Source organism: Lactobacillus sp., from assembly GCF_051893255.1.
Lineage (GTDB): Bacteria > Bacillota > Bacilli > Lactobacillales > Lactobacillaceae > Lactobacillus.
The window spans coordinates 1-57671 of record NZ_JBJFHB010000064.1; the positions used below are offsets into that span (position 1 = coordinate 1).

The following is a 57671-nucleotide window of genomic DNA, read 5'->3' on the forward strand; positions in this document are numbered from 1 at the left end:
ACAACAAATATTAGTATACTCGTTTAAATCAATTCGTCAAATCAGCCTTTTTGTCTGTAATTGGCGATAAACACCCGGCAAGGTTGTTTTCAGCTCCCTACTCGCCTGATCCAAATTGTTCAGACATATTCCGATTATCACCCACAAAGGTAAACAAATTGTTCCGAATTTGCCTTTTTTCACTGGAAAAATATCCCGAAATTTTTTCAAAATAAAATCCAGGAAACCAAGTTCCTGGATATCTGCTTCTAAAACCAATAATTTGCGTACCATCCATAAGGAACGGTGGACAAATAAATGTATGCGCAGTTGAGCAGCACAATCAGGATCGGCCCGATATACGGCTTCTCAAACTTCAAATAGTGCATAATCGCCACAATTGCTGCTGGCCCCAGCGTAGTAAAGGCCATATCCCCATTCATCGTCCGCAAAAGCAGCAAGGCGATAAAGCCCCCCACTAGCAAGACTTCGGCAGCCCAAAAGATAATTTGATTCTTGCGGACCCAGACCGCGGCAATCGCCACAATTAAGCCAGCTGCAATCACCAGGATCGCCCATCCAGGCTTAACAACGTCCGCCTGATCCGAATAACCGGTTGAATGTGCCCCCATCATCCACATCACAAAGGCACAAATCGCAAATAAGACACTATTCACTGCCTTTAAGATAAGCGCACAGATTCTCTCACTCTTTGTCATGTCTATCACCTATTTCTTGTTAATTCCTTCACCTAGCTTTTCCTGCTCTATGATATCGTTTTCTTTTTTACTTGGCTAGCTTTTTTAAAAAATTCCTCGCAGCAGCTAAAAAAGGCGTGCCTCTAAGGCACGCCTTTTCTACTTAATAAACTTGCTGATTACCGCTTGCACGGCTTGGGAGTTGTCATGTTTGGCAATGATAGCCAAGAAGCCCTTAGTGGTTGCTTCTTTCAGGTAGTAAGTCTGGTAGTATTCCTTCATCGCGGCAAAGAACTTGGCATCCCCCATCACGCTTCTCAGTTCTGCCAAAAACAGCGATCCCTGGTCATAGTTGCCAGTGCCAGACCCCGTCTTGTCCCAGTAAGCCATTGACCGGTTGACGTAAGACTTTTTGGTCGACTTCAAAGACTTAGCCAGGTCTTCTGCGTATTCTTGCTTGTAAGTGGCAAATTTTTTCTCAGAATAGCCAGCCAGCTTGTTAACGTAGCTGATGCTTGGCAAGTTGCTATAGATGCCATAGTCGACCGTGGCAAAATAGGTTGCAAAGCCTTCATCCAGCCAGCCTTCAGCGTACTCGTCATTGCCCACCGTCCCGTAGAACCATTGATGGGCTACTTCGTGGGCCACGTCTTCTTGAATGGCTAAAAAGTCGCAGTCGCTCTTCTTAGCGGTGTAAATGCTGGACCCGTTGATCATGGCTAACCCCGGGAATTCCATCCCGCCAAAGGCCACCCCAAACAAAGACTCGGTTAAAGAGAGCTCCCGATACGGGTACTTGCCAAAGCGGCTGGTGTAGAGCTTGATGGCATCCCCGGCCACCCGCTTAACGACTTCGTTATAATAGCCAGCATACCTGCCCGGCAGGTAGTAACTCTTGACGGTAATCCCGGAAGCCTTAAAAGTCTTGACCCGGTACTGGTCGCTAGCAGCGATGGCCAGATCGCGGACATTGGCCGCCTTAATCTTGGTCACCCCGTTCTTAGTCACGGCATTCCCGTTAGCCGCTACCACGTAAGACTTTGGCGCCTTGAAGGTTACCGTGTAGTTGCTTACCGCATTATAGCGGTTTTCGCCATTGTCGGTATATGGGTGGGTCAGCCACTTGCCATTTTGGTACTTAGCCAGGTAGAGCCAGCAAAAACTCAGATTGTACAGGCTTCCCTTTTTCAGCTTGGAATAGCCAAAACGGTCATCCCGCTTGGGTATCGCCGTCTTGACCTTAAAAGTCAGCTTGGTCTGCCCGCCAGTTTTCAAAGGAGCAGCCAGCTTCACCTTCACGGAACTATTTTTGCCCAGGCTATACTGAAGCTTGCGCTTACCAGCCGCTGCCATTTGGATCTGGCTGGTTGCCCCCTTTTTCACGGAAGCGGCGTAATTGGTCCGGTCATAAGCCAGATAGCCCTTGGCTGGGTTAACTACTACGACTTCTTTCAGCGCCGCCTTGCCCGAATTAGTCACGGTCATGGTCACGGTTTGCGTGAGGACGCGCTTTTTCGTGTCCAGCTTGGCACTGATTTGATATTGATTAGCCTTAAGCGTATCTGCCTTAACCTCTTTGCCGCTCGCTAAGGTAAAAAACAACCCGCTAGCCAGCATGAGGCCAATTACCTGCTTTTTCATGTTAAAAATCTCCTGAAAAATTACTTTTGCCACTTGGCAACCAGCTTGCTTGGGATGACAAAGCTTTGAGCGCCCATGGACATTGGACCCACTTCGCCTTGGTCAAAGACGATGACCAGCTGGTTCTTCTTGTTGATGTAGAAGTTTTGCTTAGCCTTGATTTGGCTGAAGCCGTCGATGTCGCCCTTGGCCTTGATGAAGTATGACTTGTTCTTGTCCTTCTTCATGGCTTGTTCCATTTGGGCAATGATGTTCTTGCTAAAAGCCTTCCGGTATCCAGGCTTGAACATCCCGCTTAATGTGACCTGCTTGCCGGTCTTCTTGCTCAAAACGTAGTATTGGCTGGTCGTTTGGCTATCAGCCTTTGATACCGTTGAAGACAGGCGGAAGACGTACCAGTTGGCGTTATTGGTTACTACATTAGTCTTGACCGTCAAGCTGCCGTAGCCCTTTTCCTTCAGTGACTTCTTAAAGGCCGCAATTTCTTTGTTGGTTTCCTTGGCAATTGCTTGGTTGATGGCCTTCGTAGACTTTTGGGCTTGCTTAGCAGCCGTCTTGTCGCTGGACTTTACCGTCTTTACCTTAGAAACGGATACGTCAGCTGAGTGGGTCTTGCTTTCGTAGCTGTAGTTTCTAAAGGTAACCAGCTTGAAGTAGCTGCCAATCCCTGGCAATTCCTGCATGGCGTGGGCCACTTGCGGGGTGGTGTTAGGCAGGGCCACGCTGAGCAGGAATGCCGCAGCGATTCCGCCAACCAGCTTGACAATTCCCCGCTTAGCCTTGGCTTGGTGCAAGCTAACTACATTGCTAGTCTGCTTTTGTGCCCGGTTTTCGGCAGCTTCTTTGATGTAATCAACCTTGATCTGCCCCATTGCGTTCATTAAATCTTTGTTTTCCATTGTGATCTGCTCCTTAAATAAATCTATACTCTTTCAATTTCTTGCCTAATTGCCGCCGCATCCGCATCAGGCTGACCTTGACACTCGATTCGGTCAAGCCGTTGCTGGCCGCAATGTCCGCAACTGCATCCATGTAAAAATAGCGTCTGACAAAAATGATCCGCTTCTCCTTAGGAAGCTGCTCCAAGAATTCATTAATGATCTCCGCTAACTTGCTCGTGCCAATCCCTTCCAGCTCACGATTGTCATCCGCCGCTGCTGCCGCTTCTCCAAGTTCGTCCAGCGCGACGGTGTATTTGTTGCCAGCCCGCTTTTGCCGGTTTTGATTCCGAACCATGTTGATGGCGTGGTTTCTGGTAATCCGGCCTAAGTAGGCGAGCAGGCTTTGCGGCTTATTCGGCGGGATGGTCTCCCAAGCCTTCAGCCAGGTATCATTAACGCATTCCTTGACATCCTCTTGATCCGCTAAGATGTTGCGGGCAATCGTGCTGCAATATGCGCCGTAATCTTCTTGGACAGAAGTGAGCGCTGCTTCATCTCTGGCAAAGAAGAGCGCGATAATCTCCGATTCTCTCACTGTCTTCTCCAATCTGTAACTTTTTGTTTTTCGAGGTCCTTTCATCTCCTCACCCTAATAGACACCATTAATTCTCTCAGGTTACACTTTAGCAGATTTTTTTCGAAAAAAATTTTGGGCAAAAGAAAAAGAACCTCCGAAGAGGTTCTTTTAAGCTCTAAAAAATTAGTGCCACTTCACTTCTGGAGTGATCTTGGTCATGCCGTGCATGTATGGTACCAAGACTTCTGGCACAGTAACCGTACCGTCTTCGTTTTGGTAGTTTTCCAAAATTGCGGCTACAGTCCGGCCAACTGCCAGGCCTGACCCGTTCAAAGTGTGGGTCAACTTAACCTTGCCATCTTCGTCGCGGTAGCGGATTTGAGCACGGCGAGCTTGGAAGTCAGTACAGTTGGAGCAGCTGGAGATTTCCCGGTAGGTGTCTTGGGCTGGCATCCAAACTTCCAAGTCGTAAGTCTTGGCACTGGTGAAGGAAGCATCCCCAGTTGACAAGGCCACAACCCGGTATGGCAGGTTCAGCTTTTGCAGCAGGTGTTCAGCGTTGTGGGTCAGCTTTTCCAGTTCTTCCCATGAGTCTTCTGGCTTAACGACCTTAACCATTTCAACCTTGCGGAATTCGTGCATTCTGATCAAGCCGCGAGTGTCCCGACCAGCTGAACCAGCTTCGCTTCTGAAGGCTGGTGACAGAGCAGTCACGTTGATTGGCAGGTTCTTGCCATCGATGATGTCGCCTCTGAAGTAGTTAACAAGTGGAACTTCAGCAGTTGGGATCAAAGTCAAGTTACGTGGAACTTCTGGGTCATCGTTTTCCACGATGGTGTAGACGTCTTCAGTGAACTTAGGGAATTGACCAGTCCCTTGCATAGATTCGTTATTTACCAATGAAGGTGGAATGATTTCCGTGTAGCCTTCCTTGGTGTTTTCATCCAAGAAGAAGTTGTAAACGGCACGTTCCAAAAGTGCGCCGGCACCCTTGTAGTAGACAAAGCGGGCTGCAGAAACCTTGCTTGCAGCATCCCAGTCCAAGATGTTTAAGTCAGTGCCCAGGTCCCAGTGAGCCTTTGGTGCATAGTCAAACTTGGTTGGCTCGCTCCAGCGGCGCACTTCTTCGTTGTAGCTTTCGTCAGGACCGATTGGGTCTGAGTCAGCTGGGAAGTTAGGCAAACGAAGCAAAATGTATTCTTGCTTTTCAGTCAATTCGTCAATGTCCTTGTCCAGGTCCTTGATCTTGGCGCCAACTTCGCGCATGTTCTTGATAGCGTCAGCAGCGTCTTCTTTGTTGCGCTTAGCTTCAGCGATCTTCTTAGAAACTTCGTTTCTTTCAGCCTTCAAGTTTTCGCTTTGCACCATGGCGTCGCGGCGCTTAGCGTCGATAGCTACTAATTCGTCTAATTGCTCAGGCTTGATCCCCCGAGTTGCCAACTTTTCCTTGGCCCAGTCAAGATTCTCGCGAATGACCTTAATATCCAGCATGTAAAACCTCCAGTAAAAAATAAAAAAGCCGACTCGTCCCACAATTGGGACGAATCGGCGCACGGTTCGCGGTACCACCCAGTTTCGGTCTAGTGACCACACTCAAATGGCGCTAACGGTGCCAAACCGTGCAACTATTAATTGCCCACACTATAGAAATCTGGAAACGACGCTCATCCGCTCTCAGCCAACGCGGACTCTCTGTCAGTGGTCTTAGGATTTCGTGTTTGTCTCTATTTTATTCCATTCTGCCAACTTTAGCAAATAGTACTTGGCAGAAAAATTAAAAAAAGGTGGGATTTGCCGGTAGTCGACTTCATATTGCTGGCTAAAGCCCATTTTGGTCAGCAGCTTTTGCGGAGGCAGGTTGTCATCTCGGCAGCAGGCCCAAATTTCGGTGATCCCGCATTCTTTAACCTGGTCAAACAGCAAAGCCAGGCTTTCAGTCATGTAGCCCCGGCCTTCATAAGCTTCATCCAGCATAAAGCCGACTTCCCTAGTGTCTTCTGTTCTAGGATACAGCTCGGCTAGGCCGATCCTGGTTCCGTCTTTTAAGCAGATTAAGTAGCTGGCTGGCCGGTCATGGTAAATTTGAGCGCCTTCTCGCGCCTGTTCCAAATCCTCATAATGGGAAAAGCCAGCCAAATACTGGTAGCGGGAATTTTGGGACCAGGCTAAGAGCTGGTCGGCATCCCCAATTTCGACTTTTCTTAAATAAATTCTTTTTCCTTCGATCATAGTCTTACTTACCCCAGCCACTTGGCCCCATCAACCAGCCCCAGTGGTTAGCCGGTTAATCAGCTTGCGACTTTGTTCTGGACTCATTTTTTCCTCCGTAAATAATTAGTCTTATTTTAGCAAAAGCTATTCTATCCGGAAAAGATTTTTGGCAAGTTTAAGCCAATCTTAGCAGATTTTCTTCACTAAAATAATTAATAAGCTAGACAGAGTCCTTTGCTTTTAGTATATAATAATCTTAATAAGCGTTGTTCTAGAAAGGGTCCAATTATGGTTGTAACTGTCAAGAATATTGTTTATGACGAAAAAAATGGCTTAAAAACCGATCTCTACTATCCAAACAATACTGACTCGCAGACGAAGATCCTGATCCTCTGGCATGGCGGGGGCTTTTTCAGAGGAAACAAGGAAAGCATGAAGGACATAGCCATTGACCTAGCCAATGCCGGCTTCATGACCTTCGTGCCGGACTACCGGCTGGCACCGCAAAATGTCTTCCCGGCTGCCCATGACGATGCCCTGAGCTTCGTCTCCTGGCTCTTGACCTCCGACTATACCGACGTAGGCGATGAAAACAATATCGTTCAAATTGGCTCGTCCAGCGGCGGCAGCTTGGCCTTAGAAGTCGCCGGCATCTACGGCTTCCCGACCATCACCTGGTCAGCCCCAGTTGACTTCAGCAATTGGGTCAAGCAGCATCCTGCCGTTCAGCCATCCGTCAAGGCTGGCGAAGAACTAGGCTTAACCGAGCAAAAAGCCATTAACGAGTCCTTTTACAAGTACTTCACCCTGACCTATGCCGGACAAGACAACGAAAATGTTTTGGCAAAAATGGATGCCAAAAGCTATGATTACGGCAAGCTTGGGCCCCTCCTCATGTATAATTCAGCTGAGGAACTGGTTGAACTAGCTGGGGTCTACGACTTCGCCAGCTTTTTAGCCAAAGACGGCCACCCCGTGGAATTAAAAATCCTGCCTGGAAACGGCCACGCCATGGATTATGGGCGCGAGCGCTTAAGAGAGAGCATCAACTATTTAAAATATTTCCAAAAAATGAAAATTGGTGAGAACTAACATGATCAACATTCCTAAATTTATCCAAATCCGCAAGTCTTTAAAACTGTCCCAAAACGAACTGTGCCGGGGAATCTGTACTCAGTCCACCCTGAGCAAGTTTGAAAATAATGGACAGATTCCATCCTTCAAGATCTTAAAGCAGCTCTGCGACCGCATGAACATTTCTTTATCAGACATCATGCTGACCAGCACGGAAAGTGAAATTGCCCAAAAGCTCTTTAAGGCCGACTTTTACTTCATCACTTTTGACTACGACAAGATCAAGAAGCTGCTCAAGCAAATTAACCCAAAGAAGATCAAGGACAAGGAAGACCTGCTCCATTACTACTACCTGGAAGGACAACTGGCCTTGGACAGCGAGCATAACGACGTTTCCGCCCTCTTTTACTTCAACAACATCCTGACGGCCGAAAACCTGAAGGCAGACAACATCTACCGCCTGCTGGCTTTGAAGGGCTGCAGCCAGGTTTACGCAACGCAAAACGATTTGGACAAGGCCAGCCACTACTTTGACCAATTGGTGGGGCAAATCAAGAAGGTCCCAATCGAGGACGAATTGCGGCAGCTGCAAGTGATGTCGATTTTGACGGCGGCTGGGGAATTCTACGGGGCTGAGAAGCGCTACAAGCAAGCCGATGACCTGCTGAACTACGCTTACGACCTAGCTTCTAAGCACCACATGGTTTACTTCGTGGCTAGAGTCCTCTACCAATTGGCCCTGGATGACTTAGCCCAAAAGCGGGACAAGAAGATTGCCTTAGAGCACTTGAACGATGCCCTGGCCTTTGCCCGCTTGAACAAGAACGAAGTTGTTTTGGAAAATGGGCAAAAGCTGCTGGAGGAGTTGCAGTAGAATAAAAACTCAAAGTAAAAGCTAGATCACGTTATGTGGTCTAGCTTTTTATTGCTCTTATTTTTGTGCCTGGCGATATTTAGTGCCGCGGCCCCGTCCTAATTTAACAGCGTAACCTTGTTTAATCAACTCGTTTAAAAGTTTTACAAGTTTGCTTCTACTAAAACCGGTTACTTGCATCAGGTCAGAAGTTGCTAAGGGGATGCTTTGAAGAGAATCGTATACTAATTTCAAGTCACCAGTTAAGCTAGCTTCATTTTGAATTACCGGCAAAATGATTTTGATCGAATTCTCAGAAATAGAGAACTGAGGCTGTATAGTGCTGTCGCTGTAGCTAGTAAGAATTCGCTGAATCCCAGTACCAAATTGCTCAATAATTTTAAGTCTAAAGAAAATGTTGGCAATTATCGGATTTCGTAAAACTGAGATTTCGCCATTTAAGTAACTTTCTTCGCTTAAGCCTTGAGGCAAATTGCCAGGAGAGGTAATTTCGATCCGATCATCAAACATTGCTACTTTGATTTGAGCATTGATTGCCCAATTCCGGTGAACCAGGGCGTTGGCCAAGGCTTCACGAAAGGCATCTTCAGGAATCAGCTCAAACTTTTGCCGGTATGCGCCAACGACTTGCTCATACTGGTAGTATTGCTGGTATTTGGTGATAGCTTCTTCGTACTCTCTCAAGATAGATTCCTTTTCAAAGATTATCCGTTCTCTCATGGTATTGATGTCGCTTCCAAAGCGTACCATGTCAATCCCGCGAAAAGTATTTTGATCAGCAAGGAGTTCCCCTGCAATTGTGTATCCTAAACCTTGTTCATAGAGGTTGAGTGTGATTAGAGTATCACGAGTAAGATCAGATATGCCTAAGTCTCGCTGAAAAGTTCTCTTCAAAAATTCAAAGGTCAAATCTTGGTCAGGCGCTGGTAGGCTGTCGTATGAGCGGTTTTGACCCTTTAAAATTAATTCAGACAGTTCTAAAGGATCGACTTCAATTGAAGAACTATCATTGCGTTTGTAGGCCTTAGACTTGTAAAAATAAGGGGGAAACTTACCTTGATGGACGGTCAAAACAACTAAGTTCCTGTCTGAGTCAATATCTAAATCATATTTGGGATTAGGCTTGATAGCATCATTAATTGTATTTTCGATTTTTAGACAAGTAGCTACTGGATCATTAATTCCCACAGCCCTCCCAAAGTCGGTTAGGCCAAAAATAATTTTACCGGTTCCATAGTTGGCATAAGCGCTAACGGTTCTGAGAAATGTATTAGATACTTTTTCCTTAAATTCTAGATTTTTAGTTTCACGCATTTGCATCTTCTCCTTGCTTAATACGAAAAGCTAATTGTGTTTTTTACGTATTAATTTTAACACGTAAATCTGCTTTTACGTGTTTTTTGTACACGTAAAAAAGATGAAAAGCTAATTGTGTTTTTTACGTATTTATTAAACACGTAAAAAAGCTAGACCACATTACGTGATCTAGCTTCTTTCACTTAATTAGGCAGGCCTTCTACTTTTCTTGTAGAATCTAACCTTAAAATAGGTGTAGATTGCGTCTATCAGCAAGATGACATCCAACGGGATCATCATGAACAGTACGATTGGTCCCGACCAGATACAGCCGACTACGTTAGCAAAGACGGCAATCAAAATCGGACCTACAGCATACCAATAGCCAAGCTTTTTTAACCACCACAATTGGCAATTACGATAAAAAGGAGCCATTGAAAGGCCAGCAATCACAGCCAACGACACGATAATCAAAATTTCATTGGTGTTCATTTTTCTGTCTCCAAATCTATCCTTTCTTTTGCTTCTTAATTTGCAAGTAAGTGTAGTACATTGCACCCAAATAAAGTAAATCATCACAGATAAACTTCATAATTTCAAAGCCTTTGGCACTTTGAAAAACGTACGCGTTAAAAGCACCAAAGATTACTAACAGGATCGCTAAGTTCCAGTAGCCAAGCTTAGCAAAAAAACGCCCTTGAACTTTTTCAATCAACGGAACCATTCCCAAAACTATTACTAGAAAAATCCATAACAGTAGATCTAACATATCAACTTGCATCTTAATCCCTTATTTCTATAATCTGTCCACATATTGTTTATTTTTTCTTTCTAAAATAGAAGTTTAATAATCTCCATTCTTCTCCCAATATACATGCTACAGCCTTATAATATATTTGGTCTTATCTTACCACAAGCGCTTTCCCAAAAGCGATAAAACTCTCCCTTTAAGATTGAAAAGTAATAGTAAAAGACTAGACCACAATAAAACGATCTAGTCTTTTAAATTACTTACGTTTGATCAAGTTAGCTTTTAGTCTTACTGTTCTTGTAGCGTCTTACTCTAAAATAGGTGTAAATTGCATCAATGAGCAAGATGACATCCACAGGGAGCATCATAGCTAGCATTGCCATGCCAGACCAAATGTAGGTCCCTACGTTAGCAAGGACTACGATCAAAACTAGCACCATTACGTTCCAATAACCTAGTTTTTCTAGTAGCCATACTTGGTAGTTACGATAAAACTGAGTTAACAAGAGCGCGATCAGTACTACAAACACTAAAACAATCAAAACCTCATTAGTGTTCATTTTATAACCTCCAAAGACTTATGCTTTTTATCAATCTACAAATAAATAGCATATATCATCCTAAATATAGCAGATTGGCATCAATAAGACAATTGCATATATTTTTTAACGCCTTTAAGATTACGCATATTAGCAATAACTAAAGCTTGCCAACAAGTATACTACTTGTAGACATGGAAAGAAAATCCAGCTACATAATTGATATCAGTATAAATCTTACTCTTCTTGTGTTTATTATTGTAATTAATCAGTTGACGCTCGAAAGTATCAACATACATACTAAATGCCTCAGTTAAAGTAGACGCAATTCCATGGCCGGTGACAGCTGTGATTGCAGAAACCAAAGTCGAAATCGTTGAAGTATTTCCAGCCATTGAAGCAAACCATCTCACACCTGCATTAGACGTGAAATAAACTCTAACGCCCCACCAAAACGCTCTTACATAGCAACCACTATGAAACTTCATTGCCCCTTTTACTTTTGAGGCTTTGGATACGTATGCGGCTCTAGTTGAAACTGATTTCGTCTTAGGATCAATAACTAGATTGTCTTTTTGGATATCTGTATTAACTTCAGATAGCTTTGACTCTACAGCGGCTTCAGTACTATCCGAGAGCTCATTCTGGCCAGCCTTTGATAAAACATACTGGTTGTTTGAAACTTCAACGTACTTATTCGCTTCTTGAATCTGCTTTGTTGACAAGCTAGTACTTGTTGCAGTTTGAGTCGTATCCTGACTATCAGCCAAAGTAACTGTTGGGGTTGCTAAAATTCCACCAACCAAACCCAAAACTAACACACAGCAGGAAAACTTTTTCTTGATGTCCATTTTATTAACATCTCCTCTTAAATTTACTCATCTCTTTTTTTCTTACAAGTAAATTATATTCCATAGTAAAGAGAAAAAAATAATATTAGAGTTTTTGTTAAGGAATTATAACGATTTTTTCCATTTGGAAAATCAAGACTATTTTATTTCTGTTTTAGCATATTAAAGGACGTTTAGTAAAATTCGGCACTAATCTATCAAGCTTATCAGCTAATTTAGTTGACTCTAGGAGATTGCCATTTAATAATAGTAAATAATAATCTCCTAATTCAAGATATATCGCCAATTCGGGTAATTTAGAAAGACTTCTAAGCAAGTTGACATATTTTATTCCCAGTTCTAAAGATTGATCTTGAGTAAGTAAGTATAAAAAGTTTGCTAATATTATTGCTATCTTTTTTTGCTCTCTTATTGGGAACTGATCAATATGATAGTACTTTTGATAAAGAGAATCCATTAAGCACAAACCTATCGGAATTTTTACCCAAGCAATAGTGTTAGCAAATCTTTGTAATAAAGATATATCTTCAACCCAAGTTCCGCTAGATAAGAATAACTCTTTTACCCATTTCTGGTCACTGATACTAAGTTGGTGTGCTTTTTTCTCAGATTTAGAACTTTGTTGATAATATTCTCTTTCAATTTTTTCATCTAAAGTTTGTTCATCTCCGCCATATTCTAGCTTAGAATAAAAAGACTCGATAGATATCTTTCTTGCCACAAGCAGCTCGAACAAATCTGTAGCAGACGGGATTTGCATCCCATGCTCCCATTTTGAATAGTGTGATACAGAAATCCCAGTATCCTTAACCATATTTCTCTGAGTTAAATTAAGTCGTCTTCTTTCCAAAAGTAACGCTTCATTTATCTTCATTTTTCTACGCCATTAGATACAAACAACTTTTTTATACGATATATAATATACCCACTAATATCACTAATACAAGCATTATTTTTCTACTATTAGGAAATGGAACTTCCCTTTTACCCACCCCAAAAATAAAAATTGTGGAACCTACCGTCCCACAATTTTTCTGCTGTAATCACAAATTTCGTAGTCATCATCTGCGCTATCCCGCCAATAATCCAGTGACCACTGGCAGATGCTTTTCAGCAGCGGAATCAGTGACTTTCCCTTCTTAATCAGCGAGTATTCCACCCGCGGCGGAATCTCATCATAAGAGTGCCGCTCCAGCAGCTGGTTTTGCATCATCTTTTTTAAAGTGTCCGCCAAAATTGCATCTGTCACGTCACCCAGTTCCTTTCGCAATTCGCTATAGCGCAGACTCTGCTTCTGATTTAAGACGCACAAGACCCGTGATTCCCATTTTCCTGAAAACATCTTTAACCCATATTCCAGCGGACAACGGATATCTTCCGCAACTTTCTTTTGATACATCTGCTCACCTCGCGCCCCTTAGAATACACCAAAACCAACTTTTTTACCGGCAAAATGCTCAAAAAGCCCGATGAAGCAATTACTTGCAAATTTAATAGTTACTCATTAATTTGTTTACAAGTTTAAACGAAGGAAAAAGGCGCCTATACTAACAAGTGCGCTAAGGAAATACCTAGCGCACTTATTATTAGGAGGCAAAAATATGAGCGAAGTAAAAGCTTATTTACAAATTACGATGACTGTTAACCCCGAAAATCGGGCAGCCGTAGCCAAGGTTTACCACGACTACCGGCAACCCTTCTTAGACACCATCCCTGGTGCCTTAACCAAGGAACTTTTAGTTAGAGACGAAGACGTCCAAGTCGTTCACGGCTTTGACAGCCTGGACCACGCCAAGGATTACCTGACTTCTGACCTCTTCACCCAGAAGGTGGCACCAGGCCTTAAGCCAACTTGGGCCGATGAACCTGACATCCGCCTTTACACTGTAGCCTAACCTTTATTCTAAAATCAATCCAAAACTTTCCAATATAAAAACGCCTCCCGAAATCTGGGAGACGTTTTTTAGATGGTGCCAAAGCCAGTTACGACCCGGCTTGGGCAGGAGTTAAAGTCGTAAGTCTTCAGTTCTTCCAATTCCTTGTTACCGTCAAAGTAGGAAGTTACCCCTTGAGAGATCATCAGGTTCATGACCAGCTTCTTTTCTGGGTGCTGGGTGAAAGGAATCAGGATGACCGGTTTGTGCTGAGCCCGCATGAAGCCAATTTCAAAGGCACAGCCGTCATCTAATTCATCCATATCGTACAAGAAGACCCCGCAGTTGGCCATGGCAATGCCGTTCAGGTCGTTTTGGAAAGTTACCCTTTGCCAGAGCTGGCTTCTTTCTTCGCCAAAAGCCACGTTTGGATCTTCATCGGGATCAACGAATTGTTGATCAAAGGGGAAGTGGACGCTTTCCACCGTTGGGTTTTGGGCAAGCAGTTCTCTTACTTGCTTGGCAAAGGCTTGGTGGTGGTCTCTATGAAAAGATGAGCCTAAGTAAATTCTGGCAGTTGCAATCGTCATAATTTCTTTTCTCCTAACTAGTGGACGCTTAAGTAGTCCAAAATGGTGTAAATCGCCTGCTTGTTGGCAGCCGGAACTGGCCTTTCCATGATTTCAGCCGGACTTTGGTGCAGGTCGTTGCCTTCTTCAGCATAGGCCCCATCGTTGATCACGATTTCGCGCACGTTGTCATCTTCTGGCTCTAAGTGGAACTGCAGGCCCACCACGTTGCCATTGACCAAAAAGCCTTGGTTATCCAAGAGGTCGCTAGAATAAAGCAGAGTGCTGCCTTCTGGCATCTCGAACATGTCCTGGTGCCAGTGCAGAGCCAGCAGCTTTTCCGGCAGACCTGGCAAGGCGTCGCTTTGCCGGTAAACTGGAGCCCAGCCCACTTCCTTGTGGGCCGCCTGGTGGACGCTGGAGCCCAGGGTCATGGCAATTTGCTGAGCGCCAAGGCAGATGCCCAAGATCGGAATATGACTCTTCAGACATTCCGCAATCAGCTTCCGCTCTTCAGGCAGCCATGGCAAGTCGTCGCCTGGACTCATTGGCCCGCCCAAGATGACCAAAAGGTCGGTTTCGCTGGCCTTCGGCAAAATGCCAAAGTTTTCTGGATGGTAGATGTAAAACTTGTGCCCCCGCTCCTTGATCCAAGACTTGATGGCGCCTGGACCTTCGTTAGGGGTGTGCTGCAAAATATTAACCCGCATGATTTTTGTCCTTTCAGTTCAAGTTATTTTACCATGTTTTGCCGGTTTATTCCCTACTATACCGGGCTTTTTGACTTTTTTAGCTAAAAATCCTAAAAAATTATTCCAAATTTTCTCTATACCAGATCTGGAAAGCGGTTTATAATGGACTCGTAAGGCTTTGTGAAATTAATTGTGATAAAGCGATAAAAAAGCGTCAACACGCTATTTGTTTGAGAAAGGAAGCTGAACAAGCGATGGCAAAATACGCATCTGTCAATCCATATACCAATGAAGTTTTCGCAACCTACGAAAACCCAACTAAGGACCACGTAGAAGACTCCCTGGCCCTGGCCCACGCCCTTTACAAGAAGTGGCGCCACGAAAATCCAAGTGTCCGGGCTGAGACCTTGAAGAAGATTGCGGCTAAGTTTACTGAGAAAAGAGCAGAAATGGCCAAGATCATGACCCTTGAAATGGGGAAAAAGCTGAGCGAGTCTCTTGAAGAAGTAGACATCTGCATCGGTATCATGAACTACTACGCAGACCACGGCCCAGAGCTCTTAAAGCCGGTTGACTTGCCTAACCCATACGGCCGCGCCTACTACTTAAAGCAGGCAACCGGGGTCATCATGGCCTGTGAACCATGGAACTTCCCCCTTTACCAGGTAATCCGGGTCTTTGCGCCAAACTTCGTTGTCGGCAATCCTATACTTTTAAAGCACGCCCACAATGTGCCGTCTTCTGCCAACATGGCCGCCAAGCTGGTCAGAGCGGGCGGGGCTCCGGAAGGTTCTCTAATTAACCTCTTTTTGAGCTATGACCAGTTAGACGAAGTGATTGCTGACCCTCGCGTACAAGGGGTGGCCTTGACCGGGTCTGAACGGGGCGGGCAATCCGTTGCCGAACATGCTGGCAAGAACCTGAAGAAGTCCACTATGGAACTGGGCGGCAACGACGCCTTCATCGTCTTAAGCGACGCTGATCCTACTGTGTTAAAGAAGGCCTTGAGCGACGCTAGAAGCTACAACAACGGCCAAGTCTGCACCTCCTCCAAGCGGATGATCGTGGTTAAAGACCGCTATGAAGAAGTCCTAGAAGACATGAAGGAAGTCTACGAAAACCTGAAGTGGGGCGATCCGCTTTTAGACGAAACCACCCTGCCGCCAATGAACTCTGAGTCTTCCAAGGAAAAGTTGCAAAAGCAAGTTGACCAAGCCATCGAAGGCGGGGCCAAGGTCTACTACCAGTACCCAGAGATTGACTCAAAGGGTGCCTTCTTCAGACCGATCATCTTGACCGACGTTACGAAAGACAACCCGGTCTTTGACCAGGAAATGTTTGGGCCAGTCTGCGTGGTTTACAAGGTGGAAGATGAAGACGAAGCCATTGAACTGGCTAACGACTCTAGCTACGGCCTGGGCTCATCCGTCATTTCCAGCGACATCAAGCACGCTGAAGAAGTGGCGGCCCAAATCGAAACGGGGATGACTGTGATCAACGGTCGCTGGATCACGGACGGTTCTCTTCCATTTGGCGGGGTCAAGAAGTCCGGCTACGGACGGGAATTAAGTCCGCTGGGACTTGAAGCCTTCGTCAACGAGCACCTGGTGATCGACTTTACCGACCAAAACAGCAAATAGTTAATTTAAGTTTTCAACAGCTAATCCACAAGAAAACAAGAAAACAGCATACAAGAAAATAATAAACAACAAAAGGCCTGATTTCCTTTGGAAATCAGGCCTTTACTTTTATTCCACATAATCCTGCTTATTTTGCAGCTGCTGGACGATGTTGACGATGGTTAAGATCGTGGTCAAGATAGAGACCATGATCAAGAGGTAGCCGGATACGCCGATCGCCACGGCATAATTTTTCAAGCTGGAAACAGCTTGACCCATGTAGGAGTCAGTTGCCGTTGCTTGGGACAGGCGGTAAAAGAGGTAGATCAAAACGCCACTTTCAAAGACTGAATAGAGCGCCCCCTTCACATTGTCCCAGGTCTGCTTCTGGCTGACCGCCAGCATAATGAAGATTGGCATCAAGAGCAAGATAGCCAAGGTTAAATACAGGATCAAGGCCGGGACGAAGTTCCCTGCACTAATCTGTTTGTTGGCCACTTCGAAAAAGACACTGGCTACGGTCAGCTTAGTCTTAGAAGTCACAAAGCCGGTCCCCATGAATAGCAAAATCAGAGTAATGGCGCTGGTCAAGTAAATGGAAAGCTGCACAACGGTAAATTTGTGGGGCTTCTTCACCTTCTCCTTAACCTCTTCAACCTGCTTTTCCACTTGTGGATGAGCTTCGATGAATTCCTCGTTCTTTTCCTCAAGCTCATCTTCTTTAGAGTCAAAGGCGTTGAAGACTTTAGAGAATTTTTCCTTCAGCCAATCTGTCAGGTTGCGGTCGACGGGATATTGCCCACCGGTTTTGTGTCCGGCCCAGACTAAACAGCCCATGGCCAGCACAAACAAGATCCAGCCAAGTGGCCGGGAGAAGCTCATGACAATTAAGAGACCAACGGCCACTAAAAAGGCAATGGTCGTGTTGTCTCTCAGCCACTTGATGATCCCTTCCACAATTGGGTTGTTTTCAACCGAGTTGGTCTTGCTCTCCTTGCGGTAGGCCGACCGGCTGAGTTCAGGCTTAGATTCTAACTTTGTTTCCTTTTTGGCTTCTGGGTTTGTTTCTATTTCTGTTTCAGGCTTGACTGCAGTTTGTTCAGTGTTGACAATCTTTTGGAGATTATCGACAGTTTTCGTCTTCTCGAGATCAGCCGCCTGCTTATTTAAATAGTCCTGGCGATATTTTTCCACATTGAATCCACAATTCGGGCAGAACTTTTCCTGACCCGGCAAGCTGAATCCACAATTTGGACAATTTTCCATAGATGCCCTCCTCGGTTAATCTATCCACCATTATAGCATTTCCTTCATCAAGCAAAAAAGAACTCATTCTCATGAACGAGTTCTTTAAGCTTTATTTAGCTTTTAAGCTAGTTGTTGCTGTTTAACTTAGCCTTCTTCTTGCCAAATGGCCACTTCAGCCATGGGAAGCCTTCGTAAGTCAGCTTCGTTGCTGCTGATAAGTTGATTGGCATCAAGAAGACGAGGATTGCTAACCCGACGATGACGCCGATGGCAACTTCGATCAAGGTTGGCACGCCGGATGGGATCAAGGCTGCGAAAGTACCACCCAAGATGATGGCGGCAGAGATGACAACCGTCCCGATAACCGTACATGCTTCCAAGATCCGTTCACTCGGCAGAGCATGGTGGTCGCTATCACGGTACCGCATCATGACGAAGATGCTGTAGTCAACGCCCAAGGCAATCAACATGATGAAGGTGAAGAACGGAACGTTCCAAGCCAGCATGCTTCTGTGCATGATGGCGTTGACCAGCCAGCGGGTGATTGAAAGTGAGCTGACGTAAGCCAGGAGCAAGGTACCCAAGATGTAGAGTGGTTGCAAGAGGCTGCGAGTTACGAAGATCAAGGCAATGCCGATCCCGATCAGCATGATGGCCATGGTTCTCGTAAAGTCGCCGCTGGCCGTGTTCTTGGTGTCTTCGATGGTTGAGCTTTGACCGCCCATTTCAACGTCAGCCTTGCCCAGGTCAGTACCCTTCAAGGACTTGCGAGCCATTGCGCTCAAGGCTTGTGAGTGCTTTGCGGCACTTTCAGAACTTGGGTTAGAGTCCAGGATAATGATGATCATCGCACTCTTCTTGTCTGGGCTGAGCAGAACGCTGATTGACTTCTTGATATCCTTGTTGTTCTTCAAAACAGAGTTAGGAATGTAGAAGGTGTCTGAAGCTGGAGACTTGCGCAGACCGTTCAGGTAAGAGCCGGCTGAAACCAAACCGTTGTTAACGGCAGTCAAGCCGCTAGTGATGGCTGGCGTCTTGTCAGCCAATTGGCTAGCACCGTTCTTCAGCTTGGTCGTACCGCTTGAAAGCTTTTGTGAGCCTTCTGCCAGTTGACTAGCGCCGTTTGCGCCTTGAGCCAAGCCGTTCTTGAGCTGACTAGCACCGCTGTAGAGGCTGTTAGCACCAGTTGCCAGCTTGCTTGCACCGTTGACTAATTGGGCTGCCCCAACCAAGCCGCTGTTTAAGCCGGCTGACAGCTTGCTTGCACCGCTAGAAAGCTGGCCAGCACCGCTGTTAACCTTGTTAGCGCCGCTTGATAAGGAGCTTGCGCCAGTAGTCAAAGTACCAACGCCGCTGTTGAGCTTAGCTGCACCAGTGTAAAGGCTGTTAGCACCGCTGTTAACCTTGCCGACACCAGCGTAGAGGCTGTTAGCGCCGCTTGCCAAAGTACCAGCACCGCTGTAAAGACTAGCAGTACCACTTGATAAGGTACCGGCGCCGGTGTAAAGACTGTTGATGCCAGTGTTCAAAGTGCCTGCACCAGTGTAGAGGCTGTTGGCACCAGTGTTGACTTGGCTGATGCCGTTGTAGAGGCTGTTAGCACCAGTATCAACTTGCTTTGCACCTGCAGCTAGCTTCATGGCACCAGCTAAGCCGGAGCTTAAACCGCTGTAGAGGCTGTTGGAGCCGGTGTAAAGCTGGTTGGCACCAGCGTCCAGCTTGTCAACGGCTGCTTGCATTTCACTGATCTTGGACAGACCAGATGACAGGCTTGAGATCCCGCTTTGAGCCTTAGTGTTCAGCTGACTAGCACCAGCTGACAGGCCTGCTACGCTGGTCTTCAAGGTTGACAAGGTTGATGACAGACTGTTCAAAGAACTAGTTGAGTTAGTCAAGCCGCTCAGTTCACTCTTAGCAGTAGACATTGTATTGTTAATCGTCGTTGCTGAGCTGCCGGCAGTTGACAAGTTGGCACTCAAGGAAGCAAGTTCCTTTTGCAATTCTGCCTTCAGAGCTGCATCTGAAACCTTGTTAATTGAGGCAGACAGAGCGGCTGCATTAGACTTGGCACCATTCAAAGAGTTGGCCAAGGTAGTTGCTTGACTAGACAGACTTTGCAAGCCAGATGCAACTTGGGAAATCTTAGAAGTGTCAATGCTTCCAATATTAACTGAACTTACGGAAGAGTTCAATTGCTTTAAGCCGCTGTCCAGTTGAGCCAAGCCGTCTGACAATTGAGTCAATTGACTTGAATCCAGGCTGCTGCTTTGAGCTTGCAGCTCGCTCTTCAGCTGGTCAAGACCTGCTACCAAGGTCTTCATGTTGGTGGTCAATTCACTAGCACCGTTAGTCAGCTTTTGCGTGCCAGTGTAAAGTTCGTTAGCACCGCTGGCCAGGCTGCTAGTGCCGCTAGTCAAGCTAGAGCCACCAGACAAGAGGCTAGCCGTACCGTTCTTCAAAGTTTCAGTACCGCTGTACAGACTAGCTGAACCAGTCTTCAGCTTGCCAGCACCCGTGTAAAGGCTGCTTGCACCGCTGTTAACCTTGCCAGCGCCGCTGTAGAGGCTGGCTGCCCCGGTGTTCAAAGTACCAGCGCCAGTGTAAAGACTGGCAGTACCGTTCTTCAAGGTCTTGGTACCGTTGTACAAAGTAGTCGTCCCGTTTTGCAGGGTCTTAGAGCCGCTGTAAAGCTTGCCGGCACCACTTGCCAAAGAGCTAGTCCCGTTCTTCAAAGTCTTAGCACCGCTAGACAAGGTACCTGCGCCATTAGCCAGCTTCTTAGTACCGCTGTAAAGGGAGTTGGTCCCAACGGCTAAAGTCTTAGTACCGTTGTAAAGGGTACCTGCACCGTCGTACAAGGCAATTGAGCCGTTGTAAAGCTTAACCGTACCCGTGTATAGGCTCTTAGCCCCATCAGTCAAGGTATCAGTCCCGCTGGACAAGGTATCGGCACCGCTAGCTAGCTTCTTAGCCCCGCTAGTCACCTTTTCGCTACCCTTGGTTAACTTGGAGACCCCCTTTTCCAGCTTGTCAGTACCGTCAGTAACTGACTTCATCTGCTTCTTCACGTAAAGCAAGCTGATCTTTTCGTTGTATGGTTCGGTTACGGAAATAACCTTATCAACGCCTTCAGACTTGCGGAGCTTTTGCGTCAATTCGTCGATCAGCTTCAAGTCCTTTTCATTGTCCAGGGTGTGGTTACTCTTGATGTAGAGATATGATGGCATCGCCATCCCCTTTGAGTAGTGCTTTTGCACCAGGTTCAAGCCAACCTTGGATGGGGTTGAGTCAGAAATTTCAGCCGTATCGTCGTAGTTTAAAACGTTAGAGTAAGTAACGAAGAATGGCGCTACGACTACCGCTACCGCTGCCAAAAAGACGATTGGCCGCTTCAAGGTAGCACTGGAAATCCCGTGCCAAAGCTTGCTTGGGTTTTCACCCGTGAAGGTCTTGGTTGGCCAGAACATCTTCTTGCCCAGCGTCATCATGAAGAATGGGTTCAGGGTCAAGAGGACAATCAGCAAGACCAAAACGCCGACGGCAACACCGGAAGCAGACCGGTAAACGGAGAAGTTTGCCAAGCCTAAGGCTGAGAAACCGATCAGGATGGAGGAGCCAGAGTAAAGGATGGTCCGGCCAGCCTTCTTGATCGAGTCTCTCGTCGCATCCGGCACACTAAAGTCTTTCCCCAGGTCCTCTTTAAAGTGGTTATAAAGGAGGATGTTGTAGTCCGTCCCAATCCCGAAGAGGACGATCACCATAAAGACTTGCGTGAAGTTGGAGAATGGGAAGTTTACCTGGTTGACCAGGTTGGTTACGATTGAGAATGAAACCAAGAAGGAAACCCCAACCGTGAGCAGTGAAACTAGTGGCACCACTGGTGACTTGAAGACGATGATCAAAACGATGAAGATGAAGACGACCGTGATTAATTCAGTCTTCTTGATCCCTTCTTGAATTGAAGTCGTAAAGTCATTGTTCAAAACATCAGCACCAGTGACGTAGGTCCGCACCCCGCTAGTCTTCACGGCACTGTTGATCTCATCGTAAACCTGGGAAATAGTCCCGTGCTTCTTGGAGATGTTCATCTGCATGACCCAAGTCGTGCCGTCTTTTGACTTCATCAGCTTCTTGGTCGCGATGTTGTCTTGCGGAGCTAAGTAGTCCTTAATCCCGTACTTCTTCTTGTTGCTGGTTAAGCGATCGATGGAAGTCTGAATGTTTGACTTGTCTGCATCGGTCAGCTTGCCATCTTTCTTGTTGAAAACAACTGCAACTTCGTAAGTATTTTTCTTCTTACTACCCCATTCATTCTTAATTAGTTTGGCAGCTTCGCTTTCTACGCTGCTTGGCAGGGAAATCTCACTGTGAGCCCGCGTCAAGGAGTCAACGTTTGGCAAAGCTACTAAAGAAATTACCAGAATGAGGATCCAGGCAATTAAAGCGCCTAGATGGTTCTTCAGTAGTTTCTTCAACTTAACTTTTCCTTTCTTTTTACAATTAAGCTGGATCGGAAATTGCCGGCTCACCCGTGCCTACGAGGCGCCAAATCATATCGTGATAATTCTGCTCAGCTTCTTCTGGACTTTCTTGGTCTTCCATCAGCTTGTCTAAAAAGACATAGCCCAAAACCGCACCAACTAGCGCGTGTTGAGAAACCATCTCGTCACTGGCCAGTTGCAGTTTGTCGCCAAGTTCCAGAACCTTCTTTACCTCTTGAATCAAGTCTGAATCATTGGAGAATTCATTCAACTGGTAAAAAAGGATTGATAACGCCTTGTCTTTAAGCAGGTGGTCCCGGACGATATCGGAAAACTTAAAGAGGGCCTCCCGCCCCGACAGACCAACCAGCTGCTTGATCAGGTCTTCATAAAGAACCCGGACCCGGCTGGCTGCTACCAAGGACAAAAGCTGAGAACGATTGTTCACGTAATGATACAGCGACTGGCTGCGAACGCCCAGGGCCTTGGCTAGATTGGGCATCGTGGTTTCGTTTAAGCCGCGCGCCTCTAGCAACTCGGTCGCCTTGGCCAAGACCTTATCCAGATCCAAAGTCCTTTTCTGAGTCATTGCGATCACTTTTTCCTTTCAACTGTAGTTATTATATAACTACTAGTTGAAGAATACAATCTACAATTTGTAGATTATTTTGCCTTTTACCTTGAAAACGGTTACTAATAGCGCTATCATGTATTCAGATAGGAGATGAAACTGAATGAAACTTTGGTGGTCTGCAAACCTCTACTGGTTTACATTAATTGCATATCTGAACGTCTTTTTATTTAGCTACCGCTACGATGATGGCAGCTACATCAATCCCTTTGTAGTTGTCTTTCTCCTAATTGCAGTCTGCGTCATGATCGTTGAATTTCAGTTTGCCTGGTACATGTGGGTGGCACAAAAGACTTATAAACCTAGAAAAAGAAAGCATCAAAATAGCGAGTCTGTACTTTTGTAGACTCGCTTTTTATTTTGAAATTGAATTAAGTAAATGAACAATGGAAGAGACAGTAGCTGGATTACAGTCTCTTTCTGAATCATTACACAACCTACTACAGTTGAAAGGAAACTTCTTGTGGTTAGTGTAAATTGGTATATATTTTCTTTTATTATTTAACCACTTGGATTTTTACTAAAAATTATTGCTTGTTCATAAAATTGCCGATGGCTGAACCTAGCTTAGCGTAATTGTCGGTCTTATCGGCCCAAGCCGCGATCACGTAGTTGTGGCCGCTGTTTTGCACGATGGCAACTGCCAGGTTGTCGCTGGCAATTTGGTAGATGGTACCAGACAATTTGCTGGTCAAGGCATTCTTGCCAGTTAGCAGAACCATGAGCTGCTGGCCATAGCTTGCCCCAATGACTTTCCCCTTGTAGATGCTGGTCATCACGGCTGCCAGGTCGCCGGCCGTGGTCGTCCCGACCGTACCCTTGAAGTTGCCGGTAATCTTGGTGTTGGTTGCACCGGCTTTTTTAATCACCTTTAAGACCGTCTTAGCCCCAATGGTTCGAAGCAGCGCGTTCGCCGCCGTGGTGCTCCCCTTCAGCATCTGCTGGCGCAGGTAGCTTGGCCCGTAGCTGATGCCGACGCTGACGCTCTGGTCAGTCGCGTGGTCAGCCTTGGTGACCTTGATGGCGGTGCTAGCCCCCATCTTGCCATTTTTCTCTTGGTAGTAAAGGGCCATCAAGAGGTAGAGCTCAAAAATCTTTCCCCCTTTTTGGGCGCTAGAAGTATTTTTGACTTCGGCAAAGCTAGACTTGGTCAGGCTATAAGCCGCCACCTGGTAGCTGGCATCTTCGCCCATAGCCTTTTTAATGGCCTTGACCAGGGTCTTGTTGCTGCCTTTTTTGCTGGTAACGTGGTTAGAGTATTCAATCGAATTGACGTTAGGCTCTTTGTCTTGACTGGCAGACGAGAGCTTATTTTTTACCGTGCCCTTCTTCTTCACCTGCACTACGTTTAATTTCCGATTTTCAGCATCTTTATAGGTGCTGGTATAAACAATAAAGGACAAGAGCGACGCGATCAAGGCGCCAACGAGAATGTTATTTTTCATTAGAAAAGTAATCCCTTAACTAAACTCAACTTAAAACAGATGGTGCTTCTTCATCAAGATGACCAACCAGGCCATCAGCCCCACCGTCAGCAAGATGATGATGATCCAGTCATAGTTGGCCCCAAAGATTGGCAGCTTGACGTTCATCCCGTAAAAACCGGTCAAGATGGTTGGGATGGTCAAAACGATCGACCACACCGTCAAGAACTGCATGGTGTCGTTCAAGTTGTTGTTCATCATGTTGTTGGACGTTGACGACAAGGTCTTAGTGACCTGGCGGGAAATCTGCACCATTTCGGAAGACTGGTTGGATTCGATCAAGACGTCGTCCAGTCTTTCCTTGGCCGCCTTGGTAAAGTTCAGGCGGGAGTGCTGCAGGCTGTGCAGCATCATCTGGTCGGTTTGGATGGAGCTGGACAGGTAGACCAAGGACTTTTCAATATTGGACAATTCTACCAAGTCCTTGTTGTCGATGTCATCGCTCAATTTGGCATCCAGGTCGTTTCTTTCGGCATCCAGCTGGGTAATGGCCCTTTGAAAATACTGAGATGCGTACATCAAAAAGGTTGCCAGGAGCTCAGTCACGTCTTGAGCATGGGACAGGCGTCTTAAGACCTGGGGGTCATTGAATTCGTCAAAAACGTAGCTGGTGTCAATGGTGTGGAAGGTAAACAGGTTTTCTCCCTGGAGCAAAAAAGTAATTGGCCGGGAGGTAAAGTGCTTGCTGCCGGTCGTGGGCCAAACAGGCACGTCATAAACCAGCAGGTGGGTGTCGGTATACTGGTCGTAGTCGTAGTGGGGGCGTTCATGCAAGTCGGATACGTAAGAGATAATTTCTGGCGTAAAGTAAAATTCCGTCTGCAAGCGCCGGCTGTCTTGCTCGTTTAAGCCGTTAACATCGTACCAATTGTAGCCGGTCTCAATTGGAAAGATTTGTTCTTTGATCATGGTCAATCCCCACCTTCATTTTCTATCTAATTCATGTTAACATTTTTTAAAAGTAAAGTTGTTTTAAAAAGGTAAAAATTATGCAAATCACCGAGAAATATCTGCCCTTCGGCCAGTACCAAACCTACTGCCGGATCGTGGGCGAAAAAACTGACAAGGCTCCCCTGGTTCTCCTTCACGGAGGACCAGGCTCGACCCACAACTATTTTGAAGTTCTAGATCAGGTAGCTGAAAGCAGTCAGAGACAAATTATCATGTATGACCAGCTAGGCTGCGGCAAGTCCAGCATCCCCGACGACCAAGCTGAAGTCGCCTATACTGCCCAAACTTGGGTCAAGGAATTGGAAAACCTGCGTAAACAGCTAGGCTTAGACGAAATCCACCTCCTGGGCCAAAGCTGGGGCGGGATGCTGGCCTTGACTTACCTGATCAGCTACCAAGCCCCCGGCATCAAGAGCCTAATCCTGTCTTCGACCTTATCCTCAGCCAAGTTGTGGAGCCAGGAGCTCCACCGCCTGATTAAGTACCTGCCAGAAGAAGACCAAGAGGCAATCAAGAAGGCAGAAGCGACTGGCAACTACAGCGATCCGGCCTACCAACAGGCCAACCAGCTCTTCATGGACCAGCACGCCATCAAACTGACGCCAGATTTGCCAAAACCAGTCTTGCGCAAGAAAAAAGGCGGCAGTGCCGCCTACTTGACCGCCTGGGGTCCTAATGAATATACGCCAATCGGCAACCTGCATGACTATGAGTACACCGATCAGCTCAAAGATCTGACTTTGCCGGTCTTGATCACCAGCGGGACCGATGACCTATGCACGCCGTTAGTTGCCAAAACCATGTATGACCACTTGCCTCAAGCCAAGTGGGAGCTTTTTGCGGGTTGCGGCCACATGCCCTTTGTCCAGGACAATGACCGCTACTGCCAGCTCTTGAGTGACTGGCTGCTAGCCCACGACTAGGCAAATTGCGATTGCTTAATCTTTTTACTAATCTAGATTCTTTTTTAACAAAAAATCAGTCTGCGGATCATCGCCAAGAACGAAAGTATGCTGGCTGAAGCGGGTAAAGCCGTTTCGCGCATAGAAGTTCTTGGCGTTTTCGTTATGCTCCCAAACGCCCAGCCAGACTGGGTTCTTGCCCAAGTCCCGGGCACGCTTTAAGGCAAAATCCATCATTTTTTGCCCTAGACCCCGGTGCTGGAAAGACTCTTTTAAGTAAATCCGCTCAATTTCCATGGCGTTTTCGTCTACCCGCTCGCTTTGGGCGGAGTTGATGTTGAGCTTCAAGTAGCCCGCAACTTGCCCGTCCACGTACAAGAACCAGAAAGACGATCCCGGCGTTTCCAGTTCCGTCAGCAGCTGGTCATGATTGTAGCTGCTGTTCAAAAATTCCTGCATGTTTTCAGCCGTGTTGTCCTTGCCAAAGGTGGCCGCAAAGGTCTCCCGGCTAAGGGCCACCAGCTCGTCGATTTGATCTGGCTGGACCTGCTTGATTTCTTCCATACTTTTACTCCCACATATTTTTAAAGTCTTACTTCAAGGTCATGATAAAAGTCCGAAGCAAAAGCGATGCCCGGTCCAGATCTTGTACCCGGTATGCGTGGTGGCCATCGCGGATTTCCAGAACTTGGCCATGCTTCAGCTTTTTCGCCACTTCTTCCAGGCTGTGGACGGGCACGACTTCGTCTTGGCTAGAAGCCAAAATCATGGCTTGGCCAGGGTAGGTGCTTCTTAAATCTTCCACCTTCACGGCTGGGGCCATCAAGAAGATGCCGCCGACGCTGGCACCCAGGTTGTTGGCTGCCAAAAGGCTGGCCCGGCCCGCTTCCCCATAGCCGGCAAAGACGATGTATTCGCTAGCCACGCGGTCGTCTTGCCTCAGTTCAGTAAAGACGACTTCCAGTTCCTTCACGGCGCTTTCTACGCTTTCGCTCTTAAAGCTAAAAGTCAAAATGCCGGCTGCGTTTAAAACCTGGCTGATGGCTTCTGACTTGTCGCCATCTTCAACAATCGGCTGGATGACCAAAGGGGCAACTCCGTCTACAGGGTTAACCGGCTCGCCAAACTTGCCCTTAACCGTTAATCCTTGGCCAATAATCGTCATCTCTTTAGTCATTAATTTTTTCTCCTAGTCTATACAAAAAGCAATTGCAATATTTTTCGATACTCTTCTATTGTGCCATTAAGGGCGGTAGCTGTACATAGACGTGTTCAAAGTTTCCTTGACCAGCTGGTCAAAGAGCTCCTTGCCCTTCTTGGTGATGGCTTCAGCGATTTCGCTGTTGGCCGCCGTCAAAAATTCCGGCAAATCGCTGCTGTCAACTTCTTGGGCCTGGTCATCGGTTACGTCCACATGGTGCACCGCCATAGACTGGCATTCGTACTGGAACTTGCGCAGCTTTGGCTGCCAGTCTTTTTGCTTGCCTTCTAAGAGGGCCTGGATGGTCTTGTAGAGCCAGTAGGCACTGTTAGTTGGGTCGACTTGTCCCGTCTTGATCTGGTAGCCTTCTGGCGTGTCCAAGATATTGGTGTAAAAAGGCACCCACGGAGCAGCGGAGTAAAGGCCAAAGTTCAGCCACTGGATGGCCTGGTAGCCATTTTTTCCTGGGCGCAGCTGCAAAATAGAGCACTCCTGGGCAGTCGTCACGGCAATCGGCCGGTAGGCGGTCTTCTTGGCTTCGCTGGTGTCCTTCAAGCTCAAATAATCGTATTCCGTCCCGTTATAGTGGCTGCTCAGGTAAAACTGCACGTCTTCAATCGCGATTTTCTTGACTGGCACCCGGCAAAATGGCATGTCAAAGCTGGTAATTTCCTGTTCAATTTCGGGGTTAAACAGCTTTTGCCCATACCACATCCGCGGGGTGTTGTAGCGCTGGTCAGCCTCGTCTTTAGGGGCAAAAATGTCCCGGAAGTTGAAGCGGCCATCTTGCGCCGGATTTAGGTGGTACTTTTCCACAAAGTCCTGGATGCCGGAAGCGTATAAAAAGTTGGCTGGATCATCAAAGTCGATGTCTTCGATGATCATCATGTTGGGCGCAACCACGTAGCTGTCGTCTGGCACCCGGCGGGCAACCCACTGGTGGCCGGCACCCGTTTCCATGTACCAGATCTCGTCTTCGTCGGCGAAGGCAATCCCGTTGCTTTCACTAGACCCATACTTTTCCACGAGTTTCCCTAAGCGCAAGACGCCTTCTTTGGCGCTTTTGACAAAGGGCAAGACCAGGTAGAGCATGGAGTCTTCCCCGATACCGTTTGGAACAAAGGGGTCATGGCCTAGCACCCGCTGGTTGCTGGCTTCTGACTCAGTAGCGCTCATGGCCACGTTAAAGGAGTTGATCCCCTGCTCATCAAAGCGGCCGTAGTCTTCCACCGCATCCCGGACCGCGGTAAAGCCGGCGCCTTCCCCCTTTAGAGGAACTTCCACGCCCGTCCCCTTGGACACGAAGAGCTCGTCATAATTTTTAGCTGGGTAATAGACGAAGCGCTTTTCGTTATAGGCTTGATCGTAGTCTTCGTCTCTAGCGATTATGGTTGATCCGTCTAAGCTGGCGCCCTTGCCCACCAGCATGGTCGTACAATTATCCCGCATGTTTTGCCTCTTTTCTTTTTTAAAAAATTACTCCGTCACCTGCAGCTGCCGGTTGACCTTGGCCCGGCCGGTTGCGTAGTCAAAAACGTAGCCTGGCTGCACGTTGTACAGGTAAACGTTGAAGTCAAAGGTCCCGTCGGTTGACACAGCTTGGAGGTTGATCCCCCGCGCCATCAGTTCCGTGCCCCGAAAAATCGGCGTTGCCTGGTAGATCACCTTTTTGTTCTGTCTCAAAGCTGCTCGCACCTTGCTTTCAAAAATGGTTTGAATCCGCTGATTTGAAAAGGCGCTCTGGGTAAACAGGTTCTTGGGGTTATTTTGGTCCCCAGACTGGTTCTTAGGGTTGTAGTTGCCATCTTGGTCGATGCCAGCTGAAACGGAGTAAGCGATCAGGTGGCCCCGGTTGTAAATCTGGATGGACCCGCTGTTTGAGTGCCAGCCGGTTGGCTGGATATACTGTCTTACCCGCAACGAGTCGTTAGCCAGGTTTCTTTTTTCCAAAAAGGCAGTGTTAGAGCTAGAAGTCCGGTTTTGCTTGTCCAGGTTGGAATAGATGACCCGGTTGACCCGCCAGGCATTTTTCACCAGGGTGGAATGGTTGTTATTAACGTAGATGTAGGCCTTGCCGCCAGACTTGAAGTCCAAGTTGGCCAGCTTTTGGTAGTCGCTCTTGGCTAGGCCGCCGTAAACCGTGTTTTGCTTGCCGGCGTTGGCAACCGTGCTTGAAGTGCCATTACTGGTATTTGAACTGCTGCTGGTATTTTGGCTGATGCTGCTGGTGATGCCGGGGATGCTGACCTGCTTTTGCCCGCCTTGGGTGTAGACGCCCCAAATAATTGCCGCCGCAGCCACCAAAACTGAGACCAGGCTGGTATTTTGCTTGCGGCTCTTTCTGCGCCTGCGTTTTCTTGCCATTTCTTTTCCTCGCTTTACTTTTTTAGACTAAATCTATTTTAGTTGATTTTTAGCCTAAGCCAAAACTTTTGCCCTATAATTAAGGAAAAAGCAGAAAAGCGAGGCAATATATGGAATATTTCACCTTAAATGACGGCTACTCAATTCCCAAACTCGGCTTTGGCACTTACAAGATCAACGGCTTCCAAGGCGTCCACCAGATCCGGCAGGCTATCGAAAATGGCTACCGGCTGCTCGACTCAGCATCCCGCTACGAAAATGAAGGAGCACTAGGCCGGGCCATCCGGGAAAGCTCCGTGCCCAGAAGCGAGCTTTTTGTCACCTCTAAGCTGCCCGGTGCCCACCACGCCTACAAAGAGGCCATTAACGAGCTCGAAGAAGGACTGATGCGGAGCGGCCTCGACTACTTTGACCTTTACCTAATCCACTGGCCAAATCCCTTAGAAGACCACTACGTGGAAGCCTGGCAGGCTTTAGCCGACGCCCAGCGCTTTGGCCTGGTCCGGTCAATCGGGGTCTCCAACTTTGAGCCGGCCCACCTAGACCGGATTATCAAAGAGACTGGCGTCACTCCGGCGGTCAACCAAGTTGAGCTCCACCCCTACTGGTCCAGCCGGGAAGTTCGCGAATATGACGACGCTCACGGCATTGTGACCGAGGCCTGGAGTCCCTTGATGCGAGCAGGTGAAGTTTTTGAAAAAAAAGTCATCCAAGACCTAGCCCAAAAGTACGGCAAGCATCCAGCCCAAGTCATCCTGCGGTGGGAAACGCAACTAGGCGTTCTCCCGATCCCTAAGGCCTCATCCAGCAAGCACCAATTGTCCAACTTAGACATTTTTGACTTTAAGCTTACGGATGAAGAGGTAGAACAGATTACGGCTTTGGACAAGCCAGATGGCCGCCGGCCTGACCGCAACCCCAACCAGCACCAGGAATTTTAATTTTTACATTTAGAAAATCTAGCCAAAAATAAAACGACCCATTCGGGTCGTTTTATTATTCTCAATTAATTGATTAGTGGTGAGAAGCACCTGAAGCAGCGTCTGGCTTTTCTTCCTTCTTTTCTTCAGCGGCAGCTGCTGCCTTAGTTGAAGGACCAGTCTTAGCGTCTGGGTCTGAGTTGCGACGGTAAGTTGCACCAGTAGCAGCATCTGGGTCAACAACCAGCTTTTGACCAGTTGATTCGCAGAAGTACTTCACAAATGGGTAGATGTCTTGTACCCATTCGTAGATACCCATGTAGTTGCCTTCTTCGTCTTCAACTCTCTTGTAGTAGTGAAGAACAAGTTCAGTCAAGTTACCAGTTGGAACTGGCATCCAAACAGCGTCGTGGCCGCCTTCCTTAGTCCGCAAAGCGTGAACGACCTTCTTGGCAGTTGGGATTACGTCACGGATGTCTGGGTGAACAGCGCCCATGGTGTCACCAACTTGCGCTGGGACACGGCTAGCCTTCATCTTGTAGTTAGGGTCTTGTGGACGGTTGTACCACAGGAATTGGTTGTTGTCGTCCACGTAAGTCATTTCACCAAAGGTGTTGCGCAGCATCCAGTTGATTTGGTTAACAGTAAGCAAACCTGAGTCAAGCTTTATGTAGTCGTCGCCTTCAGCAGCGCCAACCTTTGCAGCTGCCTTGTCCAGCCATTCTGGGTCGTTCTTGTCCAAGCCATCTACAGTGTAGCGGCTGTGGCCAGTAGCTTCAAAGTCTTCCTTCAAATATTCTTCAGGATTCATGTCCTGCAACCATTTTGGTTCTGCCATAATCAATTCTCCTTAATCATCAGATTATTTACATAATATACTTCATGTAGTTCATTACTTTACAAACTCCATTATATCCTGTAAGCATTTCCATTTCAAGGGCAAAAATGATTTATTTTAAGTAAATTTATATACAGTTTATTATATATTTTGCAAAAAATAGGTAAAAAACACGAAAAAGTCAAAAAAGAGAAATAAAAAACAACAAACTTGTTTTGCCGTTTTCGTTAATCTTTATTTTTACTTTTTTAGCTTTCTTTCTTAGCAACCTTGTCCAAAACCAAAATTTGGTCAAACATGGCCTTTTCCACATCGGAAATCTTGTGGGCTACTTCCACAACCGCCACCTTCGGGTTGCCAAGCAGGGTCTCGTGAATTTCTAAGGACAGGCGCGGGTCAAGGGCACTGGTGGCTTCGTCAGCCAGCAAGATTGGCCGGCCAGACAGGAGGGCTCTAGCGATTTCCACTCTCTGGATCTGCCCGCCGGACAGGTTATTGCCGTTTTCCCCAACCCGGTAGTCCAAGCCATTGTCTTGAACCAGGTCGTCTAGCCCGGCTTCATGGCAGACCATCAGCAGCTTTTCATCGTCAACTTCCCGGCCCAGGGTAATGTTAAAGCGCAGGGTATCGTCAAAGATAAAAGGCTTTTGGTTGACGTAAGAGTAGTAGTTGTGGGCCATTTGCCAGTTGCCCGTCACGTCTTCCCCATTGATGGTGATTTCGCCATGGCTTGGCTTGTAGATCCCCAGCATCAGGCGCAGCAGCGTGGTCTTGCCCCAGCCCGATGGCGCCATGAGGAGGATTTTTTCCCCTGGCTTAACGGTAATGTTCACGTGGCTAAAGATCTTGCGCTTGCTGTGGCGGGTCACGTAAGCAATGTCCTTCATCTGCATCCCGTCAAAGTGGTCAACCGGGAAGTTGTCCGCTTTTTGCACGTAGTTAAGCGATCTTTGGGTTCTTTGCCACATCGGGACAGTTGACTTAACTTGGTTGAATTCGTTAAAAATCGTCACCACTGGCGTAATAAAGTTAACGGCCAGGTCAACCATCATCACCAAAGACCCTACTGCCAGGCGCCCTTGCATCATCATGATCCCGCCGATCGTGCAGGGAATAATGAAGCAAAAGAGCTCAGCGACTGAATAAATGATTTCCAAAGCCCAAGCCTGGGTCAAGGTCATGTTCCGCAAAGCCGTTTCCATGTCTTGCGCAGCATGAACGGCGCGGTTGACCACATTGGTCCGGACATTATAGAGGCGAGCTGACTGAGCCCCATTCAATGTGTCTGACACGTACTGGGTGTAGACGGCATTTTTTTGCGTCCAAATGCGGGACTTCTTGGTAATGATCTTACTAGTGATAATCTGGACCACAGCCGGCGCCACCGTCGCCACGATGAAGATCAAGGTCATTTCCCAGGAATTGTAAAAAGCAAAAACCAGGGAGCCAAAGAAGGTCAGGCACTGGTAAATAATGTCCAACTGGGCCGTGATCCGGTTGGTTTCGATCTGCTTTAAATCATTGGTCATAAAGCTTAAGCCATCTTTGATGTCCAGGGTATTTTGGTCGACCAGATACCGCAGATTGGCCTCTTTTAAGGTCATATTGACGTCCTTGATGATGTTCATCTTGGTCGTTTCGTAGATGAAGTTGCTGATCATAAAAAAGACTTGCCCACCGGCGGTGATGGCGGCGAACATGACTAAGCGGCCGTAGTCGCTTTTGCCAGAAGAAGCAATGTTCAGCATGATTTTTAACATGTAGGCCACAAACAACACATTGCAGGCCTTAATTGCGGCTAAAAAGGTAAACAGGGCTACCTTGCCTTTTGGCGCATATTTGAGACTCATGACGTGTTCCCTCTCTTTCATTAAACATTATATCAATCTTTATCACCTTTTCTCCCGGCATTGATATAATTAGAAAAAATTAAATAAATTTGTCTTAAAGCTTTGTTTAGATAATTAGTCGTTTCCTACTTTTTAGCACGTATGTTCCCTTTCTTGTGATATAATAATATGAAGAGTAGACTCACTGAACAAAGGAGGTGGAAATGTTGAAAAACAAAATCCTGAAAAAAAGTTCAAGAAACAATACTGTTTATAAGCAACTTGTCAGTGAATATTTTATTAAGGCCACATCTTCACTTGACGATGCAGCAGAGACTTCTAAAAAAATATACAATTGTGCACTTTATATCAAGCGCCAAGCTTTTTTTAAACACAAGATCCAAATTCCCTATGCTGGAACTGTTGGATTAAATGCAATTTTTAAAAGGAAAGCTGAAAATAGAGAATCCCTCTTATATCGAATGATGCCATATGCTCAAAGCGCTCAACAAACTCTTAAAGAAGTTGATACAGTCTGGTACGCTTGGTTTCAAGCCTTGAAGGCTTATAAAAAGAATCCGCACAGATTCTCTGGGCGTCCAAAAGCTCCAAAATATCTTAGAGGTAGACGCCATACTTTTTATGTGACCAACCAAAATGCTAAAGTTAAAAACGGTGTGCTAACTATCAAAAAACTGAACTTCAAGCTTAAGCTAGCCCCAGGAATCAAAAAGATTAAGAGAGTGGTTTTTGTCCCAGTTTCTGGCGGATATAAGGTAATCGTGCCCTACGATGTGACTGAACTTCAAAAAAACTATCTTGAGGATAATGGCAACTATATGGGGATTGATCCTGGCGTTGACAATGCTTTCGCTTGCGTAACTAATACCGGTGATCGCCCATTGCTGATTAATGGTCGACCTGCTAAGTCTGTTAACCAGTTCTACAACAAAAAGCTGGCAAGGCTGAAGCGCGAGCAAGCACAGTACCACCAACTAGAAAGGATGATCAACACAAGGCAAGGTCCAAAAGCTGTTTATGACTATACCAAGACAATGATTAGGCTTACTGATTGGCGTAATCAAAAGCTAAGAGAGTTTGCCCACAAAGCATCTAAGCGTATCATTGACTATGCGCTAAGCTGTGGCGTGAACACGATTATTATCGGTAAAAATAACAGTTGGAAAAGATCATCAAATATGGGCAAGAAGAATAACCAAAATTTTGTTGGGTTGCCTCACGCAAAGATGATCGACATGATTACTTACAAGGCTAATATGGTTGGAATTACGGTTATCACAACCAATGAGTCTTATACCAGTCAAACTAGTGCTCTAGACAATGAAAAGCCGTGCTGGAATAACGGCAATAAGAGTAGAAAAAAGCAGGGCAAGAGCCCTGCTAATAGACGCATTCACCGCGGCATGTTCAAGACTAACAAAGGTATCTTGGTCAATGCAGATGTAAATGGCGCAATGCAGATAATAAGAAAAGTATTCCCTGATGTGAGATTTGATCTTACTGATAGGATAGTTGGCGCTGTGTCACGGCCACTCAAGAAGTGGTCACCTCAATTTTGAGGTACGCCTTTGAAATAGATTTTCTACTTCAAGAAGAAAAATTGGAATAGGTATAGGCAAGGTTGAAAGAGCGTAAAATTGTCCTGCCAGTTTCGACTAAGATAAATACTTAGTTGGAGCGCTATAAAGTAGGTTGTAATGGATATCGAACTGAGTATCTATTCGTAGTCAAATTACACCAATTTTCAGTAACATAATTAAGTAAATTGTAAGAAAAATAGGGGGAAATCACCATGAAACTTGTTGAACTGCATACGAAGGCGGACCGCCTGACGGAAAGCTACTACCTGGGCTACCTGGTTTACCAAAATGAGGAAATCACCGTCTTGATCGGCTTAGACGATGACGCCAACGCCAGTGGCCTGATCCTGGTCAACAACCAGGACCTGGTCGGCATGGTAGAGCAGTCGCCTAGCCTGGCTTACTGCCAACGCCTGATCGACGAGGGCAAGTCCACTGATCCTTTTAATCTGATGCCGGTCAACCAGGAACTTTTGAAGAGCAACTTGACCAGCCTCTTTGATGCCGGCAAGGCAGCCTTGTTTAAAAAGCTGCCGGTTAACGTTACCCTGAATAACGGCGTCGTTTACAGCGGCATCGTGACCGAAGCCACTTTAGAAGAGCTCCGCATCCGGCAGATCGATGGCAACTTTGCCCTCGACCGGATCCACTCGGTCATCCCCATGAAGCAGATTTCCAGCTTGGAAATCAATTCAGCCCTTGGCAAGATGTGGAGCGAATTCCAAGATAGCGAACCCACCAACAACCCCTACGACTTGGTTGAGCTCTACTTAGACTGGCTAGACGATGACCGCTTTGGCAACTACCTGCTGGGGCGGGTGCTTTTAGAAAATGACCACTACCTGCTTTTAGAAAGCATCAACGACTACGGGCAATTAGAAGCCATCTGCTTGGTCAACCGGGAAGACATCATCCACGAATGCCATGAATCCCCAGTTATCGACTTTTACAGCTTCTTGCTCACCCGCAACCAAGAAGCGGGGATTTTTGACCTAAACAACCTGGACCGCCTGGCCCAAAGCCTGGACCATGTGCCAAGTGCCTTAGAAGTTTTGGAAAATGCCGGCCAGCAGCTGGTCAGCGTGGACGACTTTACGGCAGCCGGGGAGACGACGGGCTACATCACTAGCTTGTCTGACTCAGAAGTCGTGATCGCCGATCCGGTGACCGGGCAAGAGAATGCTTTTGCCATTGACCGCATCTGCACCATTGACCTGGCCAGCAGCGAACTGGAAAAAATGAAAGAATACCTGTCAGCCCAAGAGTAAAGGCGTAAAATAAATAGTAGACTAATTATTATCTTGAGATTTTTAGGAGGAAAAAGATGAAGCAAGGCACGACCATCTTGACGCTTGATAACGGCTACCACCTATGGACCAACACCCAGGGGCAAAGCCCAATCCACCTGCTCTGCTTGCATGGGGGCCCTGGCGGCAACCACGAATACTGGGAAGACACCCATAAGCAGCTTTTAAAGCAAGGCTTGAACGTGGAAGTCCACATGTATGACCAATTGGGGTCACTATATTCTGACCAGCCAGACTACAGCGATCCAGCAGTGGCTGACAAGTACCTGACTTACGAATACTTTTTAGACGAAGTCGAAGAAGTCAGACAAAAGCTGGGCATCGACCAGTTCTACCTGATCGGGCAAAGCTGGGGCGGCCTGCTCGTCCAAGAATACGCGGTTAAGTACGGCGACCACTTAAAGGGGGCCATCATCTCCTCCATGGTCGACGACATCGACGAATACGTTGCGGCCGTTAACCGCCGCCGGCAAGAAGTTTTGCCGCAAACGGAAATCGACTTCATGCACGAATGCGAAGCCAACAATGACTACGACAACGCCCGCTACCAAGAAGACGTACAAATCTTGAACATCAACTTCGTTGACCGCAAGCAGCCTTCTAAGCTCTACCACCTGGGCGACCTAGGCGGCACCGCCGTTTACAACGCCTTCCAAGGCGACAACGAATTTGTGATTACCGGTAAGCTGAAGGACTGGCACTTTAGAAGCGAATTGCCAAAGATCAAGGTGCCAACCCTGCTGACTTTTGGCGAAGTGGAAACCATGCCGCTAGAAACGGCTAAGACCATGCAAAAGCTGATCCCTAACTCCCGCCTGGTTACCACGCCAAACGGCGGCCACCACCACATGGTGGACAACCCAGACGTTTACTACAAGCACCTGGCTGACTTCATCAAGGAAGTGGAAGCTGGCACTTTTAAAGGTGAATAAGCTGAAAAAGATGTTGCGATGATTGCAGCATCTTTTTTGAATGCTTAAGCTTTTTTAAAAAAGGCGTTTAATAAGCTTTCTGACTTTAGCTCAGCTATTTTTTGACGTAAAATAGTTTGGTAACAAATTAAGGTTAGGGAGGAAGATTAATTTGACCATTGGTAAAAGTTTGCAAAGCAAGCGGCTGGAAAAGCAGCTGTCGCTTACTGACGTTAGCCGCAGTTTGAAGATTGATGAAAAGACTCTGCAGCAAATTGAGGCTGATAACTTTACTGGTCTTAATCCTGTAGTTGTTAGAAGCTATATCAGACAATATGCTAGCCTCTTGGGGCTAGACGGTGCCAAGCTTTTGGATGCTTATACAAAAAGTGCTGCTCAGCCAGAAGCACCTGCTGCGCAAGCTGCCCCGGTGCAAAAGGTTCAGCAGGCTGCAGCGCCAGCACCGAAAAAGAAGACGGAAGCTGAGATCAAGCTGGCCAAGGCCCAAAAGGCCGTTGCCAACAGCCATAGCGTCCGCGGCTTGAAGTCGATCTTTAACCTTTTTGACAAGATCAACTTGGACAAGTTCTTGAAGTACGGAATCTGGGTCATCATGGGGCTGGCCGTAGTCGGATCGGTGGCCAAGGGCTTCAGCACCGCTGCTTCCAAGATCTCAACCAACCAGTCGTCATCGGTGTCCAGCAGCTCCAAGTCCAGCTCATCATCCAGCCAAGACAAGAAGCAGCCGCCAAAAAAGGACGATCAGCCTTCTAGCCAGTCCAGCAAGTCAGCGCCAGATAACCAAAGCAGCCAGTCTAGCGCGGAGAGCTCCTCTAACCAGGCTGATGAAGCTAGTTCATCATCGAGCTCTTCTGCCCAAAAGGCGTCAAGCGCCAGCTCCAGTTCAGCGGCGCAAAGCTCGTCAAGCTCAGCTTCTAGCCAGTCCAGTCAGGCTGAAGACGCTAGTTCTTCATCCCAAAGTGAAGCTGAATAACTTTTGATCCGCAGCCGCTTGGCTGCGGGCTTTTTGTTTAATGAAGCTGGTCTCCTTTCTATAGCAACTATCTGGAACAAGGTATCCTTTCTATATCATCTAGCGCGGGGCAAGTCTCCTTTCTATATCATCTAGCGCGAGCTATGTCTCCTTTCTATATCATCTACTAGACACGAAGTCTCCTTTTACTATCATCTAGTAGTCCTGAAACTTTTTATCAAAAGTAGATAATATATTGGGGAGACCTGAACAAAAGTAGATGATATATCGAGGAGACCTAGACAAAAGTAGATGAGATACTGAGGAGACCTAGACAAAAGTAGATGAGATACCGAGGAGACCTGGACAAAAGTAGATAAGATACCGGGGAGACCGCCCCCACCTGCTCAGACAAAAAAGGCATCCCCGCTGGGGATGCCTTTACCTAACCTAACTAAGCCCGACCCTTGTAAGTACCTTCCAAGGTGTTGATGACCAATTCGTCGCCTTCGTTGATGAAGTCTGGAACCGTCACTACCAAGCCAGTTTCCATGGTAGCAGGCTTGCCGCCGGCTGCTGCCGTTGCGCCCTTGATGCCTGGCTGGGTTTCCACCACCTTCATGGTTACCGTTGATGGCAATTGCACTGCCAACAGTTCGCCGGCTTCCGTAAATTCCAGGATAACCGCGATGTTTGGCATCAAGTACTTGACGTCGTCGCCCAGTTGGTCAGCGGAAATAGCGTACTGTTCATAAGTTTCCGTGTCCATAAAGTTGTAGCTGTCGCCTTCAGCGTACAGGTATTGGGCGTTCTTCTTGACCAGTTCCACCAAGTCAATCTTTTCACTTGGCCGCATGGTCTTGTGGATCACGCTGCCGGCGCGGACGTCGCGCAGGTCCATCTGCATCACCGTGTTGCCCTTGCCTGGCTTGTGGTGGTTAGCGCTCAAAACCAGCATCAGCTTGCCGCCGTCGTCAAAGACCATACCCTTTTTCAGTTCAATTGCTTGCATGTTAAAAAATCTCCTTAAATTTGTAAATAATACCGCTATCCATTATAGCAGTTAAAAGCTTCGAAGGTAAATTTTGTCAATTAAATGCCCTTCAACCTTGTGCAAAATCAAGTTAGCCCGCTCCTTGGTCGGCGCAATATATTGGCGCAGGTTAACCAGGTTGACCATCTGCCAGGTTTCCTCAGCCAGCCGCATAGCCTCTTCCTCTGGACCATTGGCCAGGTCATAGTAAAAGTTGCTTGGATCATCCTTCTTCATTTTCATGATCTTCTTAAAGCGTTGCATATACCACTTTTCAATCAAGTCTTCATCAGCGTCAATATAAATGGAAAAATCGAAAAAGTCGCTGGTGACCAGCTGGCCGCTTTCTGGCAATTGCAGGGTGTTGATCCCTTCGATGATCAAGATGTCTGGCTGGTTCACGTGGCCATATTGCCCGGGCACAATGTCGCTTAGTTCTTGAGAATACAAGGGATAAACAACATCCTTTTTACCGGAAACGACATCACGCAAAAAGTCCCGCAGCATCTGCATGTTGTAGCTTTCTGGGAAACCCTTGCGGGGCATCAGTTTCCGCCGCTCTAATTCCGCATTTGGGTAAATAAAGCCGTCAGTCGTCATCATCTGAGTCTTGAGCGCCGGGTAATACCGGGTCAAGAGCAGCTGCAAGAGCCGCGCCGTCGTCGACTTGCCCACGGCCACGGATCCAGAAATCCCAATTATATAAGGAAGCTTTGGCAAATCTCTTTTTAAAAAAGCTGCCTTCTTGGCAGTTGCTTCCCGCTTTTGCTCATAGGCCAGGTTCAGATAGGTCAAGAGGGTTTCGTAGATATCATCGACGTCCTTCACGTCCAGTTCGTCGCCCAGTGACTTGACCTTGGCCAGGTCCTCATTGCTGACTGCTAATTTCACCTTGGGCGTCAGGTCTGCCCAAGCCTGTCTCGAAAATTCCGAATAATTTCTCATCATAACATTTGTCCTTTACTCAGTCTTATTCTATTATAGAAGACATAAACAGTATTTTTAACAAACTTTGATAATTTTTTAACAAGGTGACGCCTATGAACAAAGTACTTTTATTCGGTGATTCAATCTTTAACGCCTACGACGGCAGCCGGGACACGACCCGCCTGACCGACGCTTTGAAAAAGCGGCTGGGGGACGACTACGAAATCGTCAACGTCTCAACTAGCGGGGCAACGACGGCTGACGTCTTACCGCGCGTGGACAGCCTGCCAGCCTGCGATGTCTTGGTGGTCGAATTCGGCACCAACGACGCCTCAAACGACTGGGGCATCAGCTTATACGACTACCAGGAAAATCTGGAAAGCCTGCTGAAAAAGGCCCAAAAGGTGACCGGGGCCAGCGACACGATCGTCTTGTCCCCATCCATGCCGGACTTTAACAATAAAGAGATCAGCAAGTTCTACAGCTTGGAAGGGCTGGACCAATACGCAGAAGCCGCGCAAAGGGATGCCGGCAAGACCAACTCCTTCTTCTTTGACCTGACCCACAAGATGGAACGGCTGCAAGATTTGCCTTCCTTCTTGACGGAGGATGGCCAGCACTACAGCGAAAAAGGGATTTCCTGGTTGGCTGACGTGCTTACGAACGAAATTACTAATTTAGATTAAAATAGCTGCCAAGGGCGATGGCCTTTGGCAGTCTTTATTTTTTAAAAAATAGTTTATTTTTTAAAAAATCTTTAATTCTGCTCGCTTTTTCAATGAAGTGCTTTCATAAAACTGCAATAGTGGTACAATGTCTTTGGTAAAAAATACGTTTTTTTAAAAGAAGGCTTTATGAAATGAATTACAAAAGGTTGAGGTGACTTACAATGAAAGCTACCACTTATACAAAAGTAAAGCAAGTTTGCAACGTAGTAATGTGGATCTTACAATTCATTGTTAACACTTGTGGCTTTTATGCGCTATTGAATGTAATGTTATCTAAAACTGAATTAACAGCCGGAATAATCATTCCTACAATTGCGAGTGCTCTTTTTACGAAATTCTTTGAAGATACCGCTGATCATAAAATTGAAAATAAGTATTTGAGGTGTTTTCTTTGGACGATTGAGCTACTATTTAACGAATGGTTTCTGTTTGATATTTTTGATGGTTATATCCCAGACATTGGCTACTTTTTTGAGGATCTTTTAGGTATTGTTGGTGCCATCTTCTATTGGTGTATCCTTCTCGCCTTCGGCCTGGCCTTTACCATGAAATTCCGCAACCCTGGCGGCCACTACGGCGAAGCCTAACAAAAAGACTTGAGCTGTCGCTCAAGTCTTTTTACTTGCCCAAATAATTGCTCTTCTTGCCAAACCACTTCTGGTTGATCTTGGCTAATTCCCCGCTCTCTTGCAAGTCGGCCAGGGCCTGGTTGATCTTCTTTCGTAAAGTTTTGTCGCCTTTACGGAGGCCAACCGCAAAGAGGTCGGTTGGCACATCCTGGTTAATGATTTCTTGGTAAGAACCAGAATCGGCCTCGTGCTTAATGTAGTATTCCGCATAGGTTTCATCCAGCAAGATCCCCTGGATCCGTCCGGCATTCAAGTCCAAAAAGGCGGACGGAATCGTATCGTATAAGACGCTGTCTTTATAAGGCAGCGTTTTTTGCTTGCCTTCCAGCCAAATCTGGGCCGTTGACCCGCTTTGTACGCCCACGCTCTTGCCCTGCATCTGGCTAAAAGTCTTGATTCCACTCTTCTTTTTTACTACCAAAACCTGCCGGTTTTCCAGGTAGCTTCTAGAAAAAGCCACCTTCTTCTTCCGGCTGGGCGTTACGCTGTAGCCGTTCCACAGGGCGTCGATGGTCCCGTTGCGAAGCTCCGTTTCCTTCATGGACCAGTCAATGGTTTGAAAGTCGGCTTTTAAGCCGAGCTTCTTGCAGACCGCCTTGGCCAAGTCGATGTCGTAGCCGACCAGCTGCCCATTTTTCTCCCGAAAGCCCATAGGCACGAAGGTATCATCAAGACCGATCACCAAGGTTCCCCTCTTCTTAATCTTGGCCCAAGTATCGGTCGTATTTGCCCTTTCCGTTAGATTGCTGCAAGCCGCCGTCAGGGTAAGGCAGAAAAGCAAGGCGACCAGCGCTAATTTTTTGACCCACTTCATCTTAACCCTCCAGTGGCTTAACTTCTAAGACCTGATCAGCGACTTTTTTAGCAAAGTCCATATCGTGGGTGATGATCAGCTGGGTCAAGCCAGAATCCTTCAAGCTCAAGATCAGTTCTGCCACCTGGTCTCTTAAGGCTGGGTCCAAGGCACTGGTTGGCTCATCGTAGCAGAGCATCTTAGGCTGCATGGCCAGGGCCCGCGCAATGGCCACCCGCTGCTTTTGCCCGCCAGAGAGCTGGAAGGGATAAAGGTCGGCCTTGTCGGCCATCTGCAATTTGCCTAACAGCTCTTTAGCCTCTTTTTCTGCCTCGGCCTTACCCTTTTTCAAGGCTAATTGAGGCGCCAGGGTAATATTGTCAATCACGGACAGGTTGGGAAAAAGGTTAAAGTCCTGGAAAACGACGCCAACCGCGCCCCGGTCTTCGCCGCTCAGCTGGTAGGTCTGCCCGCCCAGGGTCATGGTGCCGGAATCGGCAGTTTCTAGGCCCGCGATGATCCGCAAGAGGGTCGTCTTGCCGGCACCTGATGGCCCAACCACCGTCAAAATTTCCCCATCAGCCAAGGTGAAGCTGATATTTTTTAAAATTTGTCTGTTGCCAAAAGACTTGGCTAAGTTGCTTACTTCTAACATCCTTCATCCCTCCTATCTGTAGTATGAGTAGTGCTTTTCCAGTTTTCGCAAGATCACCGTGCATAAGCCAATCAAGAGCAAGTAGATCAAGGCGACTAAGACCAGCGGCACCAGGGTGACGTCTCTAGACGTAGCCAGGTTGCCCGCCCGGAGCAAGTCGCCCAGGCCAATCACGTAGACCAAGGAAGAGTCCTTGACCAGGTTGATCACTTCGTTGCCGATTGATGGCAAGACAATCTTGATCACTTGGGGAATCACGATTTTTCTTAAAGTCTGCCCGTAAGTCAGCTGCAAGACCTTGGCAGCTTCGATCTGCCCCTTGTCGATGGCCTGGTTGCCGCCCCGGAAGATTTCGGCGAAGTAGGCCGTGTAGTTTAAAACGAAGGCCACGATCGCCGCCATGTAGCGGGGGAAGGTTAAGCCGATGATCGGCAGGCCGTAGAAGACAAAGATGAGTTGGAGCAAAAGCGGCGTCCCCCGCATCAGCCAAACGTAAACGTTCAACAGCCACTTCAGCGGCTTGAAGCGGCTGTTTAAGCCAAAGGACAGGATTACCCCCAAGGGCAAAGAGAAGATCAGGGTTTCAAAGAAGATTTCAAGGGTCATCCCCGCCCCGCTAAAGAGCGACGGCAGGATTTCAAAGACGTAGTTCATGGTCATCCAGCTTTCTATTTTTTCAAAAAGTAAAATGGGAAAAGAAAAAGTCCTCTTGATCCTGCAGGATCAAGAGGACGCAATTGACGTGGTTCCACCTCAGTTTCGCTCGGACCTCGCGGCCAGAGCCTCACTAGCTATGTAAGCTACAGCGGTAACGGGCTTAACCGGAAGAGGCTACTGCTTTTTTCGCCCCTCCTGCTCACAGACGTGTGTTCAGTCTAAGCCCTGCTCCCCTTTCCACCGCCGGGAAGTCTCTATTTGCCTCGCTTAGCTTACTTCTTCTGCTCATTGCAAAAATCTATTTGCTAGTAATATTAAACTATTCTTAAAAATCCGTCAAGCTTTTATTTTCTTTTTGGCTATTATTTTCCTTTTTTGGCTTACTTAGCCTCGTAAGTGCCGTCCTTGACGGTCAACAGTGGGCTCTTTTCCCCGCTGTAGATGATGTCCAGCTTGTACATTGCCCGGGAAATAATCGTGTAAACCAGCTGAGTTTCGTCTGCTTCGTGATAAGCGTCCTTTGACGCATCCCACATGATGACGGCGTCAAATTCCAGCCCCTTGGCCAGGTAGCTTGGCAAGACCAAGTCCCCTTCGACCAGGCGCTGGTTGGCGCTAGAGATCAGGTGCGCCTTGACGCCCTTTTCCTTTAAGGCAGCGGCCACTTTTTCGGCACTGGCCAGGTCCTTGCTGATGATGGCCGTGGTCAATTGGGCCTCATCGTTGGCCTTTAAGGCAGAAATTAAGGCATCGATGGCTTCGTCATCATTCTTTCTAGCCCAAATGGCTGGCAGTGGCCCTTGCCGGTTGAAGCTTTCGATCTTTTCGCCTCGGCGCAGGACCTGCTTGCTGAAGTCGGTCAGTTGCTTGGTTGACCGGTAGGACTTGGTCAGCTGCACCACCTTGGTTTTTTCTGGGTCAAAAAGACCAGAGATCTGCTTCAAGAGGCTGCTGCTTTCGTCCTTGGTAAAGATGGCCTGATTTAAGTCCCCCAGCATGGTGAACTTGGCCCGCGGGAAGTTGTAGCGGAGATAGGCCAGCTGGAAGGCGGAGTAGTCCTGGATTTCGTCGATGAAGCAGTAGCGCATGTCCAGGCTGGTCTGCCGGGCCGTGATTTGGTCGTAGAGGTAAAGGTAGGCTGAGGCATCCCGCATGTCGATCTCTTTTTCCTTGAACTTGGCCTTGACCTCGTCCACGTGGGCTGCCCATTCTTCTTCGCCAATGCCGTACTTGGCCAAGTCGGTCATCTTTGGCACTGCCTTTAAAAAGGCAATGTACTGGGATGGCATATTCAAAAAGCCGTTGTGGTTGATCCGGCGGGCCACTTTGGCCAGGTGCTTGATGGCAATCTTTTTGCCCAAAAAGGCCCGCTCAGCCTTTTCAGATGGGAATTCCTGGTCTGGCCGGTCATAAAGGTCCATCATCTGCTGGTGGGTCAGGCCTTCGATTTCCCGGTCCACCCAGACCTTCTTGGCTTCGCTGGAGATTCGCTTGTTCAAGCGGCGGATCAGTTCTTCGCGGGTGGCGTCAATCCGGTTGCCCAGCTTGTAGTTCTCGTTAAAGGAGTAGTAGAGCTCCTTGATTTCGTCTTTAGCAAAGAAAGGCTTTTTCTTGGTTCTAAAGTAGATGTTTCTAAAAATCATCCCCGACTGGTTCAGGTGCTTGCCGTAGCGGGTGGCCAGCTTGTAAAAGGCCAGTGAGTCCTTAAACCGGCTGATGGCGGTGTCTGCCGTTTGGTCTTCAAACTGCTCAAAGAGGTTTTGCACGTGCATTTTTGGCAGGCGGCGGGCGATAAACTGCCAGTAGGTCATTTGGACCATGTTCTGCTCGCCCATTTCCGGCAGAACGTTTTCGATGTAGTCGTTAAAAAGCTGGTTCGGGCTGAACATGATCACGTTGCTGGATTTGAGGTTGCCCCGGTAGCGGTAGAGCAAGAAGGCAATCCGCTGCAAGATAGCACTGGTTTTGCCTGACCCAGCTGCCCCTTGGACAAAGAGCAGCTCAGAAGCGGTATCCCGGATGATCTTGTTTTGCTCTTGCTGAATGGTCTTGACGATGGACTTCATCTGGATAGAAGACTTTTCTGACAAGACCTCCATCAGCATCTGGTCACCGATGGTTTCATCGGTGTCAAACATGTTGATGATGATGCCATCTTCGATCATAAACTGCCGCTTTTTGCTCATGTCGACTTCAACTGGGCCTTCAGGTGAATAGTAAGTCACCTTGCCAATCTTGCCATCGTAGTAGATGGAGGAAATCGGAGCCCGCCAGTCGTAGATGAGGAGGCGGTTTTGGTCATCCATGAAGGAAGCCAGACCAATATAAATGCTTTCGGGGTCTTCGCCAGGCTCGGTAAAGTCCACCCGGGCAAAATAAGGGTGAACGTGCAGTCTCTTTAAGGTTGAGAGTTCCCGGTCATTGACCTGCCAGGCGTTGTCCCGCTCTTTTAAAAGCTGCTGCTGCTGCTGGATCGACAAGGCGGTATCCATGGAAGTCGAGTAGTCATCAAAGTCCAGCCGGATGTCATCGTAAAAGTGGGCACTGATGCTGCGGGCTTCTTCCTTGTCTTTGACAATCGCCTTTTGCAGCTCGTCACCCTTTTGGTCAATCTCGTGCAGGACCTGGTCCAAGTGGGCCTGTTCGGCCATGCGTTCTGAATTTTCAGCCATGAAAAACACCTTTTCTAAATAGTCAAAAAATTTCTATCCTTACAAAAACTTCCTAATATTCTATCATTTTTTCAGGCAAAACTAAAGCAAGAGGCTTTTGTAAAATAGTTAAATCCTGCTTAAATCTCTGCCCTCCCTTGAGCTTCCCCCTAGGAAAAAAGGCCAAAAGCTCTTATAATAATGATCGCAAGGAGATTTATATGCGACGCTTTTTTAACTTTATCAAAGACCTCTTAATCGTGGCCATCTTGGCGGCGGTGGCCTTGAACTACCAAGACCAGCTGAAGAACCTAGCTTACGACGTCAGCGGCGAAGTCAGCTCTTTTTTGGCAGAAAAAGGGATCCAAACCGGAAACCTGGGCTTGTCTGACGGCACCATCTTAGAGACCAAGGCCACCAAGACAACCAAGAACACAACCGGCTATACCTGGAAGAAGCCAACGGCAACCGTCTACGTCAACTTGAAGCAGGCTGACCTCTATAACGCCACCATCAACGCCATGGCGGCCTGGAATCAGACCGGGGCCTTTACCTTTAAGCAGACCAAGAACCGGAAAAAAGCCCAGATCGTGGTCACGACTGCCTCTAAGTCAGACGGCGCAGCGGGCTTGACCACCTACAAGTACTACAGCGGCATCCGCCGCCTGTATTCAGCCAAGGTGGCCCTCAACACTTACTATTTGGAAAACAGCTATTACAACTACACCCAAGCCCGGATCGTCAACACGGTTGAGCACGAACTGGGGCACGCCATCGGCTTAGATCACCGCAGCGGCGTCACCGTCATGTACCCAACTGGGTCCATTTATGCCATTCAGCCTAAGGACGTAGCTTTAGTGAAGAAGATTTATAAGGGGAGATATTAGGAATGAAGCATATTTACCTGGTACGGCACGGGAAGACTTTTATCAACCGCTACAACAAGATGCAGGGCTGGTGCGACACGCCCTTGACTGACGAAGGCAAGGCAGGCGCGGAAAAAGCCGGCGAAGCCCTGCACGAAATTCCGCTGGACATCGCCTTGTCCAGCAACACTCTCAGGGCCAGCGAAACTGCCCGGATCATCATGGGCAAGAACTGCAACAAAGACACCTTGGAGCTGCTCACCTCGCCTTTTTTCAGAGAGCACTTCTACGGCTACTTTGAAGGGATGGACAACGACCTGGCCTGGCGGATGGTCGGTGCTCGGCACGGCTTTACCAGCCTAGCTGAAATGTACCAAAAGGCTTCTAGCGACCAGATTGCTGACTGGACCAAGGAAGCCGACCCTTACGGGGATGCCGAAAACAGCCAGGAATTCTGGAAGCGCTGGGAGCAAGGCTTCAAGCTGATTAGTCAGCTGGATGGAGCCGACAACATCCTTTTGGTCAGCCACGGCTTTGCCATCAAGACCATCGCTGAGCGCTATGCAGTTGACGGGATTGATACGACCGTCCACCCGCAAAATGCCTCGATTTCAACCTTGACCATGGATGAATCTGGTCAAGTCAAAATGGTCAAGTACAACCAGTTGCAACTTTTTTAAAAGGGACTATAATTACTTTGCTAGCAGAAAAATAGACATTTTTTCAATGGAGCAAACAAGAAAATGAAAACAAAGATTTTTGGTCACCGCGGCTATCCAGCCAAGTTCCCGGAAAATTCCCTGGCAGGCTTTAAGTACTGCATGGAGCATGGCGCTGAAGGCATCGAATTCGACGTGCACTTAACCAAGGATGGCGTGCCCGTCATCATGCATGACGAAAACATCAAGCGGACGACCAATGGCAAGGGCTTGATCAAGGACATGACCCTGGGCGAGCTCGACCGCTATCACTTGGCCAATGGGGAACGCATCCCCCGCTTGGCCGATCTCTTCAAGCTGGCCGAAAAGGAAAATTACGCTGGGCAACTCAACCTGGAAATGAAGACCAACAAGTTCAACTACCCAGGTCTGCCAGAGAAGATCTTTTTCCTGATGAAGATGTTCAAATTCAACCAGCCGATCATCTTCTCTTCTTTCAACCTGAACACCCTGTTGCACGCCAAGGAAATCCGGCCGGAGGAAAACTACTACTTCTTGACTGACAAGAAGATCAAGAATCCTATCGCCTTTACCAAGGAGCACGGCCTTAAGGGCATCCACCCGAAGCGGCTGTTAGATACTGACGTGCCAGAGCGGATCTGGACGGTGGACAGCCCCCGCCGGGCCAAGAAGATCATCGAATTCGGTGCGGCTGGCTTTTTCACCAACAAGTTCGAAGACATGATGGCCTTGAGAAAGAGCGTGGCTAATTATTAATTGTGAACATAACAAAAAAGTTTCCGATTACTCGGAAACTTTTTCTTTTGGTCTAAATAATAGATCTGACTTTTTACTTGTAGGCTTCCTTGGTCAAGTAGCCAGACTTGTTCAAGGTGTAAGTGTAGCGACCAGACTTCACCGTCTTGCCCTTTACCATTTGCCCCTTCTTGTCAAAGTAGTAAGTGTGCTTGCCATCGGTTACCAGACCGCTCTTAGCAGCTGCACCGTCCTTCTTGAAGAAGTAAGTCAAGCTCTTCTTGTCAACTGCAACATTGGTCAAGGCGCTAGACTTCACCATCTTGCCGTTCTTATCGAAGTAGTAGTAGTTGCCAGCGTCGTCTTTGACCAAAGTACTCTTGACGGTCTTGCCATTTTCGTCGTAGTAGACGTAATCCTTGCCGCTTGCCTTGAGGCTAGTGCCAGTCAGTTGTTCTGGCAGGTATTGAGCCAGCTTGTAGGTGGTCTTGCCATCCTTCTTGCTGTAGCCAACGTTGTAGTATTCGCCGTTAGCATTTCTCAAAACGTAGCCCGCGCCGCGGCCAAGGATGTTAGTCCCGTTCATGTACTTAGCTGACCATTCCGTGATCTTCACGCTTGGATCCATGGCCTTGCCAGTTGAGACTTGCTTGATCTTGAAGAGTTCTGGGTACTTCTTTTGGATTTCGCTCAAGAAGGCACCGCCGTACTTCTTCTGGTATTCCCCGCCGCCAATGGAATTGGTGATGTAGACGAAATTCTTCAAGTTGTCTGGCCCGATGCTCTTGCCGAAGTCGTCAGTCCGGGAAACAGTAACGGCTTCCTTGCCTGGCAGGTTGTAGATCTGGTTTGGCACCCAGTCAGCCATGACTTGCAGGCCTTCCTTGTGCAGGGCCTTCAAGGTGTTCTTCAGGTCGGTTGCTGAACCGTACTTGTTGTCCCCGCTCAAAGCCACGTCGTAGCGGTCGTCAAAGGCATAGCCGTTGTCGATCGTGGAGTCCAGGAAGGTCTTGTCCTTACTTGAAACGTATTGCGGAGCCATTTCAAAGGACGTGATGCCCAGGCTCTTGAAGAAGGAGGCATTCTTAGCGATTTGAACGTTAGCAGCTTCGTCAGCCTTGGTTGGGTAGTAAACGAAGTTGGAGAAGCCTTCAAAGATGACGTTAGAATCAAAGGCTGCGTTTGATTCATAAGCAGAGCTGGTCTTCTTTTCAGCAGTTGAGGCTTGGGTTCTTGCGTCTTGGTCGCTCTTAGCGCCAACTGGTACCCAAACGGCTACGTAGCCCTTCATGTCAGGGTTGGAGTAGCCCTTGATAGCAGTGCCAGCTTGGGCCTTGCCATCCTTCTTGATGTCTTGGTTAGTGAAGGTTAAGTCGCCATTAGCGTCAGTCTTAGCCGTAGGAGCATCGGTGTCGCTAGTAAAGCTTTGCAGGTAGCTGTTGTCAACAGCACCGTTGTTAGCAGCCTTTTCGCTTGGCAGGATCACAGCCCGGTATTCTTGGTTCTTGTGGGCGGCACCCATGTGCAGCACAACCTTTTCATTGTCCTTCAAGGACAGGCTTGGGTTGTTGGAGATGATGACGCCGATCCCTTCAGTTCTCGTTTCGCTAGTGCCAGTTGAGTCAGCGTTATTTGCACCCTTGCCGTAGCGGACACTGGTGAAGACGCCGTTATCGTCAACGTTCATCTTTTGCCCGCCGGAAACGTACTTCACTCTGGACTTGAGCAAGTTGGTAATTGCTTCGTAGTAACGAGTCTTCTTAGCCATGTATTGGCCGCCGTCAGCATACATGTCACCGTAGTAAACCCGCGGAATCGTGTCCTTGTTGGTCAGCAGGTAGGCATAAGCGGCTGGCATGTTGTAGAGGTTGTAGGTCTTATCGGTTGAGTTTTGGTCCTTTAAGTAGCGCTCAATCCCCTTTTCTTCTTCAGCCTGGTTGAAGACGCCGTAAGGTTGGCCGGTAGCATCTTGGATGGCCTTGCGCAACTGGTCTTGAGAGTTGGAGTCGTGAGCCCGGATGAAGGAGTAGTTAGGGATGATCTTGCTGCTGCTCGATTCCCGGTCAACGATCGAGCCATTCAGCAGTCTCTTTAGTTGGGTCAGGCGATCTTCTTGTGACCGGCTGTCCGGGTTGTCGTTCAAGGCACCGTTAATGGCTTGCCGCATTTGGTCATCCATGTTCAGACCTGGGTTGCCCATGGCGTCAACTGCCTTAGGAATCTTAGCGTTCCAGCCTTCCAAGATGTTCAAGTGGGCGTTGGCCTTGGCGTCGGTGTTCATGCCGTAAGCAGCCTTGAAGTATTGACCCACGATGTTCAACAAGTCTGCGTCAGTAAAGTCAACAGCGTCAACTCTGACTGAGTCAAAGTGGGCATCGGCATCCTTATCGCCGCCCGTGATTTGGCCAAAGTTGAGCAGGTAGTACATCCAGTTCAATTGTTCGGCTTGCACGATTGGGTTGGAGTTGTCGATGTCGTTTGACAGCAGGTATTCCGTCAAAGGTTCGCTGTCCCCCTTGATGTCAGCTGCATAGCGGCCCATCAAGCGGTAGCTGGAGTTAGCCCATGGAGTGAGCTTGGAGTTCTTTTCATAAGTAAAGAAGCCACCTTGGAGCTGCATCCCTGAGTAGTTTTCGTATTCACTGTCCTTGGTCCAGATGGATTCAGTCCCCTTGAATTCGGTCATCAGGGTCTTCAGCCAAGAAGTTGACTTTTGGCTAGAAATCTTCTTTTCCACATTAACCTGGATTTGGTTGGCGGCGTTAAAGAGATCACTGGTCTTGTCAGTCGTCTTAAAGTCGCTTGATGCAGTCACCAGGCCCTTCTTCTTCATGAAGTTCAGGTAGTCCACAAAGACTTGCCGGCTTGGCCAGTAAACCATTAAGAGTGGCCGCTTGTCGCTAGCCGTAGACTTGGTCCAGGTCTTGCCGTTCTTTAAGATCTTCTTTGGCCGGTACCAAGTGTCCGCCGTCAGGTAGCCATTGACGTTTTCGATGCTGGCACCCGTCAAGCTGTAAGCCTGGTTGTTTTCAAAAAAGGTCTTGTTGGTGTTAACCAAGCCGTTAGCCTTCTTGAAGCTTACCTTGTAAGTCGTCTTGCCCAAACCAGTCTTGTCAAAGTAGTACCACTTAGAACCTGACTTGTAAGTGAAGTTGGTTCTTGGCTTAGCGCTCTTAGCATCAATGTAGTAAGTCTTGCCCTTCAAAGTGGACAGTGCCGAAAGAAGCTTGCCGCTCTTTGAATAGTGGTAAACATACTTAGAGCCCTTCACCGTCTTAGACCGGACCATCTTGCCGGACTTGGTGAAGTAGTACCAAGAGCCGTTGATTTGGGTCTTGCCTCTAAAGCTAGTTGCGTGACCCTTTCTATCAAACTTGACCTTTTTGCCCTTGATCTTGACGGTCTTGTTCTTGATCAGCTTGCCCTTTTTGTTGTAATAGTACACATATCCGCCCTTAACGGAATAAGTGCTCTTCTTAACAGCCGCATTAGCCTGTTGACCAAATGGTAGTCCAGCCAGAGTAGCCAAGGCAGCAGCTGACATTAGCCAGCCAAACTTGTCTTTTTTATTCATGATGGATTTCCTCTTCTACTGTTTTGCTGTTTTCCAGTTTCTTTTTACAATTCTTATTTTACTATTATCTTTAACAAAAAACAGCCATGACTTGCGCCTTGACTGAATTTTGCTAAAAAAGACTACTTTTTAGCGTGATTGCCCAGAGTGTTCTTGGTCGTAGCTTGGTTCTTAGTTACAGAACTGTAGCTTTCCTTGGTTAAGTAGCCGCTCTTGCTCAGAGTGTAGGTGTAAGCTCCGCTCTTAACCTTCTTGCTCTTGACCATCTTCCCATTCTTGTCAAAGTAGTAAGTGTGCTTGCCATTGTTCAAAAGGCCGCCCTTGAAGGCCACACCGTTGCTCATAAAGAAGTAAGTGCCGGCAGACTTGCCAGTGACGTTAAAGAAGCTGCTGGTCTTGACCATGTTGCCGTTCTTGTCGAAGTAGTAGCTGTTGCCGAGGCTGTCTTGAACAAAACTGCTAGTAACCTTCTTTTGGTTTTCATCATAGTAGTTGTAGTTCTTGCCATTAGCAACCAGCCCCAATTTTTCCTTGGTCGTGCCGCTAGTCAGCTGGGCTGGCAGGTATTGAGCGATATTGTTTCCATCCTTGCTGTAGCCGATGTTGTAGTATTGACCGGCACTAGCCCGCAGAACGTAGCCGCTGCCCAGGTGCAAGATGTTGGTCCCGTTCATGTACTTAGCTGACCATTCGGTGATCTTGGTACTTGGGTCAATGGTCTTGCCAGTAGAAGTTTGCTTTCTAGCAAAAATGTCGGGGTACTTTTGCTTCAATTCATCCAAGAACTTGCCGCCGTATTCAGCCTGGTACTTGCCACCGCCGATACTATTAGCGATGTAGACGATCTTGTTCATGTTTGGTGAGTTCCAATCGTCACCCTTGTCGTTGACCCGGGTAACCGTGACCGCTTCCTTGCCGCCAAGGGAGTATACCTGGTCTGGCACCCAGTCGGCCATCACTTGCAAGCCTTGCTTGTGGAGGGCCTTGATGGCATTGCGCAGGTCTTCAGCTGAACCATACTTATTGTTCTTGCTCAAAGCCAGGTCGTAGCGGTCAGTGAAGGCATAGCCGTTTTCGATGGTTGAGTCTAAGAAGGTCCGGTCGGTACTTGAAACGTACTGAGGTGCCATTTCAAAGGAGGTAATCCCCCAGTCCTTAAAGAGGGAGGCATTATTGGCAATTTGTACGTTAGCCCGTTCTGAAGTCGTGGTTGGCATAAAGCTGAAGTTGGAGAAGCCTTCAAAGATGACATTAGAATCAAAGGCATCGTTAACCCGGTATTGAGAGCTAGTGCCGACATTATTGTCACTGGCCTTGGTCCGGGCGTCTTGGTCATCCTTAGTGCCAACTGGAACCCAGACAGCTAGGTAGCCAGAAACGCATGGGTTCTTGGTCCCCTTAATGGCGGTATTGGCTTCTTCTTTGCCATCAACAGTCAGGTTCTTGTTGGTAAAGGTCAAGTCACCATTTTCATCGGTCGTTGCCGTTGGTGCCTTGTCATCACTAGCGTAGCTGATGACGCCGGTTCCGGCTTGACTGGTCCCATCGTTCTTTGAATCGTAGCTGTCGTTAGTCAAAAGCAATGCCCGGTACTTTTGGTTCTTGTGGGCCGCGCCCATGTGCAGAACTACCTTGTCGCTGTCGCCCAGCTTCAAAGTAGGCTTGTTGCTGACGATAACGCCGATCCCTTCGGTCCGGGATTCATCGCTGCCCTTGTCACTAGCAGTCTTGACACCCTTACCATAGCGCACGCTGGTCAAGACGCCATTATTGTCAGTAGCCATGCTTTGACCACCGCCAACGTACTTGATCCGGGACTTGAGCAAGTTGGAAATTGCATCGTAGTAGATGCCCTTTTCGGCCATGTACTGGTTGCCGTCAAAGTAGAGGTCACCGTAGTAGACCCGAGGGATCACGTCCTTGTTGGTCAACAGCAAGGAGTAAGCAGAAGGAATGTTGTAGAGGTTGTACTTCTTTGATACTGACTCTTGGTCCTTGCGGTAAAGTTCCAGCCCCTTCTTTTCTTCTGCTTCGGTAAAGGTGGTGTAGTCTTTCCCGTTTGGATATTGGCTGCTCTTAGTGACATCCTTGATAGCTTGTTGGATGTTTTCTTGAGAATTGTTGTCGTGAGCCCGAATGAAGGCGTAATTTGGAATGACGCTTTCTGAGCCATCCAGCTTAGTCCGGTTGACCAAGGAGTTGTCGGAGCTGGTCCCGATCAAGCTGCTCAAGCTGTTGTTGCCATCAGGGTCTTGGGTCAAGACAACGCCCAAAGTCCCCTTCCACTTGTCATCCATAGTGATTTGTGGGTTGCCCATCTTGTTGACATAGTCAGGGTCTGAGTGGTCCCAGTCTTCCAGGATGTTCAAGTGACTATTTGACTTGGCATCCGTGTTCATGCCGTAAACGTCTTTAAAGTAGTCACCGGCAATGTTCAAAAGGTCAGTGTCAACATTGTCAACGGCATCAACTCTGATGGAGTCGAAGTTGGCATCGTTGTCCTTAGCGGTAATGGTCCCGTAGTTAAGCAGGTAGTGCATCCAGTTTAACTGTTCTGCTTGAACGACAGGGTTAGAGTTGTCGATGTCGTTTGACAGCAAAAATTCGCTGGACTTGCCAGCCGTGCCTGACAAGTTCTTTGGATAGCGGCCTAAGAGGCGGTAGCTAGAGTTGGCCCATGGAGTCAGGCTAGAGTTGTCATAGCGCAAGAAGCCCCCTTGGAACTGCAGACCGCCGTAGTCTTCACTTTCACTGGCCTTGGTCCAGATGGATTCGGTATTCTTGAATTCCGTCATCAAGGTCTTTAGCCAGGCAGTTGACTTTTGGCTAGTGATCTTCTTTTCCACATTGATTTGAACTTGGTTAGCCGCGTTAAACAGGTCGCTGGTCTTAGCCGTCGTCTTAAAGTCAGACTTGGCGCTGACAAAACCGTTCTTCTTCATGAAGTTCAAGTAGTCCACGAAGATTGGACGACTTGGCCAGTAAACCATCAAAAGCGGCCGCTTGTCGCTAGCGGTCGACTTGGTCCAAGTCTTGCCATTCTTCAAGATCTTCTTTGGCCGGTACCAGGTATCCGCCGTCAAATAGCCGTTAACGCTGTCGATGCTGGAGCTGGTGTAGCTGTAAGCTTGGTTGTTCTTGGCAAAAGTCTTGTTAGTGTTAACCAGACCAGTTTCCTTAGAAAACTGCATCTTGAAGGCGTTTGAGCCCAAGCCCTTAGCGTCAAAGTAATACCACTTAGAGCCAGACTTGTACATAAAGTTGGTCCGTGGCTTGGCGCTCTTAGCGTCGATAAAGTACTTCTTGCCCTTCAAGCTGGACATAGCAGATTGCAGCTTGCCGCTCTTAGCATAGTGGTAAACGTACTTGCTGCCCTTCACGCTCTTTGACCGGACCATCTTGCCGGACTTGGTGAAGTAGTACCAAGAGCCGTTGATTTGGGTCTTGCCTCTAAAGCTGGTTACCCGGCCTTTCTTGTCGAACTTGACCTTCTTGCCCTTGATCTTGGCAGTCTTGTTCTTAATCAGCTTGCCTTTTTTATTGTAGTAATATACATAGCCGCCCTTAACTGAATAGGTGCTTTTCAATTTAGCCGCATTAGCCTGCTGGGCAAATGGCAACCCAGCCAAAACAGATAAGGCAGCCGCTGACATCAGCCAGCCAAACTGGTCTTTTTTCTTCATGATGGATTTCCTCTATCTACTTCGAGAGTTTTAGTTAAAACTTCTACTCTAACTTTTCTAGATTATTTTACTTCTACAATTACTATTGTACTTTTTTCTTCACAAAAAAACAGCTAAGACTTTTGTCTTAGCTGTTTTAAATTCAACAATAATCACTAACCAGTTATTGTTGCTTTGCCTTAATACGCAAATTACTTCTTCTTGTTGGTCTTCTTGAGAGCTCCAAGTGAGTTCTTGGTAGTGGCTTGGTTCTTAGAAGATGGAGTGTAGCTTTCACTCGTCAAGTAGCCGCTCTTGTTCAGAGTGTAAGTGTAAGCCCCGCTCTTAACCTTCTTGCCCTTCACCATCTTACCGTTCTTGTCGAAGTAGTAAGTGTGCTTGCCGTTGTTCAGCAAACCGCCTCTGAAGGAGACACCATTGCTCATAAAGAAGTAAGTGCCGGCAGATTTGCCAGTGACGTTGTAGAAGTTGCTAGTCTTAACCATGTTGCCGTTCTTGTCGAAGTAGTACCAGTTGCCCAAGCTGTCTTGAACAAAGCTGCTGGTCTTCTTGTTCCGGCTTTCGTCATAGTAGTTGTAGTTCTTGCCATTAGCTACTAAGCCCAGCTTTTCTTGATCAGCACCACTAGCCAATTGGGCTGGCAGGTATTGGGCAATCTTATTGCCATCCTTGCTGTAGCCAACGTTGTAGTACTTGCCGGCGCTAGCCCGCAGAACGTAGCCGCTGCCCAGGTGCAGGATGTTGGTCCCGTTCATGTACTTAGCTGACCACTCAGTGATCTTGGTGCTGCCATCGATTGGCTTACCAGTAGAAGCTTGCTTCTTGGTAAAGAGGTCTGGGTACTTTTGCTTCAATTCATCCAAGTACTTGCCGCCATATTCAGCCTGGTACTTGCCACCGCCGATAGAGTTGGCAATGTAGACGATCTTGTTCATGTTTGGTGCGTTCCAGTTGTCACCGGTGTCGCTTGACCGGGTCACCGTTACGGCTTCCTTGCCAGGCAAAGTGTAGACTTGGTCTGGTACCCAGTCAGCCATGACTTGCAAGCCTTCCTTGTGAAGGGCCTTGATGGCATTGCGCAAGTCTTCAGCTGAACCATACTTGTTGTTCTTGCTCAAAGCCAGGTCGTAGCGGTCGGTAAAGGCGTAGCCGTTTTCGATGGTTGAGTCAAGGAAAGTCCGGTCAGTACTTGAAACGTACTGAGGTGCCATTTCAAAGGAGGTTACGCCCCAGCTCTTGAAGAGGGATGCATTGTTGGCAATTTGGACGTTAGCCCGTTCTGAAGTGGTCGTTGGCTTCAAAGTAAAGTTGGAGAAGCCTTCAAAGATGACATTAGAGTCAAAGGCATCGTTAACCCGGTATTGGGAGCTAGTACCAACATTGCTGTCGCTTGCCTTAGTCCGGGCATCTTGGTCATCCTTAGCGCCAACTGGTACCCAAACTGCCAGGTAGCCAGTAACGCATGGGTTCTTCGTACCCTTAACGGCAGTGTTGGCTTCTTCCTTGCCATCCACCGTCAAGTTCTTGTTAGTAAAGGTCAAGTCACCGTTAGCGTCGGTCGTAGCCGTTGGGGCGTTGTCATCGCTAGCGTAGCTGATCACGCCAGTAGATGCCTTGCTGGTACCGTCATTCTTTTGGTCATAGCTGTCATTAGTCAAGATCAAAGCACGGTACTTTTGGTTCTTGTGGGCTGCACCCATGTGCAGAGTCACCTTGTCGCTGTCGCCCAGCTTCAAAGTAGGCTTGTTGCTTACGATGACGCCGATCCCTTCGTTTCTTGCTTCATCACTGCCCTTGTCGCTGGCGTTCTTCACGCCCTTACCGTAGCGAACGCTGGTCAAGACGCCGTTATTGTCAACGGCCATGCTTTGGCCACCGGCTACGTACTTGATCCGGGACTTCAGCATGTTGGAAATTGCATCGTAGTAGATGCCCTTTTCAGCCATGTATTCGCTGCCGTCAAAGAAGAGGTCACCGTAGTATACACGAGGAATTACGTCCTTGTTGGTCAACAGCAAAGCGTAAGATGATGGAATGTTGTACAGGTTGTACTTCTTTTCCGTTGATTCTTGGTACTTGCGGTATTGGTCAAGGCCCTTCTTTTCTTCAGCTTCGGTGAAGGTGGTGTAGTCCTTGCCGTTTGGATATTGGCTGCTCTTGGTTACATCCTTGATGGCTTGTTGGATGTTTTCTTGAGACATGGAGTCGTGAGCCCGGATGAAGGCGTAGTTTGGAATGACGCTTTCAGAACCGTCAAGGTTGGTCCGGTTGACCATGGACTTGTCAGAGTTGG

The 57671-nt window shown here is 47.6% G+C and carries 51 protein-coding genes and 1 other annotated feature (1 of these 52 running past the window's edge); of the genes, 16 read left to right on the forward strand and 35 right to left on the reverse strand.

The window, feature by feature from the left end; genetic code table 11:
• Positions 1-248: 248 nt before the first annotated feature.
• The 6 genes from ACI4WN_RS05355 to ACI4WN_RS05380 form a co-directional block, all read right to left on the reverse strand.
• Positions 249-698: a hypothetical protein gene (locus tag ACI4WN_RS05355; RefSeq protein ID WP_439777290.1), complete on the reverse strand. Its 450-nt coding sequence runs from the start codon at positions 696-698 to the stop codon at positions 249-251.
• A gap of 138 nt (positions 699-836) precedes the next feature.
• Positions 837-2318 (reverse strand): M1 family metallopeptidase, encoded by a 1482-nt coding sequence (locus ACI4WN_RS05360; RefSeq protein ID WP_439777291.1) that lies wholly within the window; start codon positions 2316-2318, stop codon positions 837-839.
• Positions 2319-2338: 20 nt separating this feature from the next.
• Complete coding sequence (locus ACI4WN_RS05365) at positions 2339-3217, reverse strand: RsiV family protein (protein WP_439777292.1); 879 nt, start codon at positions 3215-3217, stop codon at positions 2339-2341.
• 13 nt (positions 3218-3230) lie between these two features.
• On the reverse strand, positions 3231-3794 hold the full coding sequence (locus tag ACI4WN_RS05370) for an RNA polymerase sigma factor (protein WP_439777293.1): 564 nt from the start codon (positions 3792-3794) through the stop codon (positions 3231-3233).
• A 165-nt stretch (positions 3795-3959) separates the two neighbouring features.
• Positions 3960-5267, reverse strand: a complete 1308-nt coding sequence (gene serS / locus ACI4WN_RS05375; protein WP_439777294.1) for a serine--tRNA ligase — start codon at positions 5265-5267, stop codon at positions 3960-3962.
• Positions 5268-5480: 213 nt separating this feature from the next.
• Entirely contained in the window at positions 5481-6005 is a 525-nt protein-coding gene (locus tag ACI4WN_RS05380) for a GNAT family N-acetyltransferase (RefSeq protein ID WP_439777295.1), read from the reverse strand.
• A gap of 270 nt (positions 6006-6275) precedes the next feature.
• On the opposite strand from ACI4WN_RS05380, the gene ACI4WN_RS05385 reads away from it, so the two are divergent.
• Together ACI4WN_RS05385 and ACI4WN_RS05390 are read left to right on the forward strand one after the other, a co-directional pair.
• Positions 6276-7079 (forward strand): alpha/beta hydrolase, encoded by an 804-nt coding sequence (locus ACI4WN_RS05385; RefSeq protein WP_439777296.1) that lies wholly within the window; start codon positions 6276-6278, stop codon positions 7077-7079.
• 1 nt (position 7080) lies between these two features.
• Positions 7081-7935, forward strand: coding sequence for a helix-turn-helix domain-containing protein (locus ACI4WN_RS05390; RefSeq protein WP_439777297.1), 855 nt, complete (start codon positions 7081-7083; stop codon positions 7933-7935).
• 57 nt (positions 7936-7992) lie between these two features.
• On the opposite strand, the gene ACI4WN_RS05395 is transcribed toward ACI4WN_RS05390, so the two are convergent.
• From ACI4WN_RS05395 to ACI4WN_RS05425, 7 genes are all read right to left on the reverse strand, one after another.
• Positions 7993-9249 (reverse strand): ATP-binding protein, encoded by a 1257-nt coding sequence (locus tag ACI4WN_RS05395; RefSeq protein ID WP_439777298.1) that lies wholly within the window; start codon positions 9247-9249, stop codon positions 7993-7995.
• Between the two features lie 189 nt (positions 9250-9438).
• The gene (locus tag ACI4WN_RS05400) at positions 9439-9723 is read right to left on the reverse strand and encodes a hypothetical protein (protein ID WP_439777299.1); all 285 of its coding nucleotides are present in this window, start codon (positions 9721-9723) and stop codon (positions 9439-9441) included.
• A 16-nt stretch (positions 9724-9739) separates the two neighbouring features.
• Positions 9740-10012 carry a hypothetical protein gene (locus ACI4WN_RS05405; protein ID WP_439777300.1) on the reverse strand — a complete coding sequence of 91 codons (273 nt, stop codon included), beginning with the start codon at positions 10010-10012 and terminating at the stop codon, positions 9740-9742.
• A 245-nt stretch (positions 10013-10257) separates the two neighbouring features.
• Positions 10258-10542: a sodium:proton antiporter gene (locus tag ACI4WN_RS05410; protein ID WP_439777301.1), complete on the reverse strand. Its 285-nt coding sequence runs from the start codon at positions 10540-10542 to the stop codon at positions 10258-10260.
• A gap of 161 nt (positions 10543-10703) precedes the next feature.
• A complete protein-coding gene (locus tag ACI4WN_RS05415; RefSeq protein WP_439777302.1) occupies positions 10704-11372 on the reverse strand; it encodes a hypothetical protein in 669 nt (222 codons plus the stop codon).
• A 154-nt stretch (positions 11373-11526) separates the two neighbouring features.
• Entirely contained in the window at positions 11527-12246 is a 720-nt protein-coding gene (locus ACI4WN_RS05420) for a helix-turn-helix domain-containing protein (protein WP_439777303.1), read from the reverse strand.
• 141 nt (positions 12247-12387) lie between these two features.
• Entirely contained in the window at positions 12388-12771 is a 384-nt protein-coding gene (locus ACI4WN_RS05425) for a winged helix-turn-helix transcriptional regulator (RefSeq protein WP_439777304.1), read from the reverse strand.
• Positions 12772-12973: 202 nt separating this feature from the next.
• Between ACI4WN_RS05425 and ACI4WN_RS05430 the strand changes: the two genes are divergently transcribed.
• Positions 12974-13267 carry an antibiotic biosynthesis monooxygenase family protein gene (locus tag ACI4WN_RS05430; RefSeq protein WP_439777305.1) on the forward strand — a complete coding sequence of 98 codons (294 nt, stop codon included), beginning with the start codon at positions 12974-12976 and terminating at the stop codon, positions 13265-13267.
• Between the two features lie 68 nt (positions 13268-13335).
• On the opposite strand, the gene ACI4WN_RS05435 is transcribed toward ACI4WN_RS05430, so the two are convergent.
• The gene (locus tag ACI4WN_RS05435) at positions 13336-13836 is read right to left on the reverse strand and encodes a nucleoside 2-deoxyribosyltransferase (protein ID WP_439777306.1); all 501 of its coding nucleotides are present in this window, start codon (positions 13834-13836) and stop codon (positions 13336-13338) included.
• A 17-nt stretch (positions 13837-13853) separates the two neighbouring features.
• A complete protein-coding gene (locus ACI4WN_RS05440; protein WP_439777307.1) occupies positions 13854-14525 on the reverse strand; it encodes a type 1 glutamine amidotransferase in 672 nt (223 codons plus the stop codon).
• A 236-nt stretch (positions 14526-14761) separates the two neighbouring features.
• On the opposite strand from ACI4WN_RS05440, the gene ACI4WN_RS05445 reads away from it, so the two are divergent.
• A complete protein-coding gene (locus tag ACI4WN_RS05445) occupies positions 14762-16147 on the forward strand; it encodes an NAD-dependent succinate-semialdehyde dehydrogenase (RefSeq protein ID WP_439777308.1) in 1386 nt (461 codons plus the stop codon).
• Between the two features lie 108 nt (positions 16148-16255).
• Here the strand turns inward: ACI4WN_RS05445 and ACI4WN_RS05450 are convergent, their stop codons facing one another.
• The 3 genes from ACI4WN_RS05450 to ACI4WN_RS05460 form a co-directional block, all read right to left on the reverse strand.
• Complete coding sequence (locus ACI4WN_RS05450; protein ID WP_439777309.1) at positions 16256-17320, reverse strand: zinc ribbon domain-containing protein; 1065 nt, start codon at positions 17318-17320, stop codon at positions 16256-16258.
• Between the two features lie 179 nt (positions 17321-17499).
• Positions 17500-21849, reverse strand: a complete 4350-nt coding sequence (locus ACI4WN_RS05455; RefSeq protein WP_439777310.1) for an MMPL family transporter — start codon at positions 21847-21849, stop codon at positions 17500-17502.
• 25 nt (positions 21850-21874) lie between these two features.
• Positions 21875-22444 (reverse strand): TetR/AcrR family transcriptional regulator, encoded by a 570-nt coding sequence (locus ACI4WN_RS05460; RefSeq protein ID WP_439777311.1) that lies wholly within the window; start codon positions 22442-22444, stop codon positions 21875-21877.
• 145 nt (positions 22445-22589) lie between these two features.
• On the opposite strand from ACI4WN_RS05460, the gene ACI4WN_RS05465 reads away from it, so the two are divergent.
• Entirely contained in the window at positions 22590-22832 is a 243-nt protein-coding gene (locus tag ACI4WN_RS05465; RefSeq protein ID WP_279189374.1) for a hypothetical protein, read from the forward strand.
• A 181-nt stretch (positions 22833-23013) separates the two neighbouring features.
• Here the strand turns inward: ACI4WN_RS05465 and ACI4WN_RS05470 are convergent, their stop codons facing one another.
• Complete coding sequence (locus ACI4WN_RS05470; RefSeq protein WP_439777312.1) at positions 23014-23931, reverse strand: serine hydrolase; 918 nt, start codon at positions 23929-23931, stop codon at positions 23014-23016.
• A gap of 30 nt (positions 23932-23961) precedes the next feature.
• On the reverse strand, positions 23962-24879 hold the full coding sequence (locus ACI4WN_RS05475) for a magnesium transporter CorA family protein (RefSeq protein WP_279201624.1): 918 nt from the start codon (positions 24877-24879) through the stop codon (positions 23962-23964).
• Between the two features lie 77 nt (positions 24880-24956).
• On the opposite strand from ACI4WN_RS05475, the gene pepI reads away from it, so the two are divergent.
• A complete protein-coding gene (gene pepI / locus ACI4WN_RS05480) occupies positions 24957-25844 on the forward strand; it encodes a proline iminopeptidase (protein WP_439777358.1) in 888 nt (295 codons plus the stop codon).
• 27 nt (positions 25845-25871) lie between these two features.
• Here the strand turns inward: pepI and ACI4WN_RS05485 are convergent, their stop codons facing one another.
• The 4 genes from ACI4WN_RS05485 to ACI4WN_RS05500 all read right to left on the reverse strand — a co-directional run bounded on the left by ACI4WN_RS05485 (position 25872) and on the right by ACI4WN_RS05500 (position 29388).
• Positions 25872-26387 carry a GNAT family N-acetyltransferase gene (locus ACI4WN_RS05485; protein ID WP_439777313.1) on the reverse strand — a complete coding sequence of 172 codons (516 nt, stop codon included), beginning with the start codon at positions 26385-26387 and terminating at the stop codon, positions 25872-25874.
• Positions 26388-26415: 28 nt separating this feature from the next.
• Positions 26416-27000, reverse strand: coding sequence for an alpha/beta hydrolase (locus ACI4WN_RS05490; protein WP_439777314.1), 585 nt, complete (start codon positions 26998-27000; stop codon positions 26416-26418).
• 66 nt (positions 27001-27066) lie between these two features.
• Positions 27067-28473: a C69 family dipeptidase gene (locus tag ACI4WN_RS05495; protein ID WP_439777315.1), complete on the reverse strand. Its 1407-nt coding sequence runs from the start codon at positions 28471-28473 to the stop codon at positions 27067-27069.
• Positions 28474-28500: 27 nt separating this feature from the next.
• Positions 28501-29388, reverse strand: a complete 888-nt coding sequence (locus ACI4WN_RS05500; protein ID WP_439777316.1) for a DNA/RNA non-specific endonuclease — start codon at positions 29386-29388, stop codon at positions 28501-28503.
• A 110-nt stretch (positions 29389-29498) separates the two neighbouring features.
• Here ACI4WN_RS05500 and ACI4WN_RS05505 point away from each other — a divergent pair, with 110 nt between their 5' ends.
• Positions 29499-30329: an aldo/keto reductase gene (locus tag ACI4WN_RS05505; RefSeq protein ID WP_439777317.1), complete on the forward strand. Its 831-nt coding sequence runs from the start codon at positions 29499-29501 to the stop codon at positions 30327-30329.
• 73 nt (positions 30330-30402) lie between these two features.
• On the opposite strand, the gene ACI4WN_RS05510 is transcribed toward ACI4WN_RS05505, so the two are convergent.
• Both ACI4WN_RS05510 and ACI4WN_RS05515 read right to left on the reverse strand, forming a co-directional pair.
• Positions 30403-31146 (reverse strand): PAS domain-containing protein, encoded by a 744-nt coding sequence (locus ACI4WN_RS05510; RefSeq protein ID WP_439777318.1) that lies wholly within the window; start codon positions 31144-31146, stop codon positions 30403-30405.
• Positions 31147-31394: 248 nt separating this feature from the next.
• Complete coding sequence (locus ACI4WN_RS05515) at positions 31395-32996, reverse strand: ABC transporter ATP-binding protein (protein WP_439777319.1); 1602 nt, start codon at positions 32994-32996, stop codon at positions 31395-31397.
• A 203-nt stretch (positions 32997-33199) separates the two neighbouring features.
• On the opposite strand from ACI4WN_RS05515, the gene ACI4WN_RS05520 reads away from it, so the two are divergent.
• From ACI4WN_RS05520 to ACI4WN_RS05535, 4 genes are all read left to right on the forward strand, one after another.
• On the forward strand, positions 33200-34555 hold the full coding sequence (locus ACI4WN_RS05520; protein ID WP_439777320.1) for an RNA-guided endonuclease InsQ/TnpB family protein: 1356 nt from the start codon (positions 33200-33202) through the stop codon (positions 34553-34555).
• 233 nt (positions 34556-34788) lie between these two features.
• Positions 34789-35844, forward strand: a complete 1056-nt coding sequence (locus tag ACI4WN_RS05525) for a hypothetical protein (RefSeq protein ID WP_439777321.1) — start codon at positions 34789-34791, stop codon at positions 35842-35844.
• Positions 35845-35900: 56 nt separating this feature from the next.
• Complete coding sequence (locus ACI4WN_RS05530) at positions 35901-36815, forward strand: proline-specific peptidase family protein (protein WP_439777322.1); 915 nt, start codon at positions 35901-35903, stop codon at positions 36813-36815.
• A 151-nt stretch (positions 36816-36966) separates the two neighbouring features.
• Positions 36967-37788, forward strand: coding sequence for a helix-turn-helix domain-containing protein (locus ACI4WN_RS05535; protein ID WP_439777323.1), 822 nt, complete (start codon positions 36967-36969; stop codon positions 37786-37788).
• Positions 37789-38221: 433 nt separating this feature from the next.
• Here the strand turns inward: ACI4WN_RS05535 and efp are convergent, their stop codons facing one another.
• Both efp and coaA read right to left on the reverse strand, forming a co-directional pair.
• Complete coding sequence (gene efp, locus ACI4WN_RS05540) at positions 38222-38779, reverse strand: elongation factor P (protein ID WP_412131827.1); 558 nt, start codon at positions 38777-38779, stop codon at positions 38222-38224.
• A 51-nt stretch (positions 38780-38830) separates the two neighbouring features.
• Positions 38831-39745, reverse strand: a complete 915-nt coding sequence (coaA, locus tag ACI4WN_RS05545) for a type I pantothenate kinase (protein WP_439777359.1) — start codon at positions 39743-39745, stop codon at positions 38831-38833.
• A 95-nt stretch (positions 39746-39840) separates the two neighbouring features.
• On the opposite strand from coaA, the gene ACI4WN_RS05550 reads away from it, so the two are divergent.
• On the forward strand, positions 39841-40413 hold the full coding sequence (locus tag ACI4WN_RS05550) for an SGNH/GDSL hydrolase family protein (protein WP_439777324.1): 573 nt from the start codon (positions 39841-39843) through the stop codon (positions 40411-40413).
• Between the two features lie 203 nt (positions 40414-40616).
• Positions 40617-41042, forward strand: coding sequence for a hypothetical protein (locus tag ACI4WN_RS05555; RefSeq protein WP_439777325.1), 426 nt, complete (start codon positions 40617-40619; stop codon positions 41040-41042).
• 31 nt (positions 41043-41073) lie between these two features.
• On the opposite strand, the gene ACI4WN_RS05560 is transcribed toward ACI4WN_RS05555, so the two are convergent.
• The 4 genes from ACI4WN_RS05560 to helD form a co-directional block, all read right to left on the reverse strand.
• Positions 41074-41898: an amino acid ABC transporter substrate-binding protein gene (locus tag ACI4WN_RS05560; RefSeq protein WP_439777326.1), complete on the reverse strand. Its 825-nt coding sequence runs from the start codon at positions 41896-41898 to the stop codon at positions 41074-41076.
• A 1-nt stretch (position 41899) separates the two neighbouring features.
• Positions 41900-42532, reverse strand: coding sequence for an amino acid ABC transporter ATP-binding protein (locus ACI4WN_RS05565; RefSeq protein WP_439777327.1), 633 nt, complete (start codon positions 42530-42532; stop codon positions 41900-41902).
• A gap of 12 nt (positions 42533-42544) precedes the next feature.
• Complete coding sequence (locus ACI4WN_RS05570) at positions 42545-43186, reverse strand: amino acid ABC transporter permease (protein WP_439777360.1); 642 nt, start codon at positions 43184-43186, stop codon at positions 42545-42547.
• 70 nt (positions 43187-43256) lie between these two features.
• Positions 43257-43487: a binding site (T-box leader), on the reverse strand.
• A gap of 82 nt (positions 43488-43569) precedes the next feature.
• Positions 43570-45861, reverse strand: a complete 2292-nt coding sequence (gene helD / locus ACI4WN_RS05575; protein ID WP_439777328.1) for an RNA polymerase recycling motor HelD — start codon at positions 45859-45861, stop codon at positions 43570-43572.
• Positions 45862-46061: 200 nt separating this feature from the next.
• On the opposite strand from helD, the gene ACI4WN_RS05580 reads away from it, so the two are divergent.
• The 3 genes from ACI4WN_RS05580 to ACI4WN_RS05590 all read left to right on the forward strand — a co-directional run bounded on the left by ACI4WN_RS05580 (position 46062) and on the right by ACI4WN_RS05590 (position 48142).
• Entirely contained in the window at positions 46062-46727 is a 666-nt protein-coding gene (locus tag ACI4WN_RS05580) for a matrixin family metalloprotease (RefSeq protein ID WP_439777329.1), read from the forward strand.
• Between the two features lie 2 nt (positions 46728-46729).
• Positions 46730-47386, forward strand: coding sequence for a histidine phosphatase family protein (locus ACI4WN_RS05585; protein WP_439777330.1), 657 nt, complete (start codon positions 46730-46732; stop codon positions 47384-47386).
• Between the two features lie 63 nt (positions 47387-47449).
• The gene (locus ACI4WN_RS05590; protein WP_439777331.1) at positions 47450-48142 is read left to right on the forward strand and encodes a glycerophosphodiester phosphodiesterase; all 693 of its coding nucleotides are present in this window, start codon (positions 47450-47452) and stop codon (positions 48140-48142) included.
• Between the two features lie 73 nt (positions 48143-48215).
• Here the strand turns inward: ACI4WN_RS05590 and ACI4WN_RS05595 are convergent, their stop codons facing one another.
• The 3 genes from ACI4WN_RS05595 to ACI4WN_RS05605 all read right to left on the reverse strand — a co-directional run.
• Entirely contained in the window at positions 48216-51695 is a 3480-nt protein-coding gene (locus tag ACI4WN_RS05595) for a glycoside hydrolase family 70 protein (RefSeq protein ID WP_439777332.1), read from the reverse strand.
• A gap of 122 nt (positions 51696-51817) precedes the next feature.
• Positions 51818-55378 (reverse strand): glycoside hydrolase family 70 protein, encoded by a 3561-nt coding sequence (locus tag ACI4WN_RS05600; protein ID WP_439777333.1) that lies wholly within the window; start codon positions 55376-55378, stop codon positions 51818-51820.
• Positions 55379-55569: 191 nt separating this feature from the next.
• Positions 55570-57671 carry the 3' portion of a glycoside hydrolase family 70 protein gene (locus tag ACI4WN_RS05605; RefSeq protein ID WP_439777334.1) on the reverse strand. It continues 1474 nt past the right edge of the window, so only the last 2102 of its 3576 coding nucleotides appear in the window; the start codon falls outside the window, past its right edge — the gene reads right to left on this strand; it ends in the stop codon at positions 55570-55572.

Bases quoted from the DNA above. Each gene is read 5' to 3' on its own strand.
- ACI4WN_RS05380 (WP_439777295.1), bottom strand. From the start codon at position 6,005: ATGATCGAAGGAAAAAGAATTTATTTAAGAAAAGTCGAAATTGGGGAT.
- ACI4WN_RS05565 (WP_439777327.1), bottom strand. From the start codon at position 42,532: ATGTTAGAAGTAAGCAACTTAGCCAAGTCTTTTGGCAACAGACAAATT.
- ACI4WN_RS05510 (WP_439777318.1), bottom strand. From the start codon at position 31,146: ATGGCAGAACCAAAATGGTTGCAGGACATGAATCCTGAAGAATATTTG.
- ACI4WN_RS05475 (WP_279201624.1), bottom strand. From the start codon at position 24,879: ATGATCAAAGAACAAATCTTTCCAATTGAGACCGGCTACAATTGGTAC.
- ACI4WN_RS05600 (WP_439777333.1), bottom strand. From the start codon at position 55,378: ATGAAGAAAAAAGACCAGTTTGGCTGGCTGATGTCAGCGGCTGCCTTA.
- ACI4WN_RS05570 (WP_439777360.1), bottom strand. From the start codon at position 43,186: ATGAACTACGTCTTTGAAATCCTGCCGTCGCTCTTTAGCGGGGCGGGG.
- ACI4WN_RS05365 (WP_439777292.1), bottom strand. From the start codon at position 3,217: ATGGAAAACAAAGATTTAATGAACGCAATGGGGCAGATCAAGGTTGAT.
- coaA (WP_439777359.1), bottom strand. From the start codon at position 39,745: ATGAGAAATTATTCGGAATTTTCGAGACAGGCTTGGGCAGACCTGACG.
- ACI4WN_RS05490 (WP_439777314.1), bottom strand. From the start codon at position 27,000: ATGACTAAAGAGATGACGATTATTGGCCAAGGATTAACGGTTAAGGGC.
- ACI4WN_RS05470 (WP_439777312.1), bottom strand. From the start codon at position 23,931: ATGAAAAATAACATTCTCGTTGGCGCCTTGATCGCGTCGCTCTTGTCC.
- ACI4WN_RS05525 (WP_439777321.1), top strand. From the start codon at position 34,789: ATGAAACTTGTTGAACTGCATACGAAGGCGGACCGCCTGACGGAAAGC.
- ACI4WN_RS05415 (WP_439777302.1), bottom strand. From the start codon at position 11,372: ATGGACATCAAGAAAAAGTTTTCCTGCTGTGTGTTAGTTTTGGGTTTG.
- ACI4WN_RS05355 (WP_439777290.1), bottom strand. From the start codon at position 698: ATGACAAAGAGTGAGAGAATCTGTGCGCTTATCTTAAAGGCAGTGAAT.
- ACI4WN_RS05550 (WP_439777324.1), top strand. From the start codon at position 39,841: ATGAACAAAGTACTTTTATTCGGTGATTCAATCTTTAACGCCTACGAC.
- ACI4WN_RS05500 (WP_439777316.1), bottom strand. From the start codon at position 29,388: ATGGCAAGAAAACGCAGGCGCAGAAAGAGCCGCAAGCAAAATACCAGC.
- ACI4WN_RS05460 (WP_439777311.1), bottom strand. From the start codon at position 22,444: ATGACTCAGAAAAGGACTTTGGATCTGGATAAGGTCTTGGCCAAGGCG.
- ACI4WN_RS05425 (WP_439777304.1), bottom strand. From the start codon at position 12,771: ATGTATCAAAAGAAAGTTGCGGAAGATATCCGTTGTCCGCTGGAATAT.
- ACI4WN_RS05555 (WP_439777325.1), top strand. From the start codon at position 40,617: ATGAAAGCTACCACTTATACAAAAGTAAAGCAAGTTTGCAACGTAGTA.
- ACI4WN_RS05465 (WP_279189374.1), top strand. From the start codon at position 22,590: ATGAAACTTTGGTGGTCTGCAAACCTCTACTGGTTTACATTAATTGCA.
- serS (WP_439777294.1), bottom strand. From the start codon at position 5,267: ATGCTGGATATTAAGGTCATTCGCGAGAATCTTGACTGGGCCAAGGAA.
- ACI4WN_RS05395 (WP_439777298.1), bottom strand. From the start codon at position 9,249: ATGCGTGAAACTAAAAATCTAGAATTTAAGGAAAAAGTATCTAATACA.
- ACI4WN_RS05445 (WP_439777308.1), top strand. From the start codon at position 14,762: ATGGCAAAATACGCATCTGTCAATCCATATACCAATGAAGTTTTCGCA.
- ACI4WN_RS05485 (WP_439777313.1), bottom strand. From the start codon at position 26,387: ATGGAAGAAATCAAGCAGGTCCAGCCAGATCAAATCGACGAGCTGGTG.
- ACI4WN_RS05530 (WP_439777322.1), top strand. From the start codon at position 35,901: ATGAAGCAAGGCACGACCATCTTGACGCTTGATAACGGCTACCACCTA.
- ACI4WN_RS05495 (WP_439777315.1), bottom strand. From the start codon at position 28,473: ATGCGGGATAATTGTACGACCATGCTGGTGGGCAAGGGCGCCAGCTTA.
- ACI4WN_RS05430 (WP_439777305.1), top strand. From the start codon at position 12,974: ATGAGCGAAGTAAAAGCTTATTTACAAATTACGATGACTGTTAACCCC.
- ACI4WN_RS05440 (WP_439777307.1), bottom strand. From the start codon at position 14,525: ATGCGGGTTAATATTTTGCAGCACACCCCTAACGAAGGTCCAGGCGCC.
- ACI4WN_RS05520 (WP_439777320.1), top strand. From the start codon at position 33,200: ATGTTGAAAAACAAAATCCTGAAAAAAAGTTCAAGAAACAATACTGTT.
- ACI4WN_RS05580 (WP_439777329.1), top strand. From the start codon at position 46,062: ATGCGACGCTTTTTTAACTTTATCAAAGACCTCTTAATCGTGGCCATC.
- ACI4WN_RS05400 (WP_439777299.1), bottom strand. From the start codon at position 9,723: ATGAACACCAATGAAATTTTGATTATCGTGTCGTTGGCTGTGATTGCT.
- ACI4WN_RS05585 (WP_439777330.1), top strand. From the start codon at position 46,730: ATGAAGCATATTTACCTGGTACGGCACGGGAAGACTTTTATCAACCGC.
- ACI4WN_RS05515 (WP_439777319.1), bottom strand. From the start codon at position 32,996: ATGAGTCTCAAATATGCGCCAAAAGGCAAGGTAGCCCTGTTTACCTTT.
- ACI4WN_RS05385 (WP_439777296.1), top strand. From the start codon at position 6,276: ATGGTTGTAACTGTCAAGAATATTGTTTATGACGAAAAAAATGGCTTA.
- ACI4WN_RS05360 (WP_439777291.1), bottom strand. From the start codon at position 2,318: ATGAAAAAGCAGGTAATTGGCCTCATGCTGGCTAGCGGGTTGTTTTTT.
- ACI4WN_RS05595 (WP_439777332.1), bottom strand. From the start codon at position 51,695: ATGAATAAAAAAGACAAGTTTGGCTGGCTAATGTCAGCTGCTGCCTTG.
- ACI4WN_RS05435 (WP_439777306.1), bottom strand. From the start codon at position 13,836: ATGACGATTGCAACTGCCAGAATTTACTTAGGCTCATCTTTTCATAGA.
- ACI4WN_RS05590 (WP_439777331.1), top strand. From the start codon at position 47,450: ATGAAAACAAAGATTTTTGGTCACCGCGGCTATCCAGCCAAGTTCCCG.
- ACI4WN_RS05505 (WP_439777317.1), top strand. From the start codon at position 29,499: ATGGAATATTTCACCTTAAATGACGGCTACTCAATTCCCAAACTCGGC.
- ACI4WN_RS05390 (WP_439777297.1), top strand. From the start codon at position 7,081: ATGATCAACATTCCTAAATTTATCCAAATCCGCAAGTCTTTAAAACTG.
- ACI4WN_RS05420 (WP_439777303.1), bottom strand. From the start codon at position 12,246: ATGAAGATAAATGAAGCGTTACTTTTGGAAAGAAGACGACTTAATTTA.
- efp (WP_412131827.1), bottom strand. From the start codon at position 38,779: ATGCAAGCAATTGAACTGAAAAAGGGTATGGTCTTTGACGACGGCGGC.
- ACI4WN_RS05410 (WP_439777301.1), bottom strand. From the start codon at position 10,542: ATGAACACTAATGAGGTTTTGATTGTTTTAGTGTTTGTAGTACTGATC.
- helD (WP_439777328.1), bottom strand. From the start codon at position 45,861: ATGGCTGAAAATTCAGAACGCATGGCCGAACAGGCCCACTTGGACCAG.
- ACI4WN_RS05405 (WP_439777300.1), bottom strand. From the start codon at position 10,012: ATGCAAGTTGATATGTTAGATCTACTGTTATGGATTTTTCTAGTAATA.
- ACI4WN_RS05560 (WP_439777326.1), bottom strand. From the start codon at position 41,898: ATGAAGTGGGTCAAAAAATTAGCGCTGGTCGCCTTGCTTTTCTGCCTT.